General features: G+C 59.4%; 48 protein-coding genes and 2 pseudogenes (1 of these 50 running past the window's edge). 14 read left to right on the top strand and 36 right to left on the bottom strand.

From position 1 onward, the window contains the following. The 5 genes from J0H39_23830 to J0H39_23810 form a co-directional block, all read right to left on the bottom strand. Window positions 1-1,090: the 5' portion of an ABC transporter substrate-binding protein gene (locus J0H39_23830; GenBank protein MBN9499789.1), read on the bottom strand. Its footprint begins 158 nt before the window's first position; only the first 1,090 of its 1,248 coding nucleotides appear in the window; the start codon lies at window positions 1,088-1,090; its stop codon lies beyond the left edge, outside the window. Window positions 1,091-1,120: 30 nt separating this feature from the next. Further along, window positions 1,121-3,514: a xanthine dehydrogenase family protein gene (locus J0H39_23825; protein MBN9499788.1), complete on the bottom strand. Its 2,394-nt coding sequence runs from the start codon at window positions 3,512-3,514 to the stop codon at window positions 1,121-1,123. Beyond that, a complete protein-coding gene (locus J0H39_23820) occupies window positions 3,511-3,996 on the bottom strand; it encodes a (2Fe-2S)-binding protein (GenBank protein ID MBN9499787.1) in 486 nt (161 codons plus the stop codon). The genes J0H39_23825 and J0H39_23820 overlap by 4 nt, the downstream gene beginning before the upstream one ends. Continuing rightward, complete coding sequence (locus J0H39_23815) at window positions 3,993-4,874, bottom strand: xanthine dehydrogenase family protein subunit M (protein MBN9499786.1); 882 nt, start codon at window positions 4,872-4,874, stop codon at window positions 3,993-3,995. The genes J0H39_23820 and J0H39_23815 overlap by 4 nt, the downstream gene beginning before the upstream one ends. A 242-nt stretch (window positions 4,875-5,116) precedes the next feature. After that, complete coding sequence (locus J0H39_23810; GenBank protein ID MBN9499785.1) at window positions 5,117-6,079, bottom strand: LysR family transcriptional regulator; 963 nt, start codon at window positions 6,077-6,079, stop codon at window positions 5,117-5,119. 100 nt (window positions 6,080-6,179) lie between these two features. Here J0H39_23810 and J0H39_23805 point away from each other — a divergent pair, with 100 nt between their 5' ends. From J0H39_23805 to J0H39_23795, 3 genes are read left to right on the top strand one after another with little or no spacing between them, the layout of a single operon-like run. Further along, window positions 6,180-7,286, top strand: coding sequence for an LLM class flavin-dependent oxidoreductase (locus J0H39_23805; GenBank protein MBN9499784.1), 1,107 nt, complete (start codon window positions 6,180-6,182; stop codon window positions 7,284-7,286). Between the two features lie 17 nt (window positions 7,287-7,303). Next, window positions 7,304-8,179 (top strand): polysaccharide deacetylase family protein, encoded by an 876-nt coding sequence (locus J0H39_23800; GenBank protein ID MBN9499783.1) that lies wholly within the window; start codon window positions 7,304-7,306, stop codon window positions 8,177-8,179. A gap of 19 nt (window positions 8,180-8,198) precedes the next feature. Further along, window positions 8,199-9,188, top strand: a complete 990-nt coding sequence (locus tag J0H39_23795) for a Gfo/Idh/MocA family oxidoreductase (GenBank protein ID MBN9499782.1) — start codon at window positions 8,199-8,201, stop codon at window positions 9,186-9,188. Here the strand turns inward: J0H39_23795 and J0H39_23790 are convergent. From J0H39_23790 to J0H39_23755, 8 genes are all read right to left on the bottom strand, one after another. Continuing rightward, window positions 9,156-9,857 carry a TetR/AcrR family transcriptional regulator gene (locus tag J0H39_23790; GenBank protein ID MBN9499781.1) on the bottom strand — a complete coding sequence of 234 codons (702 nt, stop codon included), beginning with the start codon at window positions 9,855-9,857 and terminating at the stop codon, window positions 9,156-9,158. The two genes, J0H39_23795 and J0H39_23790, sit on opposite strands and share 33 nt — an antisense overlap. 14 nt (window positions 9,858-9,871) lie before the next feature. After that, on the bottom strand, window positions 9,872-10,411 hold the full coding sequence (locus J0H39_23785) for a flavin reductase family protein (protein MBN9499780.1): 540 nt from the start codon (window positions 10,409-10,411) through the stop codon (window positions 9,872-9,874). A gap of 10 nt (window positions 10,412-10,421) precedes the next feature. Further along, window positions 10,422-11,642 carry an acyl-CoA dehydrogenase gene (locus tag J0H39_23780; GenBank protein MBN9499779.1) on the bottom strand — a complete coding sequence of 407 codons (1,221 nt, stop codon included), beginning with the start codon at window positions 11,640-11,642 and terminating at the stop codon, window positions 10,422-10,424. Between the two features lie 17 nt (window positions 11,643-11,659). Further along, a complete protein-coding gene (locus J0H39_23775; protein ID MBN9499778.1) occupies window positions 11,660-12,169 on the bottom strand; it encodes a VOC family protein in 510 nt (169 codons plus the stop codon). Window positions 12,170-12,342: 173 nt separating this feature from the next. After that, the gene (locus tag J0H39_23770; GenBank protein MBN9499777.1) at window positions 12,343-13,176 is read right to left on the bottom strand and encodes a 3-keto-5-aminohexanoate cleavage protein; all 834 of its coding nucleotides are present in this window, start codon (window positions 13,174-13,176) and stop codon (window positions 12,343-12,345) included. A 56-nt stretch (window positions 13,177-13,232) separates the two neighbouring features. After that, window positions 13,233-14,135 (bottom strand): NAD(P)-dependent oxidoreductase, encoded by a 903-nt coding sequence (locus tag J0H39_23765; protein MBN9499776.1) that lies wholly within the window; start codon window positions 14,133-14,135, stop codon window positions 13,233-13,235. A 508-nt stretch (window positions 14,136-14,643) separates the two neighbouring features. Further along, window positions 14,644-16,356, bottom strand: coding sequence for a GMC family oxidoreductase N-terminal domain-containing protein (locus J0H39_23760; GenBank protein MBN9499775.1), 1,713 nt, complete (start codon window positions 16,354-16,356; stop codon window positions 14,644-14,646). A gap of 270 nt (window positions 16,357-16,626) precedes the next feature. Next, window positions 16,627-17,481 (bottom strand): helix-turn-helix transcriptional regulator, encoded by an 855-nt coding sequence (locus J0H39_23755; GenBank protein ID MBN9499774.1) that lies wholly within the window; start codon window positions 17,479-17,481, stop codon window positions 16,627-16,629. A gap of 195 nt (window positions 17,482-17,676) precedes the next feature. Between J0H39_23755 and J0H39_23750 the strand changes: the two genes are divergently transcribed. The 5 genes from J0H39_23750 to J0H39_23730 all read left to right on the top strand — a co-directional run bounded on the left by J0H39_23750 (window position 17,677) and on the right by J0H39_23730 (window position 23,170). Further along, entirely contained in the window at window positions 17,677-18,498 is an 822-nt protein-coding gene (locus tag J0H39_23750; protein ID MBN9499773.1) for a sterol desaturase family protein, read from the top strand. A 109-nt stretch (window positions 18,499-18,607) separates the two neighbouring features. Further along, window positions 18,608-19,819: an amino acid ABC transporter substrate-binding protein gene (locus tag J0H39_23745; protein ID MBN9499772.1), complete on the top strand. Its 1,212-nt coding sequence runs from the start codon at window positions 18,608-18,610 to the stop codon at window positions 19,817-19,819. Window positions 19,820-19,828: 9 nt separating this feature from the next. Continuing rightward, window positions 19,829-20,707 (top strand): branched-chain amino acid ABC transporter permease, encoded by an 879-nt coding sequence (locus J0H39_23740; GenBank protein MBN9499771.1) that lies wholly within the window; start codon window positions 19,829-19,831, stop codon window positions 20,705-20,707. A gap of 1 nt (window position 20,708) precedes the next feature. Further along, on the top strand, window positions 20,709-22,457 hold the full coding sequence (locus J0H39_23735) for a branched-chain amino acid ABC transporter ATP-binding protein/permease (GenBank protein MBN9499770.1): 1,749 nt from the start codon (window positions 20,709-20,711) through the stop codon (window positions 22,455-22,457). A gap of 5 nt (window positions 22,458-22,462) precedes the next feature. Then, window positions 22,463-23,170 carry an ABC transporter ATP-binding protein gene (locus J0H39_23730; protein MBN9499769.1) on the top strand — a complete coding sequence of 236 codons (708 nt, stop codon included), beginning with the start codon at window positions 22,463-22,465 and terminating at the stop codon, window positions 23,168-23,170. Window positions 23,171-23,200: 30 nt separating this feature from the next. Here J0H39_23730 and J0H39_23725 read toward each other — a convergent pair whose 3' ends face one another. The 6 genes and pseudogenes from J0H39_23725 to J0H39_23700 all read right to left on the bottom strand — a co-directional run bounded on the left by J0H39_23725 (window position 23,201) and on the right by J0H39_23700 (window position 29,706). Next, window positions 23,201-23,392, bottom strand: a complete 192-nt coding sequence (locus tag J0H39_23725; GenBank protein MBN9499768.1) for a hypothetical protein — start codon at window positions 23,390-23,392, stop codon at window positions 23,201-23,203. After that, window positions 23,389-24,078 (bottom strand): annotated as a pseudogene (locus J0H39_23720) (PepSY domain-containing protein). Before J0H39_23720 ends, J0H39_23725 begins: the two are co-directional and overlap by 4 nt. A 169-nt stretch (window positions 24,079-24,247) precedes the next feature. Then, a pseudogene (locus J0H39_23715) lies at window positions 24,248-25,174 on the bottom strand (helix-turn-helix transcriptional regulator). Between the two features lie 126 nt (window positions 25,175-25,300). Then, window positions 25,301-25,636 (bottom strand): hypothetical protein, encoded by a 336-nt coding sequence (locus J0H39_23710; GenBank protein MBN9499767.1) that lies wholly within the window; start codon window positions 25,634-25,636, stop codon window positions 25,301-25,303. Between the two features lie 361 nt (window positions 25,637-25,997). Further along, window positions 25,998-27,389, bottom strand: coding sequence for an aldehyde dehydrogenase family protein (locus J0H39_23705; protein MBN9499766.1), 1,392 nt, complete (start codon window positions 27,387-27,389; stop codon window positions 25,998-26,000). A gap of 25 nt (window positions 27,390-27,414) precedes the next feature. After that, entirely contained in the window at window positions 27,415-29,706 is a 2,292-nt protein-coding gene (locus J0H39_23700; GenBank protein MBN9499765.1) for an arylsulfatase, read from the bottom strand. A 134-nt stretch (window positions 29,707-29,840) separates the two neighbouring features. Between J0H39_23700 and J0H39_23695 the strand changes: the two genes are divergently transcribed. Genes J0H39_23695 through J0H39_23680 form a run of 4 tightly spaced genes read left to right on the top strand, consistent with a single transcriptional unit; the run spans window position 29,841 to window position 35,483 of the window. After that, window positions 29,841-30,560, top strand: coding sequence for a TetR/AcrR family transcriptional regulator (locus J0H39_23695; protein ID MBN9499764.1), 720 nt, complete (start codon window positions 29,841-29,843; stop codon window positions 30,558-30,560). Between the two features lie 54 nt (window positions 30,561-30,614). Continuing rightward, window positions 30,615-31,898, top strand: coding sequence for an MFS transporter (locus J0H39_23690; protein ID MBN9499763.1), 1,284 nt, complete (start codon window positions 30,615-30,617; stop codon window positions 31,896-31,898). A 37-nt stretch (window positions 31,899-31,935) separates the two neighbouring features. Further along, a complete protein-coding gene (locus J0H39_23685) occupies window positions 31,936-33,528 on the top strand; it encodes a choline dehydrogenase (GenBank protein MBN9499762.1) in 1,593 nt (530 codons plus the stop codon). A 20-nt stretch (window positions 33,529-33,548) separates the two neighbouring features. Further along, window positions 33,549-35,483 (top strand): MBL fold metallo-hydrolase, encoded by a 1,935-nt coding sequence (locus J0H39_23680; GenBank protein ID MBN9499761.1) that lies wholly within the window; start codon window positions 33,549-33,551, stop codon window positions 35,481-35,483. A 112-nt stretch (window positions 35,484-35,595) separates the two neighbouring features. On the opposite strand, the gene J0H39_23675 is transcribed toward J0H39_23680, so the two are convergent. The 7 genes from J0H39_23675 to urtA all read right to left on the bottom strand — a co-directional run bounded on the left by J0H39_23675 (window position 35,596) and on the right by urtA (window position 42,271). Then, entirely contained in the window at window positions 35,596-35,937 is a 342-nt protein-coding gene (locus J0H39_23675) for a zinc ribbon domain-containing protein (protein ID MBN9499760.1), read from the bottom strand. 91 nt (window positions 35,938-36,028) lie between these two features. Next, a complete protein-coding gene (locus J0H39_23670) occupies window positions 36,029-37,258 on the bottom strand; it encodes an acetamidase/formamidase family protein (protein ID MBN9499759.1) in 1,230 nt (409 codons plus the stop codon). 32 nt (window positions 37,259-37,290) lie between these two features. Continuing rightward, window positions 37,291-37,980, bottom strand: coding sequence for an urea ABC transporter ATP-binding subunit UrtE (urtE, locus tag J0H39_23665; protein ID MBN9499758.1), 690 nt, complete (start codon window positions 37,978-37,980; stop codon window positions 37,291-37,293). Window positions 37,981-38,007: 27 nt separating this feature from the next. After that, window positions 38,008-38,763 carry an urea ABC transporter ATP-binding protein UrtD gene (urtD, locus tag J0H39_23660; protein ID MBN9499757.1) on the bottom strand — a complete coding sequence of 252 codons (756 nt, stop codon included), beginning with the start codon at window positions 38,761-38,763 and terminating at the stop codon, window positions 38,008-38,010. A 9-nt stretch (window positions 38,764-38,772) separates the two neighbouring features. Then, entirely contained in the window at window positions 38,773-39,951 is a 1,179-nt protein-coding gene (gene urtC, locus J0H39_23655) for an urea ABC transporter permease subunit UrtC (protein ID MBN9499756.1), read from the bottom strand. Between the two features lie 18 nt (window positions 39,952-39,969). Further along, on the bottom strand, window positions 39,970-40,896 hold the full coding sequence (urtB, locus tag J0H39_23650; protein MBN9499755.1) for an urea ABC transporter permease subunit UrtB: 927 nt from the start codon (window positions 40,894-40,896) through the stop codon (window positions 39,970-39,972). Between the two features lie 112 nt (window positions 40,897-41,008). After that, window positions 41,009-42,271, bottom strand: coding sequence for an urea ABC transporter substrate-binding protein (gene urtA, locus J0H39_23645; GenBank protein MBN9499754.1), 1,263 nt, complete (start codon window positions 42,269-42,271; stop codon window positions 41,009-41,011). 153 nt (window positions 42,272-42,424) lie between these two features. On the opposite strand from urtA, the gene J0H39_23640 reads away from it, so the two are divergent. Next, entirely contained in the window at window positions 42,425-45,817 is a 3,393-nt protein-coding gene (locus tag J0H39_23640) for a response regulator (GenBank protein ID MBN9499753.1), read from the top strand. Beyond that, complete coding sequence (locus J0H39_23635; protein MBN9499752.1) at window positions 45,807-46,730, top strand: response regulator transcription factor; 924 nt, start codon at window positions 45,807-45,809, stop codon at window positions 46,728-46,730. The genes J0H39_23640 and J0H39_23635 overlap by 11 nt, the downstream gene beginning before the upstream one ends. Before the next feature lie 65 nt (window positions 46,731-46,795). On the opposite strand, the gene J0H39_23630 is transcribed toward J0H39_23635, so the two are convergent. From J0H39_23630 to J0H39_23585, 10 genes are all read right to left on the bottom strand, one after another. Next, on the bottom strand, window positions 46,796-47,887 hold the full coding sequence (locus J0H39_23630; GenBank protein ID MBN9499751.1) for a glycerol dehydrogenase: 1,092 nt from the start codon (window positions 47,885-47,887) through the stop codon (window positions 46,796-46,798). Beyond that, window positions 47,884-48,663, bottom strand: coding sequence for an SDR family oxidoreductase (locus J0H39_23625; protein MBN9499750.1), 780 nt, complete (start codon window positions 48,661-48,663; stop codon window positions 47,884-47,886). Before J0H39_23625 ends, J0H39_23630 begins: the two co-directional genes overlap by 4 nt. Before the next feature lie 2 nt (window positions 48,664-48,665). After that, window positions 48,666-49,502 carry a carbohydrate ABC transporter permease gene (locus J0H39_23620; GenBank protein ID MBN9499749.1) on the bottom strand — a complete coding sequence of 279 codons (837 nt, stop codon included), beginning with the start codon at window positions 49,500-49,502 and terminating at the stop codon, window positions 48,666-48,668. Next, entirely contained in the window at window positions 49,502-50,368 is an 867-nt protein-coding gene (locus J0H39_23615; GenBank protein MBN9499748.1) for a sugar ABC transporter permease, read from the bottom strand. The genes J0H39_23620 and J0H39_23615 overlap by 1 nt, the downstream gene beginning before the upstream one ends. A gap of 55 nt (window positions 50,369-50,423) precedes the next feature. Further along, entirely contained in the window at window positions 50,424-51,728 is a 1,305-nt protein-coding gene (locus tag J0H39_23610) for a carbohydrate ABC transporter substrate-binding protein (GenBank protein ID MBN9499747.1), read from the bottom strand. Window positions 51,729-51,788: 60 nt separating this feature from the next. Then, a complete protein-coding gene (ugpC, locus tag J0H39_23605; GenBank protein MBN9499746.1) occupies window positions 51,789-52,841 on the bottom strand; it encodes a sn-glycerol-3-phosphate ABC transporter ATP-binding protein UgpC in 1,053 nt (350 codons plus the stop codon). A gap of 3 nt (window positions 52,842-52,844) precedes the next feature. Then, window positions 52,845-54,371 carry a xylulokinase gene (xylB, locus tag J0H39_23600; GenBank protein ID MBN9499745.1) on the bottom strand — a complete coding sequence of 509 codons (1,527 nt, stop codon included), beginning with the start codon at window positions 54,369-54,371 and terminating at the stop codon, window positions 52,845-52,847. 41 nt (window positions 54,372-54,412) lie between these two features. Beyond that, on the bottom strand, window positions 54,413-55,891 hold the full coding sequence (locus J0H39_23595; GenBank protein ID MBN9499744.1) for an FAD-binding oxidoreductase: 1,479 nt from the start codon (window positions 55,889-55,891) through the stop codon (window positions 54,413-54,415). A 154-nt stretch (window positions 55,892-56,045) separates the two neighbouring features. Continuing rightward, entirely contained in the window at window positions 56,046-57,047 is a 1,002-nt protein-coding gene (locus tag J0H39_23590) for a LacI family DNA-binding transcriptional regulator (GenBank protein ID MBN9499743.1), read from the bottom strand. A 147-nt stretch (window positions 57,048-57,194) separates the two neighbouring features. Continuing rightward, a partial coding sequence (locus J0H39_23585; GenBank protein ID MBN9499742.1) for an aldehyde dehydrogenase family protein occupies window positions 57,195-57,671 on the bottom strand: 477 nt, incomplete at its 5' end.

The following is a 57,671-nucleotide window of genomic DNA, read 5'->3' as shown; positions in this document are numbered from 1 at the left end:
AGTATTCCGGGCCTTTGTAGTAGTCGTACTTCAGCGCTTCCACCGCCGCGATGACCTTGTCAGTATCGAGGGTACCGGCAGCCTTGGCGCCCATCAGCAACGTCTTGACGCCGGCATAGCCGAGCGCGCCGTAGTCCGATGGAACCTTTCCGCCGTGCATTTTGCGGAAGCGGTCGTTGAAGGCCTTCGCAGATGCGACCTTGTTTTCGATACCCCAGTAATAGGACGTACCGCCGATCACGCCATCGAAGGCCTGCGCGCCGGCAGCGACGCGGCCGGTGTAAAGCAGAATCGGAGCTACAATCTTCATGCTCTTCTTCATGCCGAAATCGGTGGCCTGCTTGAGCGCGATCTGCTGGTCGCGGCCGAAGTTGCTGATGACGAGGATGTCGGGCTTGAGAGCCTGAATACGCGGCAGCAGCGCCGAGAAGTCCGTGGTGCCGAGCGGATGGCGAATATCGACAAGGCTTTCAATTCCGAACGCCTTACCAGCCTCCTGGAAACCGCGGACCATTTCGTGGCCATAAGCATAGTCTGCCGTAAGGAACGCAACCTTCTTGCCGAACTTCGGGAAAGCATAACGGCCGACGGCGCCCGCGGTCAGGTGCGGCGTAAGCGCTTCATGGAAAGTGTATTTGCTGAAATCCTTGACTTCATTGATTTCGTCGGACTGGCTGATCGAGTTGTAGATGATCCCGCGTTCTTTGGTGACGTTGTTCACCGCGAGCTGAACCGACGCAGACAAACTGCCGACGACGAAGTTGACCTTCTCCTTCTCGATCAATTCGAGCGTGCGGGTCGCAGCTTCACCCGGATTGAGCTTGTCGTCGCGGACAAGCAGTTCGGCCTTGCGACCGTTGAGACCGCCGCCCTCGTTGAATTCGGCAATGGCGACCTCAGCGGCGCGGACCTGATCTTGCGCTTCGGTGCCGTAAGGACCCGTCAGCGGAACGGGAAAGCCAACCTTGATGGTCGCTTCCTGCGCCTGCAGAAGATTGATGCGAAACGGCGAAGCCGCCAGGACGGCACCGGTGCCTGCGGTTGCAAGCAGGCGGCGGCGAGAGATCGATCCGATTGTCTTTTTAGCCATGTGTTCCTCCGATATCGTTTCTAGTGTTGATTAGATGCGTCCGAGAGCAGTGAGAATGATCTTTGGCGTCAGCGGAATTTCAGTGATCGTGACGTTGAAAGGAGCCAGAGCGTCGTTCACGCCGTTGGCAACAACGGCAGCAGCCGCTGCAGTTCCAGCCTCTCCAGCGCCCTTGGCGCCGAGTTCGCCATCCAGCGTCGGCGACACGATATGCCCGACCTCGATGTCCGGCATCTCGCCCGCCATCGGCACCAGATAGTCGGCCATATTGGCGTTCGTGAGCTGTCCGCGCTCATCGTAAATGCAATGCTCGTACAAAGCAGCGCCGAGCCCCTGAACCACGCCGCCGCGAATTTGTTCATCCACGAGTTGAGGATTAATAACGGTGCCGCAATCCTCGACTACCCAATGCTTCAAAAGCTTGATGAAACCGCTTTGCGGATCGACTTCAAGCCACGAGGCTTGCACACCATTGGTGAATGCAAAAGGATATTCGCGCGGCACGAAATGACGCGTCGCCATTAGTTCGGGCTGAATTCCGGGCGGCAGCGTGTCGGGACGGAAATAAACGATCCGCGCCAGCTCATTCAGTTCGATGCGAGGTTGCTCGTCCGCGATATCGACCACGGCATTGTTGACGATATCGAGGTCGTCAGGCCTCGCCTGAAGAATGGCGGAGGCAACATCCAGAATATTTTTGCGCAGTACCTTCGCAGCCTGCAGCGCCGCTTCGCCGCCGATGCCGGCTCCACGCGATGCCCACGTTCCGCCGCCATACGGCGTGTTGTCCGTATCCCCCAGGATCACGCGAACGCGTTCCATGGAGACACCAAGCACGCTTCCGACGATCTGGGCGGTGAGAGATTCAGACCCCTGCCCCTGCTCCGTGATACTGGTCTGGCAGATTACCCGACCGGTCGCATCGAGGCGGACGGCAACGCCATCCTGCGAGGAGATTCTGGCACCGCCCACGCCATAGAACGCGGCGCTTGGATTGGTCACTTCAATGAAGCTTGCAACGCCGATGCCGCGATAAATTCCTTCCTTGCGCAGCTCCGCCTGTTCGGCGCGCAACGCGTCGTAGTTCATCATCTTGATCAGCTTGTCGAGCGACGCGTGGTGCGACAGTGCCTCGAACTTGAGCCCGGATGGCGATCCACAGGGATAGGCATCATCCGCGATCAGATTGCGCCGACGGATTTCAACGGGATCCATGCCAATCCGCTGCGCTGCCTGATCAACCAGTCCTTCCGTGATCGAGCATGCGATGGGATGACCAACGCCGCGATACTGACAGGTGACGTTTTTGTTCTGAAACACCACGCGCGTCCGCGCGCGATAATTCGGTGTCTTATAGGGACCCCCGACCAGATTCACGACCTGATTGGCTTCGATGGCGCTGGTGCGCGGGTACATCGAATATGGACCGATGCCGGTCACGTCGTCGATCTCGAATGCGTTGATCGTTCCATCCCTGCTGACACCGATGCGGGCCTTGCAGGCATGATCACGGGCATGAATGTCGGTGTTAAAGCTCTCGACCCGGTCGGCAACGAACTTGACGGGACGGCGCAACAGCTTCGACAGTGCCATCGTCGCCATCTCGTCGGCATAGATGTGCACCTTGATGCCGAACGACCCGCCGACGTCTTTACACACCACGCGCACCTGCGCCTCATCAAGGCCGAGATGAAGCGCCGCAATATTCTGCACCATGTGGGGCGCCTGCGTGCCCAGATAGACAGTCAGACGCTCGTCGCCCGGATTCCAATCAGCAAGAACCGAGCGCGGCTCGAGCGTCACTCCGGTATGGCGGCCGAAAACAAATTCGGTTTCGATAATCTCATCGGAATCCTTGAAAGCCTGATCCACCGCTCCGGCATCAAGATTGCGTTCGAAAGCGAGATTGTCACCCAGCACCGAATGAATCACTGGTGTATCGGGATCAAGCGCGGTCCGCATATCGGTGACCGGGATAAGCTCCTCGTAATCCACCGATACGGCTTCCGCAGCGTCTTCTGCGATCGCGCGACTGGTTGCGACGATCGCGGCAACGGCTTCGCCTTGCCAGCAGGCACGATCCACTGCAATGGCGTGCTGCGGAGCCGACTTGAGCCCCTTCAAATGCGACAATACGCCAACCCATGGCGTGATGACGTTCGCCAGTTCCGCTCCGGTAACAACGGCAATGACTCCGGGCATGGCTTTCGCCGCGGCCGTATCGATATTCAGAATCCGGGCATGCGCATACGGCGATCGCAGAAAGACAGCGTGTGCCATGCGCGGCAGCACCATGTCGCTCACATACTGTCCACGCCCCTGCATCAGCCGGTCGAGATTCGGGCGCGGCACCGTTTTCCCAATGTAGGAATTCGGGCGGTCCAATATGGAAAGTCCAGATTTGTTGTCAGCCTTTCCGTTCATCGCGCCTGCTCCGAGCGCGCGCGCGCCGTCGCCTGAACCGCATCGATAATCGCGTGATAGCCGGTACACCGGCAGTAATTGCCGGACAGATGCTCGCGAATCTGCTCGCGATCCGCATCCGGCTCATGGATCAGGATGTCCTGCGCCGCCATCAGCATGCCCGGCGTGCAATACCCGCACTGGAGAGCATTGCGCTGACGGAAAGCCTCCTGCAGGTCGGATACCTCACCACTGTCTGAAAGCCCCTCGATGGTCTGCACGACAGCGCCGTCGGCCTGAACCGCGAGCAACAAACAGGCACGAATGATGTCGCCATTGACGCGCACCGTGCACGCTCCACAAACACCATGCTCGCAACCCACATGAGTTCCGGTAAGACCGAGATGATCACGCAGAAAGTCAGCCAGATTCATGCGCGGCAAAACCTGCGCCGAGATACGCTCGCCATTGACTGAGAGTGAGATGGCTGCCGGATCGCTCACGCCAATGCCCTCGTCTCAAGATCCGGCCGCCCCAACAACTTCGAGACGCACTGCGCCATTAATTGACGGGCGAGATAGCGTCGCATTTCGACTGTTGCCTGCTGATCTTCCTGCGGATCGAGTTCAGAATCGAGCGCGCCCTGAGCCTCGGCAAGGACCGTCGCAGTGACAGGCCGGCCAACCAGAACCTTGGAGGCTTTCACAAGAGTCGCCTTTTCGCCGACGGCGAAATAACCCAACCGCAAATCCGTCAGCACATCGCCCTCGCGGGTGCCGGATGCCGCCAGACCGACAATGGCGTAGTCGCCCTTGCGGCGCGCATACTCATGAAAGAAATGGACTGTGTTGGGTTTCGCGACCGGGATTTCAATCGCGATCAACAACTCTTCCGGCGTCAGAACGGTTTCATAGATGCCAGTAAAGAAGTCCGCGGCTTTAACGCGGCGCTCGCCATCCGCGCTGCGCGCAAGAATCTCCGCGTCTAGCGCGATCACGCATGCCGGAAGCTCCGATGCCGGATCAGCATGCGCAAGACTTCCGCCGAACGTTCCCTTGTTACGAATTGCGGGATGAGCGACATGCGCAATCGCTTCAGTCAGGAGCGGCGCGTGTTTGGCAATGTCAGCCGATCGCAGCACATCCACATGACGTGTCAGCGCGCCGATTCTCAGGACGCCGTCCGTTACGCCAACTCCGCGCAATTCTGTCAGCGCGCCGATATCCACCAGCAAATCGGGAGCTGAAAGCCTCAAATTCAAGGCCGGCATCAGACTCTGTCCTCCAGACAGAACCTTTGTCTGGTCGCCGTGCCGGGCGAGCAACTGCAATGCGTCAACGACGCTCGAAGCACGCGCATAGCTGAAAGCCGAAGCTTTCATTCCGGCAACCTCCCCTCGCCTCATTTCGTAATGATGGGCTTCCCGAATGATTAGACGGCGCTACACCGAAAGGTCAAGCGTTGTTTATCGAACGATTATTACGTGACCCCGCGCCAGATGTCGCACCGGCTCAATAACCGCAGCTGTTTCGGTTGATCCAATCATCGCGAAACAGCACGAACAAGACAAAGTGACGGTTAAGGACTTCTACTTCGCCACGGAATTTCCGCGTTGCACAAATTCTACCGGCGGCGTGTCGGCCGTTTTGTCTGATGCCGCGAAGACTTTTGCAGGTTCGCGCGTTCTTGAAACAGCAGGTGCGACTTTTCAGCTTCCCTCTTGAGAATATCCGCGAACAAAGCGGCTGCAGGCGACATGGCCTTGCGTGCGGGCTCGATCAAAACGAATTCTGAATAGAACGGCGGATCTTCAAGCGGCCGCACGTCGAACTGATCACCATCGAGGTCGGACACCATCATGACGAATGGAAGAATGGCGACCCAATCGCTCGCTGCCACAAATTGAAGCGTTCCCATCATGGCATCCAATTCCAGCCGTTGCGCGACGTTTACGCGGTTGACGCTGAAGTATGTCTCGATATTACGCCGGCGCGTATTCTGAAGGCCTGGCAGCACGACTTTCAGCGGCCCCAGTTCGGACAGCTTTACGGGCTCGAGGTTTCTCGTTTTCCCCCGTTTGGCACTGACCAGCATCTCCCGATCTCGCGCCAGAAGCCGGTGCGCAATACCGGTTGTTCCCTCGAACGCAGGTACAATGGCAAAGTCCAGTTCACCCTTCAGGATCATCTCGGTCAGCACACCCGAATAGGCTTCGGTGACGCTGATCTCCGAACCCGGCGCGGCCGCAAGAAACTTGTCCAGTGCGGGTGCAAGTACCGATCTGGTGAATGTCGGCATCAAGCCGACACGGATCGCTCCGCGAATGTGGTGAACCGCGACACTCTGCTGCGCCGCTTCGAGCTTCTTCAGAATCTCGACACACTCACGGTAATAGAGCTTTCCCGCCAGCGTCGACTCGACGTCGCGACCCTCGCGGATCAGCAACGCAGTGCCAAGTTCCGTCTCAAGCTGCTTGAGGTGCTGCGAAATCCCGGACTGTGTCGCCCCCTCGCGCTTCGCCGCCGCCGTAAACGAACCCTCTTCATAGACCGCAACGAAGGACCTGATTTGTCGAAGCGAAATCATCTATCAAATTTCCTAATGCTAAATAGTACGAATAATCATTTTTCTAATAGATCACAATCGCTACCCTGTAATCAGCCAATTGCAGAGAGGGAAGCGCACCATGAACATCGGCTTTTTCACGATGCCGATCCATCCGCTGGACAAAGACTGGCGGCAATCGCTCGCGGAGGATCGTGAGGCATTCCTGCTCGCCGACGAACTCGGATTCACGGAGGCCTATGTCGGCGAGCACGTGACCGACAAGGCGGAGAACATCACATCGTGCGTCACGTTTCTGGCGTGGATCGCGGCCGCAACCAAACAGATCAGGCTTGGCACCGGCACCGTCAACATGCCCAATACCCATCCGGCGACCGTCGCGGCGACTATCGCCATGCTGGATCACATGATGGACGGCCGTTTGATTTTCGGGATCAGCCCCGGCGGCCTGCTGTCGGACGCAGAGCTTTTCGGCAACCTCGACTTCAATCGCAACGAGATGTTTCTCGAAGCCATCAACCAGGTGCTTGCCATCTGGTCAGGTGAACCGCCGTACAATCTTCAGGGAAAATACTGGACGGTGTCGACGCAGCGGACGCAGATCAAGGAAATCGGCCAAGGCTATATTCCCCGCCCCCTGCAGCGTCCGCATCCACCTATCGTGGTCACCGCCGTCGCGCCATTCTCGAAGGGCGTCACCGAGGCAGCCGTCCGCGGCTGGGACCCGATCTCGGCAAACTTCCTGATGCCAGCCTGGGTGAAAAGCCATTGGCCGAAATATGTTGAAGGCTGCGAGCGCGGCGGCCGCCCTGCCGATCCCGCCAACTGGCGCGTTGCAAAGAGCGTATTCGTCGCTGACGATGCAGTGACCGCCAAGGCCTATGCGACCGATCCGAATGGCCCTTACGTGAACTACTATCGATCGTTGTTCACCAAGCTGAAGAAGAACGGCCGCATCGAATTGTTCAAAACTCACCGTGATCAGCCCGACGACGAGGTTACGCTCGAAATGATCTGCGACAAGCTGATCATTTATGGCACGCCTGACAGCGTCGCCGATCAGATCCTTGCATTTCAGGACGAAGTTGGCACATTCGGGACGCTGCTCTACGCCGGCAAGGATTGGAAAGATCGCGAGCTTGGGCGTAAATCCATGATCCTGGCAGCGGAGAAGGTCATGCCGCTGGTGAACGCCGGTTCGCCAAAGCAAGCCAAGGCCGCAGAATAACAAAGCAAGGCATTCCATTGGCTCTTACCGATCGCGTCCCCTATCAAGCCCTGATCGACCGCCCCAAGCTGATGCTTCCCGGCGGAAAGAAGCTCGCGGTCTGGGTCATTCTCAATGTCGAGGAATGGCGCATCGAGAACCCGATGCCGCGCACGGTGCTCAGTCCACCTATGGGGCAACCGTTGCTTCCGGATGTTCCGAACTGGGCATGGCATGAATACGGCATGCGGGCGGGCTTCTGGCGTCAGTTCAAGGCGCTGACCGACAGGAATATTCCGACGACACTAGCCATCAACGGCAATGTCTGCACGTCCTATCCGCGCGTCGCCTCCGCGGCGCGCGAAGCCGGCTTCGAGTTCATGGGGCATGGGTTCCTGCAAGGCCCGATGCACAAAGTCGACAATCAGGGCGACGCCATCAAACGTGCCGTCGATACGATCGCAGAATTCACCGGCAAGGCTCCCCGCTCATGGGAAAGTCCCGGCCTGACCGAAACCGGCGAGACACTCGATCTGCTTCGCCAGAACGGAATCGAATATGTTGCGGATTGGGTCATCGACGATCTTCCGCAGGACATCGAAACGCCTCACGGAACGATCACGACAATTCCCTATACGGTCGAAACCAACGACATCGTCGTCCACGCGCTGCAGCACATGACCTCGGATCAGTTCCTGCGCCGCGGCATCGACCAGTTTGACCGGCTGTATCTCGAGGGTGAGGAGAACGCCCGCATCATGGCGATTTCGATCCACCCTTACATCACCGGTGTCCCGCACCGGATCAAATACCTCGAGCAACTGCTCGACTATGTGATCGGCCATGAGGGCGTTGCGCTGATGACCGCAAGCGAGATCGGCGACTGGTATCGCGGCCAGATGGCCAACATCTAAATCTGACGGAGCACTGTACATGATCCGGGCCGCCATCATCGGGCTGGGCTGGTGGGGACAAACCACCGCCAGCAGTCTCGCCAACAGCGATATTATCAAGCCGGTCCTTGGCATCGATCCGCTGGAAGCCATGCGTGCGAAGGGAGCGGCACTCGGCCTCGAAACATCCGCGCGTTTCGAAGATGCTCTGACGCGTTCCGATATCGGCGCGGTCATTCTCTGCACGCCGCAAGATCACCATGCCGGCCAGATCGAAGCCGCCGCCAAGGCAGGCCTTCATGTCTTTTGCGAGAAGCCGCTGTGCACAACGGCAAGCGATGCCGAGCGCGCGATCGCGGCGGTCAAGGCCGCAAAGGTTCAGCTCGGCATCGGTCACGAACGCCGTTTTGAACCTGCCGTGATCGAAATGCGTCGCCGGGTGGCGGACGGCGAATTCGGCAACCCGCTCGTGCTGGAAGGTAATTTCAGCCAGGACAAGTTTCTCAAACTGCCTCCCGACAACTGGCGCCTGTCGAACACCATCAATCCCGTTGGTCCGCTGTCCGCCACTGGCATTCATCTCGTGGATCTGTCGATTGCATTGCTCGGCAGGCCAACCCATGTGTGGGCGCGCCTCGCCACGCTCGGCAGCGACTTTGCGAACGGTGACACACTTTCGATCAGCATCGGGTTCGAAAACGGCACATCGGCGACACTGAACGCAGTTCTCGCCACGCCGTTTATGGGCCGTCTGGCGTTGCTCGGATCGAAAGGCTGGATGGAAATCCGGGATCGAACTCATCCGGAAAACCCAACCGGCTGGGATGTCACGCGCGTTCTGCGCGACCAGCAGCCTGAGGCTGCGTACTATCAACCGCATCCGGCGGTGCGCGACAATCTGGAAGCCTTTGGCCGCGCGGCACTCGGCGGGCCCGCCTACCCAGTCACCCATGACGAAATGCTCTCAAACGTCCGCACGTTCGAGGCCATTCAACGCTCAGCGAAGAGCGGCGGCATTGAGCCGGTTTGACTTCACAACAGGTTTTTTGACGTCGGGTCGCGAGGTTCGTGCAAAGCCAGCGAGATAGCCGTCGATCGCATTCGCGATCATCTCTTCCTTTTCCTGGAGAGGAACCATCTCGTAGATGTATCGGCGCACGCCGTAATAGAAGATACCGCCGTGGAAGACCCACGCCATCTCGATTTCGGTGGCAGTCGGCTTGGCCTGCGTCGGCAAGCCCGCTTCAAACCTGCATTCCTTGATAATGCGCGTCAGAATCTTGTCGCGGACGACACCGACATACCAGCGGTTGATATCGAGGCCTTTAAGGCCCGCGAACAGATAAATTCTCAGCCATTTTCGTGAGAAGATAACGTCGGTATACGTTTCATAGAATTGTATGAGGCGTTCCCTGATCGGGCGCGACCGGTCGGTGAGAAGCTTCTCCCAACCCGTATCAAGCGGTTCGAGGTAGACCTTGCGGTAGACCTCCTTGACCAATTCTTCCTTGCTCGGGAAGTAGCGGTACAACAGCGGCTGGGTGACGCCTAATCGTCGCGCCAGTTCACGCGTGCCCCCATCGAATCCCTCTTCCGAAAAGAACTCCGTTGCCTTGCGGACAAACTCCTGGCGCCGCTCTTCGGGAGACAGGCGCTTCTGTTTCACACGCGTAACGGATAGAGACGACTTTTTTGCCATAAAGACCTGCGGGATCATGCCCCGGGAACGAAACGACCAAAGTTGCCCCGCGCAAAAAGCAGCGGCGCGGCTTGGTTGTACGCATAAGCCTCCACCGCACCAAGGAAAATTACGTGGTCCCCCCCGTAATATCGGTCCGCTGTGCGACATTGAAACGTGGCAACGGCATCTGCCAGAACGGGCGCACCACCTAAACCCGGCTCCCACTTAACCCCTGCGAACTTGTCGTCGGAAGGCGTCGCAAACTGAGTTGCCAGGGATTGCTGGGAGGCGCCGAGTACATTGACAGAAAAGTGACTCGCGTCCTGAAAGATACTCATGCTCGGCGAATAGACCACCAGACTCCAGAGCACTAAAGGCGGATTGAGCGAAACCGAAGCAAACGAATTGCATGTCAGCCCCGCTTGCCGGCCATTCGGCGTCGCCGCCGTGATCACGGTGACACCGGTCGCAAAGGAGCCGAGGGCGGTGCGGAAGTCGCGCGGATCGATCGGAGAACTATCACTCGACAACTCGGTCCCGAATTCCGTCGGATCGTGTGAAACAGCGGCCATGTTCCACCCCTTAAAGGGTCAGATTTTCGGACGGCAGATTGAGCGCGACGCGGCCATAATTCGTGCCGGCGGCATCGAAACTGAACGCGATATGCGCATTGATTGCATGCGCATCGCGAAACTGCCGCTGCAGAGTCCCCGTCGTATAAAGGCCGCGGGCCCCGCTTGCCGAAAACAGCAATGAAACGGCCTCGGTGCACAAGTTCACCGCATAAGCGCCGTCCCGGCGATATTTCGTCTTCTCGGCAATCAGCGGAACATCTCCACGCCGGGCATCAGCCATCGCATCGATACAGGTCCGCCGCATGATGAGGCGGGCGGCATCGATCTTGGCCGACGCTTCCGCGACCTTGATTTGTGTCGTTTGCAAATCGCCCAGTTTGGCGCGGTTGTATGTTGACGCCCGATGCCGCGCGACCTCAACGTAGTCATCAAGACAGGCCTGCGCGTTGCCGAGCGCAGCGCCCGACAAAACGAATGGAAACAGCGAGAACACCGGAAGTGCAAAGAGCGGGCTGGGATTGACTGCGCTTCCCGGCGTCGGGCCACCCGCGACATCCCTGACGGCAAGCGTCATGTGCTCGGGAACAAACACATCCTTGACCTCGACGTCGTTGGACCCCGTGCCCTTCAGGCCGGTTGAATTCCAGGTATCGATGATCTTGTAGTCGTCGTGCTTCAACAGGAAGACGCGATACTCCACGCCGTCGGCGTCATCTTCTGATGAGACAATGCCGGCGAGCATATTCCAGGTGCTTGAATCCACGCCCGACGAAAACGGCCAACGCCCGGACAATTTGTAGCCGCCTTTTACACGGGTCGCGCGCCCCGCCGGAAATACGAACGATGACGCAATCAGAGTGTCAGCGCTCTCGTTCCAGATCAAATCCTGAGCCCGCTTGTCAAACATCCCGAGCATCCAGTGATGGCTCGCGAGATTTGCCAGATTCCATGCGACAGATGCATCGGCAAGACCAATGGCGTCGGCAAAATCGACCAGCGCAACATAGTCCAGTTCAGAGCCGCCCACGCGCTTTGGCTGCAAAATCCTGAACAAGCCCGCCGCATGGAGATCATTTTCCGTCTCCGGCGGAAGGCGGCGCATTTCCTCGGTTATCGCCGCACGTTCGCGCAGCTTTGGCACGAGCGCGTGGGCCCGCTGCAGCATCTCCGCATACAGATCGTCCTGACCGCTCGCATGCTGATCCAGTTCGTGCACGTTGCCTAACATCACAGCCTCTCTAACAATTACCGCGACGCAGCTTTTCCCGGCGCATTTGGCTTGATATGCGGCCGATCGAGATAGAGGGACGCCTTCAGGCCTTCATCGTCCTGGGTTGCAAACTCAGAGAGCAGTTTCATTTCCGGAATTCGCGAACGATCCAGTGTGTTCACATCCGGCCAGTCGATCTCAACCAGATTGCCGGCGGGATCGCGCAGATACATCTGCACGCAGCCGTCCGGCAGTTCATTCACAGAGTTGCGAAAAGCCTTGGAATCAAGCGCACCGATCGCCTTCGCCTTCTCGTAGGCGGCATGAAAGTCGTCCACATCGAGCGCGAAGTGCTGATAAACCGGAACACTGTCGTCCAGTTCGAAGATATGAAGCTGAAGGTTGCCGCACCGCAAGTATTTGGTCTTGAAGCCGAAATTGTAAGTGGGGATCAATTCCATGCCAAGGACGGCTTGATAGAAGCGAGCGGACTCTTCGAGGTCTCTCGCACCGATGGAAAGATGATTGAAACCGAGAACTTTCATGACTGGCACTCCCCAGAATTTGGTCACGCTTCTTGATTTATCACCCGATAAATAAAACAGCGGACATGTGAATGCAAGCAAATTGACTCCGGATGCGCCGCACAAAATGCGCCGCACAGCACCGCAGCGACACCAAGCCTGTAGGAATAACTGTGTAGGTTGTTGGTGAAAACCTAGTCGGGTTGTCCCAATGCTCTCAGGACATCGGCCCGCGACGAGGGGCGTCGGTGAATACCGCTCAATGCGGACCGCAAATCCCCAACACGCTCCGCATTGCTTTCCGCGCGCGTGCCATCCGCATTGATAAAACTGTTCTCAAACCCGATCCGGCAATGTCCGCCCATAGCCGCGGAAGCAACAAGCGACGCGGTTTCTGATTCTCCAAAAGCACACACCCACCAGTCAAACCGCGCCACCCCTCCACTCTCGCGAACCTTCGCAACAAACGGAGCCAGCTCTGCAGGGTCACTCTCCTGATCCGCCGCATAGCGCCCGAGCGGAAAAATGACCGAATGGCGATGGCCTGGAATAATTCCACGCCCGATCAAATCGAGAAGATGATCGAACTCGTTTGCCGCATAAACGATGTGCTGAACTGCGATACGTTGCTCATGGGCCCAGTGATACAGCGCCGCGGCAGCAGCTTCGGATTCAGCATCCGGAATCAGTTCTTTCGTGGCAATACTGACCGCCTCGGGCCTAGCCGCGCGAACTACCGCAATCTGTTCGTGCGGCTTGAACATGCCAACGGCCTCGGTCGTGATCTGAATCACGAATTCCGAACCTGTCGCCCGCCGCACAGCATCGGTTGCGGCCAGATAGCGCGCTGCATCGAGTGTATGCCGTCCGTTGTCATCGCGGACATGCATATGAATGGCCTGCGCGCCGGCGGCCTGGCAGGCATGAGCTTCCTTTGCGATTGCATCGGCCGTCAGAGGCAGATTGGGATGATCGGCGTAGCCCTTGCGCGCGCCATTCGGCGCAACCATGATTGCGAGATCGGCCATATCAGCCCAACCCTTTCGATAAGATATTTTCAGAACATAGATTGAGAGCGATTGACCTACGACGCCAATTTTTTGCGATTAATTCCATGCATCGTTTCAAGAACGGCACATACCGCGGCGGTATCCTGCTCTCTGCGGCCAAGGGCAGCACCGGCATGATAGATTTGCGACGCTGCGGCATAGACCGGAAGCGCACAATCGAAGCTGTCAGCAAAGGAATCGATGATCGCAATATCCTTGAGCTGCATGCGGATGGTAGCCGTCGGCACGTCATAGTTCTCATCGCGCATCAACGGACCGCGCATCTGAAACATGCGGGACGTTCCGGCACTGTCAGCAAGCGTATCGTAAACCAGCGACGGCTCGATCCCCGCCTTGATGCCGAGAACCATTGCTTCCGCCGCCGCGACATTGTGGATCGTCACGAGATGGTTGGCGATGTACTTCATGACGCTGCCGCGGCCGAATGAGCCGAGGTAGTGCTGAACGCGCGACATGCCGGCAAATACCTCGGAGCAGCGATCGAACGCCTCTTTGTCGCCACTCCCCAGAATAACGAGATCCTTGTTCACGGCTTGCGCGCCAGTGCCGCTGATCGGGCAATCGAGCAAGATCTTACCATGCCTCTCCATTTCATCGTGAGTCGCCCGCTTGATATCCAGCGGAAGCGTCGAACATTCGATGACGATCTGCCCTATTCCCGCTGCCTTGGCGACGCCTGTATCTCCACCAATGACGTCGGTCAGCGCCTCGGCCTTGGGTAGCGACATTATAATGATGGGCGCAGTTTCCGCGACGGCGCGTGGCGATGCCAGCGCACGGCCGCCAATCTCTTCAAGCCGCGCGATGGCCTGCGGAACAGGATCGTAACCAACGACATCGAAGCCGGCCTGACACAGATTGCGCGCCATGGCCGTCCCCATGATGCCAACACCGACAATACCAACGCTCTTGTTCATTCCACGCGCCTTGCTCTGGAGAAAACGACCGTGAATTCTCTATTGAGCATAACCTGCGTGGCCGTCAATGCCGGCACTTGTCCACTGTCAATGAATTGAAACGGGCGGCCCGCACGGCGATGCACCGCTCGCGTCAAAGCGACGATCCTTTTCGGCGAAAGCCGTTCCGCATGGTGGCTGTTAGGTCAACGCTTGGCGGGTGAGCTAAATCACAAACATCGGGGTAGCGAAACGGCCATCAGACTTCGACCCCACGCAGCCTCGATCGAATCGTGGTGATGACCGACAAGAATCTTGTCGAGCAAAGTTCTCCGATGTGTTGCTGAATAGGAAGCGCACCTACCATACCAAGGTCAACCGGGAGATCAGGACGATGTCACTCGAGACCGGCTGATCATCCAGCCTTCCCCGGTCCGGATGATCACTTCTGCCATTTCGACGCCAGACTCAGCCATATCGTCGGCAGCGAATGCGCTGCCGTTGTATCTGGTGGATAAATGCCACCAATCTAAGCGAAACGATCTTCCGCGCCCCTTAGCAAAGTCTCAGAAATTTTCTCGGCGATCATGATCGTCGGAATATTCGTATTTGCTGTCGGCAAGCGTGGCATGACAGACGCGTCCGCCACATAGAGGTTCTCTGTCGCGATCACCTGCCCTGCGGAGTCCACCACTGCCATCGGATCGGATGGGTCGCCCATCCGGCATGTCCCGCTCGGATGCCAGACGCCAAAAACGCTTCGTCGGACAAAATCCTCAAGGGCGGCATCATCAGACAAGATGTCAGCGAATGCCTTGCCGTTCAGCAGGATCGCTTTGACCATCGCATGGCGTATCGCGGCCGGAACATCCAGCATCATTCCAAGAATGGCGGCCAACATCTTATTTGAGCGGTTAAAGCGGCTCAGCCGCTTGATACGCGGCGAGAATGATGCCGGAAAGAAATCTTCGGAAGCAGCATTAAGCGTCGGCACTACAACAAGGCGCGCAAGGAGCCGCACTGCATCCATCATCCGGTCAAGATCTCGCTTGTCAGCGAGCAGATTGAGATCGACATCGGGATATATCGTCGGATCAGCCGACCGGAGCGCAACGCGGCCCGCCGAATGCGGCTGATTGCACCAGAGAAAGTAAAGGCCGAGGCGCTTACCGAGCCCATGCCATCCGCCTCGCGCTGATGCGGTGACATACATATCCGATGCCTCGGCTCCCGCAACTTGCGATGAATAACGCAGCGCCACAAAGCTCGCACGGCGAACCGACATCGGCAGACGGAGATGAGGCGGCAGGAACTGGCAAAACGTTAGCGCCGGGTGATCGCGAAGATTTTCTCCGACACCCGGTAAAGCGACCTGCACATCAATCCCAAGATCACGCAGCGCCGTTGGAGACCCGATGCCGGCCCGCAACAAAATCGCGGGCGACTGCAGTGCGCCCGCTGTGATGATGACTCGTCCCGCCTCGACCACAACCTGCTGATTTGATCTAGTGATCTCGACTTGCGTAGCGCATGCGCCATTCATCACAAGCCGGTTGACCTGGCTGTCTGTCCATATCGTCAGATTGCCACGCTGACGCACCGAGTTATCGAGATAGGCCGCCGCTGATGAGACTCGCCGGTCGTTACGATTGGAGAAAGCAGGCGGATAAATGCCATCTTCGAAATCTGCATTCTGGTCTAGCCGATGCGGCAATCCGGTCGCGGCAAAGGCCTCGCCCACAGCGCGTCCGAATGCCGGCCAGTCTTCACGACGAATCCGGCGGATGGGAATTGGACCCTCAGCGCCGTGCGCCAGACCGCCGTAATCGAGGTCGGTTTCCAGCTTGCGGAAATAGGGCAGCACGTCGTCCCAGCCCCAACCTTTCGCGCCGAGATCGCGCCACCGATCATAATCGCGCGGAAGGCCGCGATTGGCGGCCTGCACGTTGATCGATGAGCCGCCGCCCATGACGCGGCCTTGTTCATAGGGCTTCACGATGGCAGGATTATTCCCCAGTCGTCCGGCCGCAGCCGAAAGGCCGGGCCAGACATAGCGATCGCCGAAAAACAGCGGCATCGGATAGCTGTCGAGAATTTCCTCCGGCGTGTTGTCCGGAGGCGTGTCCTGCCCGGCTTCGACAAGGAGAACGCGGCGGCGCCCGTTTGCGGACAAGCGGTTTGCGACAACACAGCCGGCTGAGCCGCCGCCGATAATGACGTCATCAAAACGAGCAGTGGTCATCGTCCAGGCCAATTTCCGTCAGGGCATCCGACAACATGCTGCTCTGACGATTCAGCCATCTGCCTCCCCTTCTTGATTGTTGCGCGTCGCAAGTTGGAGTGACGCGAGTTTGTTGCGCGCAGGCTAAGCAAGGCACAGCACCAAAAACAAATAATTGCTTTTGATTTTTTCCATCATTCGTCCTGATAGTGACGGCCGGCGCAAACGCTTATCGCGCGCTTCCCTGTATCGCGGAAAAGGAAGGCAAATGATCGAAGCAGGGAGTGAAAGTCAGGACAGCTCCGCCATCACCCGCTGAAACTGATTGGGAGACGCGCCGGTATGCTGCTGAAAGAAACGCGTGAAATTGCCTTGCGCGGGAAAGCCCAGATCGCCGGAGATCGTGCCGATATTGGATTTCTTTTTTCGCAGCTTGCAGACAGCCGCTTCCACCCTCAGGGCATTGGCATAGAGCCGCGGACTGATACCCGTGCAATTCCGGAACAGATAGTTGAAGTGAGGACGGGACAACCCTGCCTCCGCCGCGATGGTGTCGAGATTTATGCGATCCCCCATTCCTTCATGCATGTGATGAAGGGCCTTTAAGATCCGGAAATCCCGCGCTGAACGCCAATCGCCGCCTTTCCGCGATTGACCGCGCCAATCCGAGAAACCATGAACGGCCTCCAGGGTGAGGTCCAAAATCAGTTCCTCCAGCTGCCGCGCATCGGCGTAGAGTTCCGTCTCCAGCATGCGAACAAGCTTTGCCCGCAGGCGCATCATCTCATAGGTCACGGGAAATGCGGACTGGGCAAAGAATCCGGGCCTTGTGCAGTTTAGAAATGAGCCATCGGCCTCGGCGAGCCAGTCAGGCTCGATATACAGCGCAAGAAAAACGGTTCGCTCTGAACCTGCACAGTGCAGATATGCGTGCTCCTGCCAGGTATTGACCGCAATGGCGGTATCGTAACGCAGCGGAAAGGCTTGGTCCTCGACGATAAAATGCTGATCGGGGCCGCTCGCCTTGAAGATCAGATGGCAATGGGGGTGCGCATGGGCAACCAAGGAGGTGTCCATATCGAGAAGAGCGACACGCCCGAAAGCTCCGCTCAAAACGCTCAATGCCTTTGTCACCGGCGCACCCACGGAAGGCCAACACCCGCGGCCTTAGAACAATTCCGATTTAGCACGTATGACGGATTAGCAAAATAAGGAACGCGACCGGCAAAAAATCATCCGAAATGATAAAAAGCCCGCCGCAGCGCAAAGCGGGCTGTCTCCGCAAGTCCTAACCTCCTCCCAGGTCAATGAAATCCCGCAAGACGGGAACCGGAGGAAAACATGAAAATGGATGTCGTTTTTCAGGACAAAAGCCGCGACCTTCGCGAGTCACAGCGCCAGAAGGTCTTTCGCCAGAAATTCGTGGAAGAAACGCCGCCCTGGTATCATGGTGCAATCCACCTCGGCTTCACGCTGCTGATCACCGGCGGCGCTCTTTATTTCTGCTGGCAGCATATCCACAACGCGACCTGGGAATGGTGGCTGGTCATTCCGATCGCGCTGTTCGGAAACTGGATCGAGTGGGCCGCGCACCGCTATATCCTTCATCGCCCGGTCAAGGGTCTGGAGATGATCTACAAGCGCCATTGCACCGTGCATCACCAGTTCTTCACGCATCACGATCTCGGCTATGAAGGGCACAAGGAATGGCGTGCGTTGCTTTTTCCGCCGTTCGCTCCGCTCGGATTCGTGATCGCGTCACTTCCTGCAGCGCTCATTTTCGGCCTGCTGTTCAACGCCAACGCCGGTTACATCGTCGTATTCACGATGTCCGCCTACTACCTTCTGTATGAAGGCCTGCACACCCTCTCGCATCTCGATGACGAGGATTATCCATTTCTTCGATATATCCCCCTCATCAACACGGTCCGGCGGATGCATTACATCCATCACGTGCTCGGCTTCATGCAGACCCGCAATTTCAACCTGACGTTCCCGATTTGCGACGCCTTGTTCGGAACCAGCGACCTTGATCGCGGCCTCATCGGCACGTTGTTCAACGGCGACTCCAACAAGTACATGCGCAAGGATTTGCTTCCGAAGGACCCTGAAGTTGCAGTGCCTCAACTCGATACGCTGAAAGAGGAAGCTGCGGTTCGCTGAAATAAAAGTTATCAGTATGAATGATGTTATTTATCAGAAATGACTATTTGTACTGATAACTCAATGGACAATAGCCTGCGGGCGAAAAACAATCACTTCGGGGGGAGACATGAAAATCACACACGCCGCGTTCTGCGGCAGCCTTCTTGCAGCCGTTGCTAGCAGCATATTACCGGCAAACGCAAAGATCGGAAGCTGCACGGATCCGATCGTTCTCGGCACGACGATTTCCGAAACCGGCCCATTCTCGACGCTGACCGATCGTTGGCGTCAGATGACCGAAAACTTCTTCGACGAGATCAACAAGGATGGCGGCATCCTCGTGAAATCCTGCAACAAGAAGTTGCCGGTCAAGGTCGTGATCTATGACGACCAGAGCAATCCAACCACCGCCGTATCGCTTTATGAGAAGATGGCGACAGTCGATCAGGTCGACTTTTTCCTCGGCCCGGACTGGACATCGCTCGGATTGCCGGTTCCGACCGTCGCCGAACGCAACCAGATTCCTCTGGTGGCGGCGAACGTCGCAACCAAGTCGGCTTATGAGCGCGGCCTGAAATACATGTGGGGCACGCCTTATCCCATCGTCCCGCTCTGGTCAGAGCGTTACTTCGACATGATCTCTCACGTTCAGCCGAAGCCGAAGACGATTTTCTTCGTCACCCACGATAATCCGGTGATGAAGGCCATCACGGACACCTGGACCAAGAAGGCGGAAGCCAACGGCCTGAAGATTGTCGGCCGCGAGCTGTTTCCGGCCGATACCAAGGACTTCAGCGCGATCGTGCTGAAGGTCCGCGCGGCCAAGCCTGACATCGTCTACATTGCGTCGTTCGATAACGTATCCGGTCCGCTCGTTCAGCAGATGCGACAGCAACGCATCAAGGCGATGGACGTGCATCACACCATGCTGACCGGCGCCCTCGCCCGCCAAACCGGCAAGGACGTCGAAGGCATGACCGGCGAACTCGCATGGTATCCCGGCATCGGCGGCGACTATAGCGATCTCGTCAAGCGCGTCCTCGAACGGTCGAAAGTCGACATGTTCGAGACGATCTTCACCATGGGCCGTATCTCGTCTTACCTCGTTATGGTGCAGGCCATCGAGCGCGCCGGTGCGGTTGACCGCGAAAAGGTTCGTGCCGCTCTGACCAAGGGAACGTTCAAGGCTCCGACCGGCGATGTCATCTTCGATGAAACCGGCTTCCCGACCACGAACGGCGCCTTCACGATCCAGATGCAGGAAGGCAAGGTGAAGGTCGTGTGGCCGGAGAAGTCCGCCACCGGCAAGCTCATCTGGCCTTCGCCAAGCTGGCAATAAGACCCCATCATGTCGTTCGACATTCTGGCACAAGTCGCTATTGGAGGCCTCCTCATCGGAGGCCTCTATGCCCTGTTCGCGTTCGGTCTTTCGCTGATCTACGGCGTCGCCCGCATTCTCAACTTTGCCCACGGGACGCTGCTTGCAACGGCGGGTATTGCTGCGAGCGTGCTTTACGCCACGCTGAACTGGCATCCGCTGATTATTCTCGCGATCCTGGTTCCGGCTTTCTTTCTGTTCGGATGCGTTTTCTTCCTTTTCCTGATCAACCCGCTGCGCAAGCGCAATCACTTCCAGACCACCGTCGGCACGGTTCTGACCACCGTCGGTGCGCTGATTATCCTGAGTGACGTCGCCGCGTGGCTGGCGGGACCGCGCCCGCGCAACATTCCGATCCGTTCGGACGTTTTCGAGATCGGCGATATCCTGATCCCCACCTCGCAGGCCTATATGCTCGCCGGGATCATCCTCTTCACGATCGCGCTTCACTTTTTCCTGCAGCGCTCCTGGTTCGGCCGCTCGGTGCGAGCCGTGACGCAGGATCACACGGGTGCCGAAATCTGCGGCGTGCGCAGCGCCAAGGTGCACGCCATGACGTTCGGCCTTGGTTCGTCACTCGCGGCGATCGCTGGCGTGCTGTACGCGATGACATTCCCGATCGACCCTTATGCGGGCTTTCACCTGACGGTGAAGGCATTCACCATCATCGTGCTCGGCGGAATCGGAAATCTGATCGGCGCGCTGATCGCCGGTCTTGTGCTCGGCCTTGCCGAAGCCTTCACCGCGTTCTTTTGGGCCTCCGAATGGGCGCCCGCGATCAGCATTGTCCTCCTCCTCCTGATCCTGGTGCTGTTCCCGCGCGGACTGACATCCTGGAAACGAGCCTGATATGCGAAGCCGTCCCCTCGCTCTTTCGATCGGAATCGCGATCGTCGCGGCGTTTGCCGCCCTTCCCCTGCTCGGCGTCGCTTACGCGACGAGCCTTGGCCTGACTTTGCTCATCGCCTTCGTCCTCGCACAAAGCTGGGACTGGGTCGGCGGCGAAGCCGGTTATGTCAATCTGGGCCATTTCGTATTTTATGGCCTCGGCGCCTATGTGTTCTGCATCCTGCTGGTTCGCGGCGTGCCGATGCCGGCATGCCTTGCGATCGCCTGCCTGCTGACGGCTGCGATAGCTGCCGTGTTGGCCATTCCTCTATTCCGGCTAAGCGGCGACTATTTTGCATTCGCCACGCTTGCGCTATTGCCGCTGTTCGAACTTCTTGCTTTCAACCTTACGCCGATCACCGGCGGCGCGGATGGAATCGTGCTGCCTCCACATTACGTGTTGGGCTCCGCGTTTTATCTCGCCCTCGCCCTCGCTGTCGTAACATTCCTGCTCACGGGCATACTAACGTCGAGCCGCTTCGGCTATGCCCTGAAGAGCATCCGTAACGACGAACTCGCCTCCGAGATCGTCGGCATCCGGATATTTCCCGCCAAGCTCGCGGTTCTCGTGCTGAGTTCCGCCTTTGCCGCATTGGCTGGCGCTATTCAGGGCTGGCAGCTCAGCTACATCGACCCTCCGACAGTATTCGGTCTCAACGTCGCGCTGGTGCCAATCTCGATGGCCCTGCTCGGCGGATCCGGCAAGCGCTGGGGGCCTATCGTCGGCGTCGTGATCCTTTTCGCCCTGCAGCAGTGGCTTCTGGTCAACGTCACCGTCCTGCAGGCGACAGTCTACGGTCTCGTTATTCTGCTGATCGGACGTTTCATGCCCGGCGGATTGCTTCGTGCGCAGTTTGCCCAGAACATTCCGTTCGTTAAGCTGCTGTCACGGGATCATCATCGCGACAGCGTCCGGTCGAATGTCGTGCCGCTGCACGCAGGCCAGTTGCCGATCAAGTCGCCGGCCTCGCGCGGCGATGTGCTGCTCGAAACCCGCGACCTCACCATGCGTTTCGGCGGCAACGTCGCCGTCAACGGGGTCAACATTAAAATCCGCCGCGGCGAGATCGTCGGCCTGGTGGGCGCAAACGGTTCCGGGAAGACGACTCTCTTCAACTGCATCTCGAAGGTCTATGAGCCGACAGGCGCTATCCTGTTCGACGGTCAGCCGATTGAAAACCTTCGCCGCGACGAAGTGTCTCGCGTCGGCGTCGGGCGCACGTTCCAGAATCCACGTCCGTTCGGCGATCTCACCGTGGTTGAAAATATCGCGATCGCCCTGACCTACCGCGCCGACAGCCGGAATCTCGACGCAGCATTCGAGGAGAGCGCCCAGTTCGCCGCTTTCGTCGGGTTGCAAGACCGGCTGTCGAGCCGCGCCGATGCCCTCACGCTCCAGGAAAAGAAGAGCCTCGAGTTGGCGCGCGCGTTGGCCCTGAAGCCGAAGCTGCTGCTGGTGGACGAGGTCGCATCCGGACTGACACCTGCAGAAGTCAAGCAGTTCGTCGGCCATATCCGGGAAATCCGTAACACCTATGGCATCACGGTGATCTGGGTCGAACACATCTTTTCGGCGCTTTCGCAGGTCGTCGATCGTCTTATCGTGCTGGAGCAGGGTTCGGTTATCGCCGACGCTCCTCTGGCAGAAGCCGTGAAGGATCCGAAGGTCCTGAAATCCTACCTTGGCGCCGGCCCGGCGAACGTCGCATGATCCAGATGCTCGAAGTCTCAAATATTTCCGTATCACACGGCAGCCTGCAGGCACTGTGGGACGTCTCTTTCCATGTCGGCAAAGGTGAACGCGTCGGCATCCTGGGCGCGAACGGTGCCGGCAAGAGCACCACGCTCGGAGCCCTCATGGGTCTCTATCCACCCTCGTCCGGAGAGATACGGCTGCTCGGCCATCCGCTCGCGGGCAAGCCCCCGACCGAATGCGTCACGCACGGTCTGGCCCTTGTGCCCGAAGGCCGCCGGCTTTTTCCGGAAATGAGCGTTCGGGAAAATCTCGAGATGGGTGCTTACCTGCCGGCCGCGCGCCGCGCCCTCGCCGAGAATATCGAGAAGGTCTACAGCCTGTTTCCGATCCTAAAGCAAAAGGCGGGGCAGCACGCGGGCGAACTGAGCGGCGGTCAGCAGCAGATGGTTGCCATCGGCCGCGCGCTGATGACATCGCCGCGCATTCTGCTGCTCGATGAACCGTTCCTTGGCGTTGCGCCGCTTCTTGTCGATGAAGTCATGCACGCGCTCGGGCTCATCGCTGCCGATGGAATGACGGTCGTTCTTGTCGAACAGAACATCCACCGGGCGCTCGATTTCGTCGACCGCGCCTACGTGATTGAGAGCGGGCGAATTGTCCTCGAAGGGACACGCGAATCGCTATTGGGCGACACGAACTTCAGCAACAAATTCCTCGGAATTGACTGATACGGAAGTTACGTTGCTGCCTGCCGCTTCTCACGAACGCTTCAGCAGGAAGTAACCGCAAAGCACGATCGGAATTCCCAGCGCAATCCAGGACAAGCCATCCCATGCGCCATCGCCGACCAGCGCGGACACGAGTCCGACAATGCTCAATATCGCGAGCAGAAGCGGCACGGCGAAAATCTGAGTGGTGGTCTGGCGACGATGGATTGGCATGGGTTTCATGATGTGTAAACCGGACGATGATCGGCGGCGGACGCATCGACGACCACTCGTTCGACGCTAAGGCCTGACTTCCTGCGAAGCCATAGATAGAGCCCTGTGATGAGCACGGCAATCGTGATGATGTCGAGGATCGCCCAGATGATCTTCAACGGCATGCCGCCGTAGTCGCCGAAGTGCAGCGGCTGCGAGATCAGCAAGGTTGCGACATACCAGGGCAGTTCCCGGCTGTCCGTCATTACACCGGTTTCGGCATCGCTCAGCGCGGGTTTGAGCAGTTTCGCCGTCAGTGGCGTATTGCCACGCATGAACACAGCATAGTGGCTTTTGCTGCTGAAGATCGTGCCGGGGAAAGCGACAAAGGCAGGCTTCATGGCGGGCTCCGCCCTGATCGCGACCTGAACGGCCGATTCGATAGAACCCGGATTTGCCGGAAGCGACTTGTCCTTGTATTGCGCGGTCATCTCCGCGAGCTGGCCGAATTGCCAGACCTTGATGACGAGTTCAGCCCACGTATTGATGACGCCGGTGAAGCCGACGACCAGCATCCACATCACCAAAACGATGCCGGTGAGATTATGCACATCGAGCCAGCGGACCACGCGAAGGCGGTCACGCCGGTAGGTTCCGAATTTCAGCTTCCGCATCGATGGCTCGTAAACAACAATACCCGAAACGATCGCCACACAGAGTTCCCCATTCTGCTGACATTTTCAGCCCACGATGGAAGAGCAGATTTGGGACTCGCGCGCCTTTGCGAATGCGCAAAAAACCTTTGATCGCGCGTTGACAAACTCAAAGGTGACTACGTTGAAGAATCAGTGCGGCATTTCAGACGCAGTTTTCGCGTCGGAACAACTACCGAGGCGATACGTGATCCCGGTAAAGGCTGGGAACCGACCCGAAGTGCTTGCGGAAGGCCGTCGCGAAATTCGCCGGATTTGTATAGCCGACGAGATCGGCGGCCTCGGTCACGGAGAGGTTCTGATACACGAGCGCCTCACGCGCCACTTCGAGCCGTTTGACACGGAGATATTCGGCCGCGCTGGCGCCAAAGGCCGCGCGAAAACGGGAATTGAATGATCGCCGGCTTGAGCCGGCGCATTTCGCAAGCTCGGCGACACTCCACGGGCGGCGCAGGTCAGAATCCATCATTTCTTTTGCGGCCTGCAGCCGCGCCCGCTTGTTATCCACCGGATGACGCAGCTCGATATTGTGGCGCAGCGCGCATATCGCCCTCGCCAAAATCTCGGTCGCATGTGCGCTCATCAATAGCTTGCCCGCAGAGCCATCGATCACGGGCAACAAAATCTCGCTCGCAATCGCCTGAATGCGCGGAGGCGCCTGCACGGAAAACGGCAGAACCGGACGATCCGTCGATTTGAACAGGTTGAGGAACTCCTCCTCCAGACCCAGATTCTAGATCGAAGAAAACGGGAAGGCGACACCGACAGCGCGAATGGGACCGCCGGGCGCTTCACCGCTGCATGGCGTTGGCTCACGGATTGCCATGCCGAGCAGCTTGTTTTGCGAATACCGGATCTTTTCCGGACCGTCGCAAGCACTGCTTTCGCCGATTCCCTCAAGCACGATGGTCATATAAAGCCCGGGCTTCATGATCCCACGCGTGCGAAGATCGGCAGGCAATTGAAAATCGCCCGCATGAAGCACGCAGCCCGGCGAATCCAGCCAGATCATGCGTTCAGAGAATGTGTCTTCGACAGGCCGGTTCTCGCGATCGAGAATTTGGTACTGATCGATGAAACGGTCATAGAGTTGAGGCATCTGACGTATCAGGTGTCCGCGGCTGATCGGATTGAAAGTCGAACTGAAAGTATGACTGTCTGCCTCAGCGGCCTCAATAAGCTCCAGGCGACTTTAGAACGGTTTGAATGTTCCGTTGCGAACGTCCTAGGCCCGGCCCATCACCGGCATCGTCAGAAGCTTATCGATCGGTTCCGGCGTTGCTGCCGCGGTTTCAAAGGCTGCCTGCAGCGTCGCGATATCCTCCTCGGACAAAGGCTGCCATCCGCAAGGACAGGAGTGCTGGTGATGATGCGCCGCCACCTGTCGATAAACAGAACCGACGGCGTGAGCCATCGCAGTCATGACAGCCATAGGCGTGAGACCCGAAACATCCAGTCCTCGGCCAAAAGCCGTCATCATCAGGCGGTCGAGATCGGCCTGGAATGTCCAGCGATCGTCAAAACCAAAGATGTCCTCCTGATCCGGCATGGTGGCTCCCATTTCTGGTCATCGGCCTTCAAGGCATGCGCCATCTCTACGCGTCCATCCTCAAAGGCTCAATATGCAGGTTCGCAAGTCACATTAGAAGGCATCGAAGCGCGCCTGGGCGCGAATACGCCTGCAAGCAGGCCCTTGGCTTTATTTTCCGGAGATGCATCACCACTTGTAATGCAGCGTCGCCAGCACCTGTCGGCGCAGACCATAGACGCAATTGTTGTCGAATTACGGTGCACTGTGACACGTAGATTTTGTCGAATAGATTTGTGGCGTTCACGCTCAGCTTGGCGCCCTTGGATCGCGGATCGAGATTTTCCAGTTCGTAATGAATTCTTCGAGCGACTGTATTGCGATTAAGCTCGGGCTATTTCACCAACCTGCGCAGGATCCGATCCGCCCGCATTCCGAATGGCGGACGCAACAAACGCGTCAGGCTCCATTTCGATTGTTCGAAGATGACGCGCTGATTAGAGAAGGCATCGAAGCCCGCCTTGCCATGATACCGACCGATGCCCGAGCCGCCGACGCCGCCAAACGGAAGAGCGCTGATACCGGCATGCAGCACCGTCTCGTTTATCGACACCGCGCCCGACATCGTTTTTGCTATCACTGCGTGAAACCGCTCGTTCTTCCCGCCGAACCAATAGATCACCAGGGCCGGCGGCTGGCTGCGCACCATCTCGATAGCCTCGTCGATGGTATCGTAAGTCAGGATCGACAGCAGCGGACCGAAGATTTCTTCCGTCATCACCGCATGATTCCGAGCCGGAGACAAAATCAGCTTTGGCTGGAAGCGCGGTGCGGCGATATCGCTGTCCAGCAGATCGAGTGTCTGCTCCGCGGATTCCAGTTTTTCCAGCCGAGCGATCGCGGTGTCCGACAATATCGCGGAATAGTCCCGTGCCTCCCGATCCGGATAAAGCTTGCGCGCGGCCGCCTTCAGTTCCCCAACGAGGCCATCATAGTTCTCGCGCGCCACGAGAACATAGTCCGGAGCAACGCAGGTCTGGCCCGCATTCATCAACTTGCCGGCGATAATCGATTCCGCGGCCGTGACGAGGTCAGCCCCCCGATCGACGATCACTGGCGACTTTCCGCCAAGTTCGAGAATCAGCGGCGTCATGTTGGCAGCAGCGGCTTCCGCCACCTTGGCGCCGGTGCGGTGCGAGCCCGTGAACAGCAGTGCATCGAATGGCAATCGAACGAACTGTGCGGACAAATTTGCATCGCCGCAGACAACACCGATAATCGAGGGATCGAAAATTTCCCCGATATGCTGCGCGATCAGTTGCGCGGTTCGTGGCGTCATTTCCGAAGGCTTGATCAGAACGCGGCATCCGGCAGAAATCGCCGACACCAGCGGCATCAGCGCAAGCTGCAACGGATAGTTGCTCGGCGCGACCACACCGACAACGCCGCGCGGCTGCGGCACCAGGCCACCGCGCGCCGGCCAGATCGGAAAACCGAGAGCAATCGATGATGGACGCGCCCATTTTTTGATGCGAGGGAGAGTATAGTCGATCGCCGAGATCACCACTGCGATTTCCGTCAGTAGCGTTTCATGCCTCGAGCGCCCGCGAAAATCGGCCGATATTGCAGCAACGTAGTCATCGGCTCGTTGCCGCAGGCTGCTGCGCAATGCCTTGAGGATCGCGCAACGCTGCGCGACTGAGAGCCCACCCTTGGCGATCCAGGCGTCACGCAAAGCCGCATAGGATTGCATCAGCGATGTCTCGTCTGTCAGAGTATCAGACATCGATCTTCTCCTTCCCGCTCACGCATCACTGCCGCGCCATCTCGGCCTCTCCGACGCCATCACCGTCGAGGTGCTGCTCGATGTCCATGGTGACACGCACCCGAAGCAGATTTCCCGTGAACTCGAACGGAGCCGCATAATGCGACACCGGACTGCCGCGATCCCGTCCGATGTCCAGCCCCGACCACGAAATCAGATTGTGGAATCCCAGCACCGTGTCAAACGATCCTGCCGGCGCTCCATCGATCCGAAGTGTAATCCGGCTGAAGCCCGGTACCGGCCCCTTGCGCGGCTTGCCGTCCGTTGTCCAGCGCGTAACCTCAACCCCGAGATGACGCGCACCGGCAGGAATCTCGCGGTCCGATGTGAGAATATTATGGGCGCCGCCGATATTTAGATCATGCACCAGCCGGTTGTCCTTGACGTAGAGACTGTAGCCGGATGTCGCGTCGCCATGGGCGATCAGAACGCCTTCGACCACCGCTCCGCTCGGGTCCAGATCCGCCTCGATCATATAATTCCGGCTGCGCACATCCGGCGCGACGTCTGTCGGCACGTGTCCCATTCCGGTGTGAAAAACGAAGTTATGGCGCGGGCCATGAAAACGCGCGGCATTCTCCGCAAAACGTGGACCGAAGCGATCGTCCAGTGGCAGCACCTTGTGCTTCTCCGCCTGATCCCACCACATATCGATCATCCGTTTCAGCCGCTCGGGATCACGTTCGGCGAGATTATCGACTTCCGAGAAATCTCGATCGAGATGAAACAGCTCCCACTTGTCTTTCTCAAATGCCGTGCCGGGCGGATGAAATGCGACGGCCTTCCAGCCGTCGTGCCAAAGCCCGCGATGACCGAACATCTCGAAATATTGCGGCTTGGTGCGCGAGGGCGCGTTCGGATCGGAGAGCGATTTCACGAAACTCTCGCCTTCCAGCGGCATCTGTTCATATCCGCCGATCGACAATGGCGGCTTAACACCGATCACATCCAGAAGTGTCGGCACAAGATCCGTGGCGTGGACGAATTGATGGCGCAGTTCGCCCTTGGCCTTGATCCGTTGCGGCCACGAGATCACGAACGGATCGCGAATGCCGCCGCCATGGGTATTTTGCTTGTAGCGCCGCAGCGGCGTGTTGGATGCCATCGCCCAGCCCAGCGGAAAATTCGAATGAGTGTCAGGCCCGCCGATATCGTCGATGCGCTGCAGTTTTTCAGGGATCGGCTCAGGGCGAAAATTATAAGGCCCCATCGCGTTGACAAAACCCAGCGGCCCGCCCTCTTGGCTGGCGCCATTGTCGGACAGCACCACAATCAGCGTGTTGTCCCGCACGCCCGCGGTTTCGAGGAATGCGATCAGCCGCGCGAGATGCTGATCCGCATGATCGAGCATTCCTGCAAATGCCGATTGAAGGCGCGTGAAGACGCGGCGCTCGTCTTCGCTGTGCTCGTCCCAGGCTTTGACGCCGTCATTACGCGGCGCCATCCTGGTCTCCTGCGGCACAAGACCCATCGCCTTTTGCCGCGCCAAGCGCCGTTCGCGCTCCACGTCCCACCCATGCCCGAAGTGCTTGTCGTAGCCCTTGATCAGATCGCTTGGCGCCTGATGCGGCGCATGGCACGCCCCGAAAGCCAGCCATGTCAGCCACGGCAGATCGGGACGATCCGCCATGTGATCGGCGATAAAGCGAATGGATTGATCGACGAGATCCGCCGTCAGGTGATAGCCGGTCTCATAGGTGCCCGGTGGATCGATATGCGTATTGTCGGCGACAAGTTCGGGTGAATATTGATCGGTCTCGGCATCGAGAAAGCCGTAGAAACGATCGAAGCCACGGCCGAGCGGCCAGCCATCGAACGGCCCGGTCGCTCCACTCTCCGTCAACGGCGTTACATGCCACTTGCCGACCATGTAATTCCGATAGCCGGTGGTGCGGAGAATTTCCGCGATCGTCCCGGCCTCGCGCGCGATCTTGCCGCGATAGCCGGGATAACCGCTGTCGAAGTTCGCCAGACACCCCACGCCTACCGAATGATGATTGCAGCCGGTCAACAGCGCCGCACGGGTTGTCGAACACATCGCCGTGGTATGAAATCCGCTGTAGCGCAACCCTTCCGCCGCCAATCTGTCGATCGTCGGGGTGCGGATCGACGAGCCGTAGCAGCCAAAATCGGAAAAGCCGACATCGTCGAACAGCACCACAAGAATATTGGGTGCCGAGGGCTGCGGCTTCTTTTCCGGCGGCCACCATGGCTTGGAGTCGGCGATAGTCTTGCCGATAGTGCCTTGAAACGCCTCGCCTTTGTCTCGCTCACCCATGATCCACTCCCTGTATGTCGCCCGCGGTTGCCCCGCGTGTTCGAACAGATGCCCGGTCAGGGCCTGACGAATTTCAGGTTGCCAAAACCATAATCCGAATTATCATTATCATTATGGACCGCCGGAACGCAACGATGCCCTTCGACACCCCGGACTTGAATTTTCCCGGCGTACTGCCATCGCGGCAAAAGCGCAGCCGTGAAACGACGGCCGCTCTGCTACGCGCGGGCGCCGAGATGCTGCGAACTCACCGCCTTGAGGACTTGTCGATCGAAGCGCTCTGCGCGGAGATTAATGTCACCGTTGGCGCGTTCTACAGCCGGTTCGAGAGCAAGGATGCGTATTTCAACGCCTTGCTGAGCCTGACCGGACATGACGGCGCACTCATGCGATCACGCATGATGCACGATCAGGCGCTGGCTGAATTGTCTCTTGAGGCGCTTTGCGATGTGCTCGTCGAGGGCATCGTGAGTTGGATGCGCAACCATGAAGGCGTCCTCCGGGCAGCCCTGCAGCGCGGGGACTCCCGCGAAGCCAAATGGAGCACGTTCAAGGATCTGGCGCGAAACGGCGTCGTGGTCGCAACGCCTGCCCTGCTCCGCGCCATGGGGCCGGGCCAGCGCGCGGCGAAGACGCGTGCCGTCGGCTTCGGCTTTCAGGTGATCTTCGGAACGCTGGTCAATGCGATCCTCAACGATCCGGGTCCGCTGTCGCTCCATGATAAAGAGCTATCGGTCCGGCTGAGCCAATGCTTCCAATTGCTGATCAAGACGGAAACGAGGCCCTCCTCCGCAAAAACGACGGCGTCGAAGACAGCATTGCGCCTCAAGGGAACGACGAGAGCAAAGACATAGCAACCGAACGAAGATTGGCAAAACGCCGACGCAAAGTGACAGGGAAGCGAAACAATGACCGATCGAAAGACAGAACCAGGGGCATGGCGTGTCGTCGGCCTGCTCTTCTTCTTCATGCTGATCAATTTCGCCGACAAGGCCATCATCGGCCTCGCCGCCGTTCCCATTATGGATGAGATGAAGCTGTCGCCGAGCGAGTTCGGCCTCGTCGGCTCTGCCTTCTTTCTTCTCTTCGCCATTTCCTCGATCATTGTCGGCTTCATCGCCAATCGCATCCAGTCCCGCTGGATTTTGCTGGCTATGGGGTTGATCTGGGCACTCACACAGTTTCCGATGGTGGGCTCGGTCGGCATCGGGACGCTGGTCGCATGCCGCATCATTCTCGGCGCCGGCGAAGGTCCGGCCTATCCCATCGCACTGCATGCCGCCTACAAGTGGTTCCCCAACGAACGGCGCACGCTCCCCACGGCGGTCATCGCGCAGGGCGCAGGCGTCGGCATCATGATTGTGCTGCCGCTGCTTAATCTTCTGATCGTTCATTATTCGTGGCACTGGGCATTCGGCGCGCTAGGCATCGCCGGCCTGCTGTGGACGGTCGCCTGGGCCGCATGGGGCCGCGAAGGTCCACTTGTGCATACCGAGTCCGCAGCGAGTCTGTCAGACAACCGTGTCCCCTATCGTCGCCTGTTGCTCAATCCAACGATCATCGCGAGCTGGTGCGCCTATTTCGGCGCCTACTGGGCGCTGTCACTCAGCCTGTCGTGGCAGGCAGCTTACTTTGTTCATGGCCTCGGTTTCGTGCAACGCTCGGTGGGCCTGCTGACCGCACTCACATCCGGTCTCGGCGTGATCGTCGTGATCGGCCTGGGCTGGTACTCGCAGCGGCTGATGGCGCGCGGGGTCAGCAGCCGCATCGCAAGGGGGTGTCTGGGAGGCGCATGCGTCGCCTTCGGCGGGATTTTGCTGGTCGCATTGCCGCATATCGACAACATTACGGGAAAAATCATCGCCGGTGCCTGCGGAATGGCCTTCCCCTCGATCATCTATGTGATCTCGCATGCGGTGATCGGCGAGATCACGCCGGTCAGTCAACGTGGTGCGTTGCTCGCCATCAGCAATGCGATTGGCACCACCGCCGGGCTGATCGCGCCTTATGTGATGGGAAGCCTCGTCGAGAAAGCCACCACGCCACTCGACGGCTTCAACAGCGGCTTCGTTATCTGCGGCGTCATCATGCTGGCGGGAGGAACCATCGGAATGATGTTCATCCGCCCTGAAGCAGAAGCCAGACGCATCGCCCCTGCCCGCACCGCCGTGCTGGCCGGAAGCACGACCTGACAGCCGCCAGAGCACCGAATCCCTCAGGAGAAATTCCGTGGACGAATTTGATTACGTGATCGTTGGCGGCGGCTCCGCCGGTTGCGTTCTTGCGAGCCGCCTTAGCGAAGACCCGAAAGTGAATGTGTGCCTTCTGGAAGCCGGCGGCTCCGGCAACAACTGGATGGTCAGGGCGCCGCTCGGCCTTGCCATCATGGTGCCCTCTAAGAAAAACAACTGGGCATTCCAGACCGTGCCGCAACCCGGCCTCAACAATCGCCGGGGATATCAGCCGCGCGGCAAGGCACTTGGCGGATCGAGCGCGATCAACGCCATGGTTTACATCCGTGGCCATCGCTCGGACTACGATCACTGGGCAAAGCTTGGCAATCCCGGCTGGGGATATGACGATGTACTACCCTACTTCCGGAAATCCGAAAACAACGAGACGCTGAACGGCGCCCATCATGGCGTCGGTGGTCCGCTCAATGTCAGCAACCTGAGGACCGAAAATCCGTTTCAACAGCATTTTCTGGAGGCCGCGAAGTCGCTGCAACTACCGATCAATCATGACTTCAACGGCGCCGACCAGTACGGCGTTGGCCCCTATCAGGTCACCCAGAAGGAGGGCCAGCGCTGGAGCGCATCGCGCGCCTATCTTGAGCCGAACCTGTCGCGGCCGAATCTGGAAGTCATAACGCAGGCTCTGGCGAGACGCGTAATCTTCAAAGGCAAAAGGGCCGCCGGCGTTGAATTCAGCAGAGATGGCGACACCGAAACTGTCAAAGCGCGGCGCGAGATCATTCTGAGTAGTGGCGCGTTCCAGTCGCCGCAATTGCTGATGCTTTCAGGCCTCGGTGACGCCACGCACCTGAAGTCCTTCGGCATTGACGCCGTTCACCACGCGCCGGGCGTCGGCCAGAACCTGCAAGATCATATCGACTTCGCGTTCACCTATCGCTCGATCTCCGCCGACAATTTCGGCGTCTCATTTGCAGGGCTCAATCGCCTGCTGAAGGAAATCGGCCACTATCGACGCGCCGGACACGGCATGGTGACATCGAACATCGCCGAATGCGGCGGCTTCCTCAAAACCGATCCCGATCTGGCCATTCCCGACATCCAGTTACATTTCAGCATGGCGATCGCGGACAATCACGGCCGCACCCGCCATTTCGGACATGGTTTCGGCTGCCATGTCTGCCTGCTTCGTCCCAAGAGCCGCGGCACGGTGTCGCTCAACAGCGCCGATCCGAACGCAGCCCCATTGATCGATCCCAAATTCTACGATCATGCCGACGATATCGAGGTCATGCTCAAGGGCTTCAAGATAACGCGCAGGATCATGGAAGCGGAGCCGCTGGCCAAGTGGCGAACAGCCGAGATGTACAGCGGCACCATCCAAAGCGACGATCAGATTCGCACCCTCCTGCGCGATCGTTCCGATACGGTTTATCACCCCGTTGGCACCGCACGCATGGGCACAGACGATCTCGCCGTCGTCGATCCGCAATTGCGCGTGCGCGGTGTCGAGAACCTGCGGGTGGTGGACGCTTCCATCATGCCGACGCTGGTCGGCGGCAACACCAACGCCCCCACGATCATGATCGCCGAAAAGGCTGCCGACATGATCCGCGCGGCCCATCATTGACGAGTTGAGGAGCACGTCCCATGGCCGAACAGAATTCTCCGGAACGCCCGAAAGATGCATCCCTCGCCGTCAAGGCGCAGCATGATGCGACGCTCAAGGCATTGCCCTTCTCGGACACCCGCGACTTCGACGATGCATCGCGCGGCTTTCTCGGCACTCGCGAGCACGCCCGGATATTGTCTGACAACGGCCGCGAAGTTTGGAGCCTCGAACCTTACGGCTTTTTAGGCGAGCAGGCTGCCCCTCCCACCGCCGATCCAAGCCTGTGGCGACAGTCGCGCCTCAATATGAATCACGGTCTGTTCGAAGTCGTCCCCGGCGTCTATCAGGTGCGCGGTTTCGACATCGCCAATATGACGCTCATCGAGGGCGACAACGGCGTCATCGTCGTGGATACGCTGACGTCGATCGAGGGGGCACGGGCAGCGCTGGAGCTTTACCGTGAGCATCGCGGCCATCGCCCCGTCACTGCCGTCATGTTCACACACACGCATACGGACCACTGGGGCGGCGCTCGCGGCGTTCTGGATGATGCAACCCTTGCTGCTGGCAACGTCCCGATCATCGCTCCTGATCTCTTTCTCGAGCATGCCGTGTCCGAGAACATCATTGCCGGACCTGCCATGCTGCGCCGTGCCCAATATCAATTCGGGCCGCTGCTGGCGAAAGGGCCGCGCGGACAGATCGATTGCGGACTCGGAAAATCGATGGCGGCCGGTTTGGTGGAGCTGCTTCGCCCAACCGACCTGATCAAGGCGACGGGCGATACGCGCACCATCGACGGGGTGACATTTGAATTTCAGATGGCGCCGAACTCTGAGGCGCCTGCGGAGATGCACTTCTATCTTCCGCGTTATAAAGTGCTCAATCTCGCCGAGAATTGTACGCACAACTTTCATAACCTCCTGCCGTTCCGCGGGGCGGACGTGCGCGATGCGCTCGCCTGGTCGAAATATCTGAACGAGGCTCTGCAGATGTGGGGCGGCAAGGCTCAGGCCATGTGCGGCCAGCATCATTGGCCGGTGTGGGGCACGGATCGCGTCGACACCATGATCCGCGAGCAGCGAGATCTCTACAAATTCGCGCATGACCAGACCGTGCGCCTCATGAATCACGGACTCAACGCCGCGGAGATCGCCGAAACGATCAAGCTTCCCTCAAGCCTCGACGACGCGTGGCACGCGCGCGGCTATTACGGCCATATCCGCCATAACGTGAAGGCAATCTATCAGAAATATCTTGGCTGGTACGACGCCAACCCGGCCAATCTCGATCCTTTGCCGCGCATCGAGGCTGGCAAGAAATACGTCGAGTACATGGGAGGCGCGGCATCGATTCTGAGCCGCGCCCGAAAGGACTTCGAAAAAGGCGAGTTTCGCTTCATCGCCCAGGCCTTGAGCCATCTGGTATTTGCCGAATCTGACAACAGCGACGCGAAGACACTCCTTGCGGATACGTTCGAACAGCTCGGATATCTCTCCGAAAGTGCAACCTGGAGAAACTCATATCTCTTCGCAGCACAGGAATTGCGGCACGGCATGCCGAATCTGCCGCCGCGCCCCGGCATGCCGCGCGAGACGCTCGCCGCCTTGCGTACGGAACAACTGTGGGATGTGCTCGGCGTCCGGCTGAACGGCCCGAAGGCCGAGGGCAAGCACATTACGCTGAACTGGCAATTCACCGACACGAACGAAACCTTTGTGTTGACGCTTGAGAATTGCGCCCTCACCTACCTTTCCGGCGCGCAATCGGCAGAGGCCGATGCAGGCTTCGCTCTGACACGCGATCTCTTCAATGGTGTGATCGCCAAGCAAACGAGCTTTCCCGAGGCTGTCATGGCCGGGCAGATCAAGGTGACGGGAAATGCCATGAAACTTGCTGAACTGATGGGATTGATGGACGAATTTCCGCGCATGTTCGCGATTGTCGAACCGCGCAGACAACCCATCACGTGACGGCGGATCAAATTGATCCGCCCCTTCCCTTGGAAGGACTCTCCTCGAAGAATGATTTTTGGGTATTGACGTGATTGCCGAACAACACTCCTGGCAATCGTTCAACTCAACATTAATGACTGATCATCCATGGCCGCGCGGTGGGGAAACCTTTCGCGCCGGAGCGTGATTTCGTCATCAACCGCGACGGCTTGCCGCTTGAACAGCAGCCGCAACCCGGCCCATGCGAAGCCTTATATTCACTCAACGTCTTCGGCGCGTTGGCGCTGCGTTCGTTGGTGGCATAAGCTTTACGCCTCTCAGCCGGCATGCAGGCAAAGTGCGGTGCGGTCAGGATCACTCGTGGCGCCTGCGTCGTGCATTGTGGGCAAATCTGCGGATCATCGCTCTCGGCCATCGGCCGCATGTCGGTGAATGGTCCGCAATCGTTGCAAAGATACTCGTAAATCGGCACAGCCCGTCTCCCCGTTTGTCTGCTTTCGCGATCCTGCGTGAACACGGGGGCGGCAGATACGTGCCGCTCCCGCATTCTCACGCGGGGACTCTTACTTGTCCGGCGACAGCGGCATGTCGATGCCGCCCTTGATGTGTTTGATCGGGCCGGCCGACGACGGCATGATGTCGAAGTCGAAGATTTCTGTCGGCAGCCACAGCGTGGCGCAGGCGTTCGGCACGTCCACGACGCCCGAGATGTGACCTTGCACCGGAGCCGTTCCGAGGATCGAATAGGCCTGTGCACCGGAATATCCGAATTTCTTCAGGTACTCGATCGCATTCAAACATGCCTGACGGTAGGCGATGTGCACATCGAGATAGTGCTGTTTGCCGGCCTCGTCGACCGAGATGCCCTCGAAGATCAGATAGTTGTTGTAGTTCGGCGTCACGGGCGACGGCTTGAAGATCGGATTCTTGATGCCGTACTTCGCCATGCCGTCCTTGATGACATCGACCTTGATATGCAGCCAGCCGGCCATTTCGATGGCCCCGCAGAAGGTGATTTCGCCATCGCCCTGGCTGAAGTGCAGGTCGCCCATCGAGAGACCCGCGCCCGGAACGTAGACCGGGAAATAGATCTTCGAGCCGCGCGACAGATCCTTGATATCGCAGTTGCCGCCATGCTCACGCGGCGGAACGGTGCGCGCGCCTTCCGCAGCAGCTTTCGCCTTTGCGTCGCCCTTGAGCCGGCCCATATGCGCCGTCGGGCCGAATGGCGGATTGGCAAGGCCCGGCACGCGGGTCGGATTGGTGGCGATCAATGCAGTTTCGCGCTCGTTCCACATCGACAGCATCTTGGGATCGGGCAGACAGCCGATCAGACCCGGATGGATAAGCCCTGCGAAATTCACGCCGGGAATATGCCGCGACGAGGTGTACATGCCCTTGAAGTCCCAGATCGACTTCTGCGCCAGCGGGAAGTGATCGGTCAGAAAGCCGCCACCGTTCTGCTTGGAGAAGAAGCCGTTGAAGCCCCACAGGCTCTCCTTCATCGGACCGACGTCGAGCAGGTCGACCACCAGCAGATCACCCGGCTCAGCACCCTTCACGCCGATCGGACCCGAGAGGAAGTGCACGATCGACAGGTCGATATCACGCACGTCATCGGCGGAATCGTTGTTCTTGATGAAGCCACCGGTCCAGTCGTAGGTCTCGATGATGAAATCGTCGCCCGGATTGACCCACTCCACCATAGGAATGTCGGGGTGCCAGCGATTGTGGACCTTGTCGTTGTCGTAGGCCGACTGATTGAGATCGACCTTGATCAGTGTTTCTGGCATCGTGATGCTCTCCCCTTGGTTACGAACTGAGTTCAGACAGACAGATATTTGGCGACCTGCTCCGCATCGATGCCCTCGCGGGCTTCATCGCGGACAATCTCACCATTCTCGATGACAAGAACCCGATCAGCGACGTCGAGTGCGAAGCTGAGGACCTGCTCGGACACGATGATGGACAGGCCGCGTTCATCGCGGATACGCTTGAGCGTGCGGGCCATCTCGCGAATGATCGACGGCTGGATGCCTTCGGTCGGCTCATCGAGCAGCAGAACCTTCGGCCTTGTCGCGAGCGCACGGGCAATCGCAAGCTGCTGCTGCTGGCCACCGGACAGATTGCCGCCGCGGCGGCTCTTCATCTCGAGCAGCACCGGAAACAGTTCGTAGATGTCGCCCGGCACATCCTTGTCGCCGTGGGCGACAAGGCCCGTCTCGATATTCTCCTTCACCGTCATGGTCGAGAAGATCATGCGGCCCTGCGGCACATAGGCGAGGCCCTTGGCGACGCGCTCATAGCTCTTCAGCTTGCTGAGTTCATTGCCTTCCATGGTCACCGATCCGCTCTTGGTCGGCACGATTCCCATCAGCGACTTCATCAGCGTGGTCTTGCCCATGCCGTTGCGTCCCATGATCGCAACGATCTCATTGGGCGCGACCGATACGTTGAGACCATGCAGGACTTCGCTCTGTCCGTAAGCGACGTGAAGATCCGAAATCGCCAGCATTGCGTATTCCTTCAGCTAACAGTGGTGTCAGTGACCGAGATAGACTTCGATGACCTTCGGATCGTTCTTGACCTGCTCCATCGATCCTTCTGACAGAATCTGGCCCTGATGCAGCACCGTCACCTTATGGGCGATGTCCTCAACGAATTTCATGTCGTGCTCGATCACCAGAACCGATCGATCCTTGATGATGCGATTCAGCAATTCGGCGGTCTTCACCCGCTCGCTGACGCTCATGCCGGCCACCGGCTCGTCAAGCATCAGAAGATCCGGGTCCTGGATCAGCAGCATGCCGATCTCAAGCCATTGCTTCTGGCCGTGGCTGAGCAGTTCGGCGCTCATGCCGAGGCGATCCTTGAGAAAGATCATTTCGGCGACTTCCTCGACGCGTTCACGCACCGCCTTGTCGCGCTGGAATGTCAGCGCGCCGAACACCGTCCGTCCGCGCGGATAGGAGATTTCGAGATTTTCGAACACGGTAAGATCGTCATAGATCGACGGCGTCTGGAACTTGCGGCCGACACCGGTCTGAACAATCTCGTTCTCCTTCATCTTGGTCAGTTCCTTGCCGCGGAACTGGATGGAGCCCGATGTCGCCTTGGTCTTTCCGCAGATCAGATCGAGCACCGTCGTCTTGCCAGCGCCGTTCGGACCGATGATGACGCGGATTTCGTTTTCATCGACGTAGAACGACAGATCGTTCACCGCCTTGAAGCCGTCGAACGAGACCGTCAACGACTCGACAGCGAGGAGAAAGTCTTTTGGCTGATGACCGACAAGCATAATGCTCTCCTATTCCGCAGGTGCGCCGTCGGCGACCGAGCCGCCGGTCCAGCCGCTTTTTCCGCCGCTCTTGACGCGCGAAGCAAACAGGCGCTCGATCCGTGGCTGGATGTGATCGCGCCAGATTCCGGCGAGACCATTCGGGAAGGCCAGCACAACAGCGATAAACAGCGCGCCGAGGCCGAACAGCCAGAGTTCTGGGAAAGATTCCGAGAAGCTGGTCTTGGCGAAATTCACCAGCAGCGTGCCGTAAACCGCGCCCAGGATCGACAGCCGACCGCCGACCGCGGTGTAGATCACCATCTCGATGGAAGGCACGATGCCGACGAAGGACGGCGACATGAATCCGACTTCGAGGGTGAACATCGCACCGCCGATGGCTGCGAACACAGCTGCCGCGCAATAGGCGAAGATCTTGAAATTCGCGACGCTATAGCCGGAGAACCGAACGCGATCCTCCTTCTCGCGCATGGCGACAAGGATACGTCCAAGCTTGGAGTGCCGGATGAACTGCGCGATCCCGATGCAGCCGAACAGGCAGGCGACCTCGACGAAGTAGAGAATGAACTTCGCATGATCGGTGCGGATGTCCCATCCCTTCAGCGTGCGCAGATCGGTGATGCCGTTGACGCCACCGGTATAGCCCTGCTGGCCGATGATCAGAATGGTCATGATCGCAGCGATCGCCTGGGTGATGATCGCGAAGTAGGTACCGCCGACGCGGCGCTTGAACATTGCCGCGCCGATGATGAAGGCAAACACGGCCGGCACCAGAATGATCGCGATGATCGTGAAAGTCAGGCTGTTGAACGGCTTCCAGAAGAACGGCAGTTGCGTGAGCTGATTCCAGTCCATGAAGTCCGGAATGCCGGGCGTCGACTGAATCTTGGTGTTTGCAACGCTCGATGCTTCAAGCTTGAGGAACATCGCCATGCAGTAGCCGCCGAGGCCGAAGAACACGCCCTGCCCGAGGCTGAGAATGCCGCCATAGCCCCAGCAGATCACCAGACCGAGTGCGACGAAAGCGTAAGTCAGATACTTCGCCACGAGGTTGAGCCGAAAGATATCCAGCGACAGCGGCAGGATCACAATCAGAATCACGGCCAGCACGGCGATGCCGATCAGCTCGGAGCGGTTTGCGAAGCGAGGATTGTCGTGGACTGTTTTAATGAGCGGTGTCTCGGACATTTTTCTGGCCTTCTCGATTCACTTACGGACCTTGAGGGCGAACAGACCCTGCGGGCGCAGCATCAGGATGCCGACGATCGCAAGCAGCGTGAGCACCTTGGCCATCGAGCCCGACAGGAAGAATTCAAGGGTCGACTGGGCCTGGGAGATCGTGAAAGCGGACGCGATCGTGCCAAGCAGGCTGGCAGCACCGCCGAAGACCACCACAAGGAAGGTGTCCACGATGTAGAGCTGGCCGGATGTCGGCCCGGTCGAGCCGATCATGGTAAAGGCGGAGCCCGCGACACCGGCGATGCCGCAGCCGAGCGCGAAGGTATAACGGTCCACCTTCTCGGTGTTGATGCCAACGGCGCCGGCCATGATGCGGTTCTGCATGACGGCGCGCATCTGCTGACCCCAGCGGGAGCGAAACATGATGTAGGCGACACCGATCGTGATCAGCACCGTGAGAGCCATCACGAACATGCCGTTGATCGGAATCTGGATTGTGTCGGTCGCCTGCCATGAGCCCATCATCCACTCCGGCAGTTCGACGCCGACTTCGCGTGCGCCGAAGATCGAGCGATAGGCCTGCTGCAGCATGAGGCTGAGGCCCCAGGTCGCAAGCAGTGTGTCCAGCGGGCGTTTATAGAGATGCCGGATCAGCGCCCATTCCACCAGCATCCCGAGCGCGCCGGATGCGATGAACGCGAATATCATCGCGATAAAGAAGTAGCCGGCGAACAACGACGGCAGATGACTCTGAAAGAAGTTCGACGTGAGCCAGGTGACATAGGCCCCGAGGATCATGAACTCGCCATGGGCCATGTTGATGACACCCATCTGGCCGAAGATGATCGCCAGTCCCAGCGCCATCAGCACATAGACGGAAAACAGAATGAGACCTGCGAAGCCCTGCATCACGAAGATGGAGCCAAGGTCACCAATCGAATAGTCGCCGAACATGGAAGTCTCTCCGCGGGAGGGGATCTCGCGCCGCGAACGAATTCGCGGCGCGAGGGCTGTGAACGCGGGCCTGTGGTCCACGTCTGGGAGCTCGGAGCAAGTCGCAAGCGGCTTACTGGTAGCCTTTCGGGAACGGATTTGGTTCGACGAGATCGGCGGTCTCATAAACCAGTTCGTACTGGCCATCCGCCTTTGCCTTGCCGACGCGGGTCTTCGACCAGAGATGGTGGTTTTCATGGATGCGCACGTAGCCTTCGGGCGCGCCCTTGAATTCCACGCCGGGCGAAGCGGCGGCGATCTTGTCGACATCGAAGCTCTGCGCCTTTTCCACCGTCAGCTTCCAGAGCCACGGGCCGAGATAAGCCGCCTGTGTGACGTCTCCGATCACGGTCTTCTCGCCCCACATCTTCTTGAAGGCGGCGACGAATTCCTTGTTGTTCGCGTTGTCGAGCGACTGGAAGTACTTCATGCAAGCGAAGGCGCCCGCGATATTTTCACCGCCGATACCGTCGATTTCGTCTTCCGTGACCGAGATGGTGAGCAGCGTCTGCTTCGACAGATCGATGCCCGCCGCCTTAAGCTGCTTGTAGAACGCAACGTTCGATCCGCCGACGATGATGGCGTAGATCACGTCCGGCTTGGTTAGCTTGATCTTGTTGATGACCGAGTTGAACTGGGTGTGGCCGAGCGGGAAGTATTCTTCGCCAACGACCTTACAGCCCTGCAGATGGCCTTCAATGTGCTTGCGCGCGATCTTGTTCGACGTCCGCGGCCAGATGTAATCCGAACCGAGCAGGTAGAAAGTCTTCGCGCTCTTGGTCTTGTTGACCCAATCGAGGCCGGCGATGATCTGCTGGGTGGCTTCCTGGCCAGTGTAAATGACGTTCTTCGACTGCTCGAGACCTTCATAGAAGGTTGGATAGTAGAGCATACCGTTGTACTGCTCGAACACCGGCAGCACCGCCTTGCGGGAGGCCGAGGTCCAGCAGCCCATGACGGCGGCGCACTTGTCGTTGACCAGCAGCTTCTTCGCCTTTTCCGCGAAGGTCGGCCAGTCGCTGGCGCCGTCTTCCTGGATGAACTTGATCTTACGGCCGAGCACGCCGCCCGAGGCGTTGATCTGCTCGATCGCGAGCTTTTCGGCTTCCACCGATCCGGTTTCCGAAATCGCCATGGTGCCGGTCACCGAATGCAGGATGCCGACGGTGACTTCCGTATCAGTCACCGCGAGGCCCGTGGTGTTGACGGCGGAGGTGGCCGGCCCCGCTCCGAAGGACGGGCTGGGAAGGAACGACATGGCGGGCAACGCCGCCATTCCCATGAGCAATTTGCGCCGGAAGGCCGACTGTAATCCCTGATTTCTTTCGTCTGACATGACTTCCCCTTTTTGCTGAACAACGCCCTGATGGGGAAAACATGGCCCGGATTGTGCACCGCACAGATACGCAAAATCGCGCATACGGCACCGCAAAAGCGCGACGTAGGTTTTTGAAGTGGGTTTGAGGACGGACCGGGCGTGACAAAGGCGATTCAGGCAGGCGGGCGGCAACGGATAGACCGGGTCAGACGCCAATATAATCAATGGGTCGCGAACCAGACCCTGGAAGACTATGCCCTGCGCTTCACAGCCAAAAGCGCGCGCCGCTGGTCAGCGGCCCGTGTCGCAAATACAGCCCTTGGCGCAATTTCATTTCTCGCGCTCGAAGCCATCGGCGGAACGATCACGCTGAACTATGGCGTCACCAACGCCACGACGGCCATTCTGGTGGTCAGCGCCATCATCTTCTGCTGCGGACTGCCAATTGCCTATTATGCAGCCAGATATGGCGTAGATATTGACCTGCTCACCCGCGGGGCGGGATTCGGCTATATCGGCTCGACCATCACGTCGCTGATCTACGCCTCTTTCACCTTCATCTTCTTCGCCATCGAGGCCGTGATTCTGGCCATGGCGCTGGAACTCTGCTTCGGCATTCCCCGCCCCATCGGCTATCTCATCAGTGCCGTGGTCATCATTCCGCTGGTGACGCACGGCATCACACTGATCAGCCGCTTCCAGCTCTGGACCCAGCCATTCTGGATCCTGCTGCACGCCCTGCCCTTCGTCGCCATTGCCATCAAGAGTCCCGGCTCTTTCAGCGAATGGCGCGCGTTCTCGGGAGACCACGGCAGTCCGGACGGGCATCTCGATCTGCTGTTGTTCGGCACCGCCGCCTCTGTTGTCTTCGCGCTGGTGGCGCAGATCGGCGAACAGGTCGACTTCTTACGCTTTCTGCCGCGCGATCGCCGAACCTCGAAGCGGTCGTGGTGGATTGCCATGGTCAGCGCTGGCCCGGGCTGGATCGTTCCCGGCGCGCTCAAGATGCTGGCGGGGTCGTTCCTCGCCTTCTTTGCGCTCAAGCACGGCGTCAACGCGGAATACGCCGCCGAGCCCGCGCACATGTATCTCGAAGCCTTTCGCTATGTGCTGTCTCAACCCGATCTCGCGCTGGCGCTGACCGGCACCTTCGTCATTCTTTCGCAGCTCAAGATCAACGTCACCAACGCTTATGCAGGTTCGATCGCGTGGTCGAACTTCTTCTCGCGTTTGACCCATAGCCACCCCGGACGCGTTGTCTGGCTGGTGTTCAACGTTCTGGTGGCGCTCCTGCTGATGGAAATCGGCGTCTACAAGGCTCTGGAACAGACTCTGGCGCTCTATTCGAACGTCGCGATTGCCTGGGTCGGCGCACTGGTGGCCGATCTTGTCGTCAACAAACCGCTGGGCCTGCGTCCGCCACAGATGGAATTCAAGCGCGCACATCTCTACGACATCAATCCGGTGGGTGTCGGCGCAATGGTCATCGCCACCATCGTATCGATCAGCGCGTTTTACGGGTTCTTCGGCATCACCGCCAAGGCGCTCGCGCCCTTCGTGGCGTTGACCGTGGCGTTCGTGACTGCACCGATTATCGCGTGGGCGACGCAGGGAAAGTATTACATCGCCCGCAAGCCGAAGCGAAGCTGGCAGAATCTTGAAACCATCAAGTGTTGCATCTGTGAACATTCCTTCGAGCCCGAAGACACCGCTTCCTGCCCGGCCTATGCCGGGCCGATCTGCTCGCTGTGCTGCTCGCTGGATGCGCGCTGTCATGACCTGTGCAAACCTCACGGGCGTGTGCAGGCACAGCTTTCGGAGACGCTCGGACATATCCTGCCGCAATTCATTTATGCCCGCATCAATTCTCAGCTTGGGCACTATCTCGGCGTCTTTGCATTGTCCGCGGGACTCGTCGGCCTGACGCTCGGCCTAATCTACCTGCAGACCTCGACTATCATCCACTTTGGTCAGGCACAACTTTCCGACGTTTTGTGGAAAGTGTTCTTCGCATTGTCGATCATCATCGGAGTGGTCGCATGGCTGTTCGTGCTGGCGCGGCAAAGCCGGCAGGCTGCGGAAGCCGAAACGCGGCGGCAGACCACGCTCCTGATGCAGGAGATCGATGCGCACCGGAAGACCGACATGGAGCTGCAGCGCGCCAAGGAAGCCGCCGAGGCCGCCAATCTTGCCAAGAGCCGTTACGTGGTCGGCCTCAGCCATGAACTGCGCTCACCGCTCAATGCCATCAGCGGCTACGCGCAATTGCTCGAACAGGATTCATCCATCCAGCCGAAACCACGCGATCAGGTCCGCGTCGTTCGCCGCAGCGCGGATCACCTGTCGGGCCTGATCGATGGTCTGCTCGACATTTCAAAGATCGAGGCCGGACGGCTGCATCTGTCACGCGATGAAGTGCGCCTTCCCGACTTTCTCGATCAGCTTGTCGGCATGTTTCGTCTGCAGGCTGCGGCGAAGAATATCGAGTTTGTGTTCCAGCGGCCGGAAACGCTGCCGCCTGTGGTCTACACCGATGAGAAGCGGCTACGGCAGATTCTGATCAACCTGCTATCCAATGCCATCAAGTTCACCCAAACCGGCAACGTGCATTTCATCGTGCATTACCGCAGCCCCGTTGCGGAGTTCGAAGTACGCGATACCGGCCCCGGAATTCATGCCGACGACCTGGAACGCATCTTCGCGCCGTTCGAGCGCGGCGCGCTCGGCGTCTCGCAGCCGCAGACCGGAACAGGTCTTGGTCTCACCATCTCCAAGCTTCTTGCAGGTGTGATGGGCGGTGATATTCGCGTCGTCAGCACCGTGGGCCGTGGCAGCACGTTCTATGTCAAGATGCTGCTCTCGGAAGTCACCAACCCGACGCGCCTGCGAACCATCAACGCGCCGATCTACGGCTATCACGGCCCGCGCAAGACTATTCTCGTCACTGACGACGATCCGACCCAGCGCGATCTCCTGCGCGAAATTCTCAGCCCTCTCGGCTTCATTCTCCTCAGCGCCCCCGATGGTGGGGGATGCCTTAGCCTGTCACAGCACTGCCAGCCCGATATGTTCCTGCTCGACATCTCGATGCCTGGTATCGACGGCTGGACGGTCGCGGAGACCCTTCGCGCCAACGGACATCATCAGGCGCGCATCCTGATGATTTCCGCGAGTGCGCTCGAAGCGCATGGCGCACCATTGGCGCAACCCTTTCACGATGGCTACCTGATGAAGCCGATCGATGTGCCGCGTCTTCTGGAGATGATCGGCCAGTTGCTTAAGATCGAATGGTCTTACGAGCGTAACATTGTACAAACCGACGAACCGTCAGCTCCAGCGTGGAATTTGAATGAAAATCCAGGCCCACCTATTCATTATGTGGATGAACTGATCGAACTCGGCCAAATTGGCTACGTGACTGCAATTCACCGCAAGCTCGACCAGATCGGTCAGGATCACCCCGAACATGTCGTCTTTGTCGCCCAAATGCGTGCTCTGGTGGAACGATTCGATCTCGGGCAATACATGACCATCCTCCAATCCGTGCAGCGCCATGATCACTGAAGCCAAAGCCCGCGACACTGTTCTTATCGTCGACGATTCGCCGGACGCGCTCCGCATGCTGACTGACGCGCTGGACGGCGCGGGAATGACGGTGATGGTCGCGCTTGATGGTGCCTCGGCCCTTCGCATCGGCGAGCAGATCGCGCCCGACATTATCCTGCTCGATGCCGTGATGCCGGGCATGGATGGTTTTGAAACCTGCCGGCGACTGAAGCGGGAAGCAAAGCTCGCAGGCGTCCCGGTGATCTTCATGACGGGCCTAGCCGAGACCGAACATATCGTGCGCGGCCTCGAGGCTGGAGGCGTCGATTACGTCACCAAGCCCATCGTCATCGCGGAAATGCTCGCGCGCATCAAGGTTCATCTGGCGAACGCACGACTCACCCAAAGCGCGCGGGCTGCACTGGATGCATCGGGCCGCTATCTCTTTGCAGTAGATCAGCGCGGCTCCATCATCTGGGCCACCCCACAGGCGGAAAAGCTGGCGCGCGATCGCGCGAAAGCCGGCGGCGAGAAGTTCGAGCTGCCCGAACCATGGCTCGATTGGCTCAGGCAGATACATCAGGGAAATACAGATACGAAGGCGCCGCCGGCGATGCCATTCGGTGATGACAAGCTGCGCCTGCAATATATGGGGCGTCTCAGCGCGAATGAATTTCTGCTGCGGCTGGCCCGCGACAGCAGCTCGGATTCACCTGCCGAACTCAGCAAAGAACTTGGACTCACCGGCCGCGAAGGCGAGGTCCTGTCCTGGCTCAGCAAAGGCAAGACCAACCGTGACATCGCGCAGATCCTCGGTTTGAGTCCGCGCACGGTCGATAAGCATCTTGAGCAGATTTATTCGAAACTCGGAGTTGAGAACCGGACCGCCGCTGCCGCAGTCGCCAACACACGGCGAAAACTCTCGGTCTGACGCGAGTGATCCTTCTTTTGCTCAGGCTCGGTTAAAAGCCCACAGGTGTGGCCGCACTCTTCGTGCTACGCCAAAATCCCAAGCCCGTTTGCCTTTTCCAGAGCCGCGATGAGGTTCTGTTCCGTCACCGGGCCGGCAAACTGCTTGAGATAGGGTGCCTCGGCAATCGAACGCTGCGCGATGGTGCGGATACCCTCTTCCACGTCGCCGGACAGCCCCATGTCCTTGAGACTTGTCGGTAGCCCAAGCGCGCGAAAGAAGCCGGTCATGTCGGTGAGGAATTCCGGCGAGCGCCCTTCCAGGCAAAGCTGTGTCAGCAGGCCAAAGGCTACCTGTTCGCCATGAAGCGCGCCGTTGAGCGACGACAGCGCGGAGAAGCCGCGCGTCAGTGAATGGGCGATCGACAGGCCGCCGCTCTCAAAGCCGAGGCCGCTGAGCAGAATCGTCGCTTCGACGATGTTCTCGAACGCCTCGTCCGGCTCCTTGCGGTCAGCAGCGGCGAGCGAAGCCAGCGCATCGCGGCGGATCACCTGATAGCATTGATCGGCAATGGAGACCGCCAGCGCCGCCGGGCGAGCCTTGTAGAAATTCATCCCGCCGGACTTGTAGCACTGCTCCGCCTCGAACTTCTTGCTCAGTGCGTCGCCGATACCGGCCACAAAAAACCGGCGCGGCGCGCGCGCGATGATCGACGTATCCACCACCACGGCATCCGGATTGGTCGGCATCAGCCGAACTTCCTTCAGGACGTGATCGTCGGTGTAGACGATCGCCAGCCGGCTGGTCGGCGCATCGTTCGAAGCCACCGTCGGCACCACGATGATGCCGCCGCCGCGCTGGATACGCACGCCTTTCGCGGTATCGATGGCCTTGCCGCCGCCGATGGCGATCACCACATCGCAGTTTGCCGCCGCTGCGCGCGCAGCCATGGCGTCGATCTGCGCCGCCGAGCATTCGCCGGAAAATTCAGCGAGTTCCACAGCGTCTGTGCAGGGCTTCAAAAGCTGCTCAAGCTGCCCGCGCAGCGACGCGAAGATCGCCGTATCCGTCAGCACAAACGGCCGCCGTCCATACATCGGCACCAGCGTCGCCAGTTCCTTCAGCGCGCCCGGCCCCTGGATGTAGCGATGCGGTCCGCCGAACGCGCGAATGGTCATTGATCGTCACCCCAGAAGAAATCGCGCTTGCCGCCGTCCATGCAAATCAGCGCGCCATTGATGAAGGCCGCCTGAGTGGAGCACAGAAACGCGATCAGCGCGCCAACCTCTTCGGGCTGGCAGAACCGGCCGAGCGGATTCTGCCCCGCGATGATGGCGCGCTTCTCCGGCGAGAACCCGGCGATCAGCGCGGTCTCGACATAGCCCGGCGCGATGGCGTTGACGGTGATTCCGGCGCTGCCGACTTCCTTGGCGAGGGTGCGCGTGAAGCCGATCACGCCGGCCTTCGCCGCCGAGTAATTGGTGACGCCGGGGCGTCCGCCGCCGGTGACATTCATCGATGACGTGTTGACGATGCGGCCAAAGCCGCCCTGCCGCATGAACGGCACCGCGTGTTTGCTGCACAGGAACGTGCTGCGCAGATGGGTGCGGACGATGATGTCCCAGTCGTCAATCGACATCTCCTCGGCTTTACGGCCGAGATGGCGGCCGCCCGCACCGGCATTGTTGATCAGTACGTCAAGATGACCGAGCCCCTCATGCGCGGCTTTCACCACAGCTTCCGCGCCCGCTTCTTCAGAGACGTCGCCGATACAGGCGACCGCCCTGGTCCCCTTTGCATTCAGTTCGGAGACGGTTGCATCGGCGGCTTCGCGGTCGATGTCGTTGATGGCGATGGCGCAGCCTTCCGCCGCCAGCGCCAATGCTTCCGCCTTGCCGATGCCCCGCGCCGCGCCGGTGACCAGTGCGGCCTTGCCCTTCAGTCCGAGATCCATGATCAGCCCTTCACGGCGCCAGCGCCGAGACCCTGAATGAAATATTGCGTCAGCAGTGCAAACGCGGCGAACAGCGGCAGTGCGATCAGCGTCGATCCCGCCATGATCTCACCCCAGCGCAGATCGAACGAGCCGACCATCGACGCCAGTCCCACCGGCAACGTCTTGTTGGCATCGCTTCCGATCATGATCAGCGCGAAAGTGTAATCGGTCCACGACAGCAGGAACGAGAAGATCGCGACCGTGATCAGCCCCGGCAGCGACAAAGGCAGCACCACGCGCACGAAAGCACCGAGACGCGTGCAGCCGTCCACCATCGCGGCTTCTTCCAGTTCGAACGGCATGCCCTTGAAGAAACCCCACAGGAACCAGACGCCGAGCGGCAGGGTCAGCGTCAGATGCGAGGCGATCAGGCCCGTCAGAGTGTCGCTGAGGCCGAGCTGCGCGAAGATGGTGAACATCGGAATCGCGATCAGCAGCGGCGGAAACATGTACGCATAGAGCATCGCGCCGACAATCAGCTTCTTGCCGCGGATGCGCTGGCGGGTGACCGCATAGGCAATCATCACCGAGAAAACCATTGTCACGGCGACCGTGACCACCGCTACGATGACGCTGTTGACGAAATGAGTCGGATAATCGGTGAGTTCGAGCAGGTTGGAATAGTATTCCAACGTGAAAGGGCCCGGCAGCAGCGAGACGCGGCTGAGCAAGCTGGTCGGCTCACGCAGACTCGAGATCACCATCCAGTAGATCGGGAACGCCGAATAGATCGCGATCACCGCGGCGGCGATGTAGATTCCGAGACGGGCCGGAAGCGAACGGCGGACAATGGCCATTAATCGTCCTCCAGCGGGAAGATGCGGAAATAGAAGAACACGGCCACCGACAGGATCGCGAAGGAGATGGTGGCGATCGCCGCACCGCCGCCGATGTCGAATAGGCTAAAGGCGTGGCGATAGGACAGGATCGCGAGGTTTTCCGTCGCGCCGACAGGCCCGCCCTTGGTCAGCAGCCAGATCACGTCGAACTTGTTGAACATCCAGATCGCGCGCAGTAGCACCACCACCGTCAGGATCGGCTTCAGCATCGGCAGCGTGATGTGAAAGAAACGTTGCACCGCCGTGGTGCCATCCACCTTGGCGGCTTCATAAAGCGAGACCGGAATGGTCTGCAGCGCAGCGAGAAAACAGGTGGTGACGAAAGGCGTCCACATCCAGACGCTGACCAGGATCGTGGAGGTCATCGCCGCGCCCGAACTCTCGAACCAGTTCACGGGCGGCAGCCCCAGTGCGGCGATAGTCCGCGTAATAATGCCGATGCTGCCGTCCACCATCCATTTGAACGTCAGGATGACGACCACCGTGGGCAACAGGTATGGAAGAATCGAGAGGCCGCGCACGAAATTCCGGCCCGGAAACGCCTCGTTCAGGATCAGCGCGAAACCGATGCCCAGCACCACCTGAAGAACGATGGAGCCGAGCGAATAGACAACGCCGTTCCACAAAGCATTCCAGAATTCAGGCAGTTTGACGATGGCGATATAGTTGTCGAGCCCAATCCACTTGGCTTCGCCGACAAACGAATCCATTTTGTAGAAACTGAGACTGATCGCATAGACCACCGGCGCCACGATCAACGCGAGCGTGACGAGCAAGCCGATCACCAGGAAGGTGTATATCGTCGCCTTTGAACTCAACTTCATGCTTTCGGAAAATACCCGGCCGGATGAACCGGCCGGGCAGTTGGCAGGTGCGGTGTTATGCCGTGAGCTTGCGCATCTTGTCGCCAGCCGCCTTGACGCAATCGGCCGCCGGCATGTTCTTCAGGATGCGGTTCTGCAGCATTTCCGGAATGACGAAGCCCTCGAAGACCTTGCCCGGACGCAGATCCGGCGCCGGACCTTCGGTGTCGACAGAGGTCAGGATCATCGATTTGTCGACGATGAAGCCCTTCATGGTTTCGACCGCTTCCTTGTGCTTCTCGATCAGCGGATGCGCGCGCCAGCGGGCATCCTCGTAAACGTCGAGGCGCGGCGGCTGGAAGTGCAGCGGCGCGGTGTGCAGGAAGTTGATGTACTGGTTCTCGGTGAACCATTTCATGAACTTCATCGACTCACTGGAATTCGGAGTCTTCAGTACCACCCAGCCGTCATAGCCGTGGTTGACGGCTTTCGCCTTACCGGCGCTGTCCATGTACGGCATGATGCCATACTTGGTCGCGAGGGCCGGTGAGGTGCGCTCGAGCGCTTCGATGATGCGGCCGGCGTAAGCCGTGTGCGCCACCTTGTCCGACGAGAAGTTGGACAGCACTTCGCCGAAGCTGGCCTGGCTCGTGCCCGACGGCATGGTCTTGTACAGATCGGCGAAGAAATCGAGATAGGCGGCGACCTTCGGCGCATTGGCGGCGTTGTCGATGGCGACATTCCACTTGTCGTCGAACAGCTTGACGCCTTCGGCCCACATGAAGCCGGGCGACAGCCAGTTGGTCGCGCCGTTGCTGCCGATCGGGAACAGCGAACCGGAGCGGCCGTCTTCGTTCAACGCCTGCGAGTTCTTCAGCATCTCGGCCCAGGTCTTGGGAACGCTGAGACCCTTCTTCTCGTAGAGGTCCTTGCGATAGTAAATCCAGGCGAGGTTGTAATCGTAAGGATACCAGTAGGTTTCGCCCTTGATCGGAAACAGGATCTTCGGGCCCCACTTGTGCTTGCTGGTCAGTTCGGTCAGCGGCATCAGGTGGCCTTCAGCCTGCAGCAGCAGGACATGACCGACAAACGCGAAGGTCGCGATGTCGTAAGGCTGGCCACCGCGTAGCGAGGTCGTCACCTTGGTGAAGGCGTCATCGAGCGGAACCGAGTCCACGATGACGTGCGTACCAGTCATCCGCTCGTATTCGGCGCAGGCCACTTTCAGCGCGCGAATGCTATCGATCGATGTTTCGGTGTTGAGAAAGCGGATCGTCTTCTTGCCCTGTCCCCAGACTGCCGGGGCTCCGAGCGTGGTCGCAGCAAGGCCCGCACCTGCGCCCTTGATGAGCGTGCGGCGATCTATTCCGTTCTTAGCCATTTCCTTCACTCCCATGGCAACTCTCCCCTTTTTGAAGGTTCGTTCTGATTTATTGGCCGTCTAGAAACGCTGTCCCGTCGCTTTCGAGAACAGATGGAGCCGCCCGGCATTGAGCCGGACGGGAATTCGCTGACCGTGCGACCAGTTGTCGACGCGATCTGTCAGAATGCGCAGACGCGCACCACTCACCTCACCAATGCCGAGCGTCTGGGCACCGAGTTGCTCCACCACGCTGACATCGAACGAAAGCGCATCCGGCCCTTCGCCGATGGAGAGATGCTCCGGGCGAATGCCGAGCACGGCTTCTTCGTTAACTGCCCGATACTGTTCGGGCAGCGTGATCCGCAACGCACCGCTCTCGAACGATCCGTTTGATGCGCGCCCTTCGATCAGATTCATTTCAGGAGAACCGATGAAACCGGCCACAAAGAGGTTCGTGGGCCTGTCGTAAACTTCGAGCGGCGCGCCGACCTGCTGAACGTGGCCGTCGCGCATGATCACGATGCGGTTGGCGAGGGTCATCGCCTCGACCTGATCGTGGGTCACATACACCATGCTGGTGCCGACCTCCTGATGCAGCCGCGCGATCTCCTCGCGCATACGCACGCGCAGCTTGGCATCGAGATTCGACAGCGGCTCATCGAGCAGGAACACTTCCGGATCGCGCACCAGCGCGCGGCCAAGCGCCACGCGCTGCATCTGGCCGCCAGAGAGCTGCTTCGGCTTGCGCTTCAGATATTCGTCCAGACCCAGCATCTTCGCGGCGCGCTGCACCCGATCGTCGATCTGCGCCGGGTCCATCTTCCGCATCCGCAGGCCGAACGCGAGGTTTTCGTAGATCGTCTTATGCGGATAGAGCGCGTAGTTCTGGAACACCATCGCGATGTTACGGTCTTTCGGCTCCAGCGCGGTAACATCGCGGTCGCCGATGAAAATCTTGCCGGACGTGATCTCCTCAAGACCGGCGAGCATGCGCAATGTCGTGGATTTGCCGCAGCCCGACGGGCCGAGAAACACCACGAACTCACCATCGCGAATCGTCAGATCGACGCCATGAACGGCGACCACCGGACCATATGCCTTGCGAACCTTTTCGAGCCTGATCTCTGACATGCGCTACTTGCCCTGAGCGGCCACAAAATCGTGGATGCGATGGTTGATGGGCGCAAGCGCCGCCTGAATGTCGCGATAGATGGGAAAGCCTTTGTCATAAACCGCCGCGCGCGCCGGATCCGGCGTCGCCCGCGATACGATCTGGATGACGCCCGCCGCAGCCCGCTCGTCCTTGAAGACGCCGATGCCGACACCGGCGAGCAACGCCGCTCCATAAGAAGCATCCGCGACTGCAGGCAATTCGACGGTGATATTCAAAACGTCGGCAACGATTTGCCGCCACAGGGCGCTGCGCGCGCCTCCGCCGGTCAGGCGCGCGGACGAAAAGCCGAGCCCCTTGGCCTTCATCACCTCGAGGCAATCGCGCAGCGAATAGGCGACACCTTCGTAGAGCGCGCGGACGAAATGACCTGGGCCATGATTGAATCCCGCGCCAACAAAATCAGCACGCAGGAGCGGATCCCAGTAAGGGCTGCGTTCGCCGTTCAGATAGGGATGGAAGAACAGCCCCTCCGAGCCGGGATTAACCGCGGCAGCCTTGGCATCCATGGCATCGAACACGGCGCTGCCGTCCTCGCCGTCGCGGCGGAAGAACGTGTCGCGCAGCCACTTGTGCGCCGAGGCGCAGGAATTGGTGGCGGCGATGACATACCAGTGGTCCGGCACGACGTGGTAATAATTGATCAGCGAGAAATCCGGATGGGACTTCGGCGACAGCACGCTGACGGTCGCAGCGGTTGCCAATTTCACGACGCCCATGCCTTCGCGCACCATTCCCGCGCCAAACGTTTCAGCCGCGGTGTCCGACGTGCCGCATACCACCGGCGTGCCCTCGGCCAGACCTGTCGCCTGTGCGGCGCGCGCGGTCACCTTGCCGACGACGGCGGTGGGCTTCACGATCGGCGGCAATGTCGCCATCGGCCAGCCGATCATGTCGCAAAGTTCTTTCGACCATTCGGCGCTGCGTGCATCCAGCATCAGCGTGCCAAGCGCGTCGATGGTGTCGGTTTCCCACGTGCCGGTGAACTGCGCCCGCAGCCAGTCTTTCGCGACGTACAGGCGCTTCACACGAGCGAAGGATTCCGGCTCATGCTTGCGCAGCCACAGCATCTGCGGCAGCGTCCATGTCGGATTGGCGCGATTGGCGCCGATGTCGAGAATGCGCGCATCGGCCTGGTCACGCAGCTCCTGCGTCTCCTGCCGGCTGCGCTGGTCATTCCAGAGAATCGCCGGACGGATCACATGCCCATCGGCATCTACCAGCACCTGCGTATGCGCGCCGGCGGAAAATGAAATCGCAGCTACATCGGATGCCGGACGGCCGGACGCCTTCAAACCACGACGCAGCGCGTCGCATGCGGCGATCCACCAGCTTTCCGGATCCTGCTCGCTCCAACCGGGATGAGGCAACATCGTCGCGACCGGCGCAGACGCTTCGCTGACCAGCGCGCCGTCGTCCGTGATAATGCTGATCTTCAGCGAGCCGGCGCCAAGATCGATACCGACCAGCAGGGATTCAGACGCAGCCATGACGCACGCCCTTCCCGATCACAACGCGCATGCGCGCCCTGTCAATCACGGCGAATGTCTTTCGCGTTCGCGCTGGCGCGCAGGCCGATCTTGCCCGGATTGAACAGATTGTCCGGATCGATCGCATCTTTTATGGCCTGCAGAACCCCGAGCCCAGAGCCCAGTTCACGCTGCATCCATGGATTGCGGAACAGCCCTGCACCGTGGTGATGCGCAATCGAACCGCCGTGATCGAGCGTCAAGGCCTCCACGGCATCCCACAGCTTCTGGTGCAGCGGCAGCGCCTCGGCTTCCGGCATCGGCGGCAAGCGCACCGTCATGTACTGACACGCGCCCTCGGGATAAACGTGCGACCAGTGCGCACCGAAATGCACGCCGGGATAAATCGCCCGCACTGCTTTCGCGATGGCATCATACATCTTGGGAAGTGCCGACCAGTTGCCCGTCACTTCGATCGTATCGTTGAAATAGCCGGCCTCGTGCCACTTCTGCGAATAGGCGACGTAACGATTCTGCTTCCAGTGCAGATAGGGCCCCTCCGGAGCGATCTCGCCGCCCTGCGCCTTGGCGATGGCGAGCGCCGCATCCTGCTCGGCCGACACCATCGGCTCGCTACCGATGAACTGCAGCACCGCCAGAAACGGCTTGGTTCTGAACAGGTCAATATCCTTGGTGCGCTCGTCGCTCTCGACGCGGTCATAAAGCCGCACGATCGACGGACGGATTTCCGCCTGCATGATGAGACGCGCGCTATCGAGCGCCGCCTGCATGGTCGGAAACGCCAGCACGACGCCGCGTTCAATCTCGGGCTTCTTGAAAATACGCAGCGTAGCTTCGGTGATGATGCCGAGCGTGCCTTCGCTGCCGATCATCAGGTCGCGGATCGACGGACCGACCGAGCGACGCGCCACGGGACGCACTTCGAGCGGGGTGCCATCCGGCAGCACAGCCTTGAGACCGACCACGATGTCTTCGATCTTGCCGTAGCGGCTGCTCAACTGACCACCGCCGCGGCAGGCGAGCCAGCCACCGACAGTTGAAATTTCAAGCGACTGCGGCAGATGCCCTGTGGTGTAGCCTGCATCGTTGAGCTGGCGCTCGAACTCAGCGCCATTCATTCCCGCCTGTACGGTCACCATCGCATCGGTTGGGTTGATCGAGACGATCTTGTCCAGCCGGCGCGTGTCCACCATGATCTCGCCGCCGAGCGGAATGGCGCCGCCGAGCACGCCGGAGCCATTGCCATACGGAATCACGGCAACCTTGCGCGCTTTTGCAACCTGCACAGCGCGAATAACTTCATCCTCGTTCGCGGGACGAACGACAAGACGCGGGACGACACCGGCGATTTCGCCGGCGCGCTCGCGGAACACTGCAAACGGGAGACGATCGCGCGAATAGCCGAGCCGCTCATCAAAGGACGTCAGAACATTCGCGTCGCCGACGATGGCGCCGAAAGCCGAGGCCAGATTCTCGTCGATCCGATCGGCACTGCGAACTGCGGCAAGGGTTGCGGTCATGACAGCCTCGTTTCAGAGGCCAAAGTCGCCAGACTCACTCGACGTACTCCCCTCAATGACTTCATTTTCTGCGATTGGCAGCAGGTTCAAAAACAACCCTTGCACAATCGTTTGTTCAAACGTCGTATAATCTGCACGCTCGGTCAAGTTAAATTTAGCGGCGGACGGGACCTGTAGATGCGCGGGCGATGAGCCCGTCGGGCGGTAGCGGAGCGACGGGCTGAGGCGTGCCGCCATTCAGAAGATCGATCAGCAGATCGGACGCAAGTTCGCCCATCAGTTCCGTTGGCATTTTCACCGACGTCAGTTGTGGATAAAGCATCGTCGCCACTGGCGCATCGTGCAAACCGATTACCGAAACATCGCCCGGGATTTGCAAGCCCGCTTCATGCAGCACGGCCATGGCGCCAGCCGCAGTCACGAGCGTAGCGCCGAGCACCGCCGTCGGCTTCTGCGCGAGCAGGCTTCGCATCGCAGCCGCACCGCCCTCCGCCGTGTATCCGGCGACAGCCACAAGATCAGGATCGAAGGCAATGCCGTGGCGCTCCAGTCCATCACGATAGCCGGCCAGACGCTCGCCCGCGTTGAAACCGCCGGGACGTCCGGCCAGATGCGCGATCCGTCGGTGCCCCATCCCGGCGAGATGATCGACGGCGATCGTCGCAGCGGCGCGGCTGTCCAGCACTACGCAATACGGACTGCCGGGCAACTGGCGATTGAGCAGCACGAACGGCGTGTGGGTCGCCTCGAGTTCTTCGCGCAACAGCCCATCGTCGTCGAGACTGGCGACCAGAAGTCCATCGGCACGGTTGCCATGCGACAGGCGATGATAGACCGCGTCGGTCGCGCCGGACTCACGATGGGCAATGAGCAGCGAATAGTCATGCTTCGCCGCCGACTTCTCCGCGCCGCGGATCGCCGATGAGAAGACCGGGTTGTCGAGCTGCGGCACGATCAAGCCGAGAGTCCGGCTGCGCGCCGTCCGCAATCCCTGGGCCAGCGCATTCGGCGAATAATCGAGGCTGCGCGCGCTTTCAAGAATGCGCTTGCGGGTTTCCTCCCGGATACGCTGGGTCGCCTCGCCCCGAAGCACGCGCGATGCCGTGGATACATCCACGCCAGCCATGCGGGCGACATCGGTCAATCGCGATCTCATGAGGATATACCGCCGGTTGCAACGATGGCAAACCTAGTGGACAGAGCCTCGCGAAGCAAGAACACCATCATACGCGTGACGGCATCCGCACCGCTGTTGGATCGCAGTGAACAAATCCTAATGCGTCAGGGCATCGCCCGCGAAGACCTAGATCCCGCCCATGCAGAGGTACTTGATCTCGAGATAGTCCTCGATGCCGTACTTCGAGCCCTCGCGGCCATTGCCGCTTTCCTTCACGCCGCCGAACGGCGCGATCTCGGTCGAGATGATGCCCTCGTTGATGCCGACCATGCCGTATTCAAGCGCCTCGGCAACGCGCCAGACCCGGCCGATGTCGCGGCCATAGAAATAGGCGGCGAGGCCGAACTCGGTGTCATTGGCCAGCGTGATGGCCTCCTCTTCCGTCGTGAAGCGGAACACCGGCGCAACCGGGCCGAAGGTTTCCTCGCGGAAGATCAGCATGTCCGGCGTCGTGCCGGTCAGCACCGTCGGCTCGTAGAATGTGTGGCCGAGCGCATGGCGGTGCCCGCCGACCGCGACCTTCGCGCCCTTGGACTTGGCGTCGTTGATATGCTCCTCGACCTTCTCCACCGCCGCCATGTTGATCAGCGGTCCGATGGTCAC

Source organism: Alphaproteobacteria bacterium, from assembly GCA_017308135.1.
In the GTDB taxonomy this organism is placed as follows: domain Bacteria; phylum Pseudomonadota; class Alphaproteobacteria; order CACIAM-22H2; family CACIAM-22H2; genus Tagaea.
This window is presented reverse-complemented; position numbering and strand designations above follow the sequence as displayed.

What these genes read in the sequence shown, in the direction of transcription:
- J0H39_23825 (MBN9499788.1), bottom strand. Translation starts at nt 3,514, where the DNA reads ATGAACGGAAAGGCTGACAACAAATCTGGACTTTCCATATTGGACCGC.
- J0H39_23815 (MBN9499786.1), bottom strand. Translation starts at nt 4,874, where the DNA reads ATGAAAGCTTCGGCTTTCAGCTATGCGCGTGCTTCGAGCGTCGTTGAC.
- J0H39_23810 (MBN9499785.1), bottom strand. Translation starts at nt 6,079, where the DNA reads ATGATTTCGCTTCGACAAATCAGGTCCTTCGTTGCGGTCTATGAAGAG.
- J0H39_23805 (MBN9499784.1), top strand. Translation starts at nt 6,180, where the DNA reads ATGAACATCGGCTTTTTCACGATGCCGATCCATCCGCTGGACAAAGAC.
- J0H39_23795 (MBN9499782.1), top strand. Translation starts at nt 8,199, where the DNA reads ATGATCCGGGCCGCCATCATCGGGCTGGGCTGGTGGGGACAAACCACC.
- J0H39_23790 (MBN9499781.1), bottom strand. Translation starts at nt 9,857, where the DNA reads ATGGCAAAAAAGTCGTCTCTATCCGTTACGCGTGTGAAACAGAAGCGC.
- J0H39_23785 (MBN9499780.1), bottom strand. Translation starts at nt 10,411, where the DNA reads ATGGCCGCTGTTTCACACGATCCGACGGAATTCGGGACCGAGTTGTCG.
- J0H39_23780 (MBN9499779.1), bottom strand. Translation starts at nt 11,642, where the DNA reads ATGTTAGGCAACGTGCACGAACTGGATCAGCATGCGAGCGGTCAGGAC.
- J0H39_23775 (MBN9499778.1), bottom strand. Translation starts at nt 12,169, where the DNA reads ATGAAAGTTCTCGGTTTCAATCATCTTTCCATCGGTGCGAGAGACCTC.
- J0H39_23770 (MBN9499777.1), bottom strand. Translation starts at nt 13,176, where the DNA reads ATGGCCGATCTCGCAATCATGGTTGCGCCGAATGGCGCGCGCAAGGGC.
- J0H39_23765 (MBN9499776.1), bottom strand. Translation starts at nt 14,135, where the DNA reads ATGAACAAGAGCGTTGGTATTGTCGGTGTTGGCATCATGGGGACGGCC.
- J0H39_23760 (MBN9499775.1), bottom strand. Translation starts at nt 16,356, where the DNA reads ATGACCACTGCTCGTTTTGATGACGTCATTATCGGCGGCGGCTCAGCC.
- J0H39_23750 (MBN9499773.1), top strand. Translation starts at nt 17,677, where the DNA reads ATGAAAATGGATGTCGTTTTTCAGGACAAAAGCCGCGACCTTCGCGAG.
- J0H39_23745 (MBN9499772.1), top strand. Translation starts at nt 18,608, where the DNA reads ATGAAAATCACACACGCCGCGTTCTGCGGCAGCCTTCTTGCAGCCGTT.
- J0H39_23740 (MBN9499771.1), top strand. Translation starts at nt 19,829, where the DNA reads ATGTCGTTCGACATTCTGGCACAAGTCGCTATTGGAGGCCTCCTCATC.
- J0H39_23735 (MBN9499770.1), top strand. Translation starts at nt 20,709, where the DNA reads ATGCGAAGCCGTCCCCTCGCTCTTTCGATCGGAATCGCGATCGTCGCG.
- J0H39_23730 (MBN9499769.1), top strand. Translation starts at nt 22,463, where the DNA reads ATGCTCGAAGTCTCAAATATTTCCGTATCACACGGCAGCCTGCAGGCA.
- J0H39_23725 (MBN9499768.1), bottom strand. Translation starts at nt 23,392, where the DNA reads ATGAAACCCATGCCAATCCATCGTCGCCAGACCACCACTCAGATTTTC.
- J0H39_23710 (MBN9499767.1), bottom strand. Translation starts at nt 25,636, where the DNA reads ATGGGAGCCACCATGCCGGATCAGGAGGACATCTTTGGTTTTGACGAT.
- J0H39_23705 (MBN9499766.1), bottom strand. Translation starts at nt 27,389, where the DNA reads ATGTCTGATACTCTGACAGACGAGACATCGCTGATGCAATCCTATGCG.
- J0H39_23700 (MBN9499765.1), bottom strand. Translation starts at nt 29,706, where the DNA reads ATGGGTGAGCGAGACAAAGGCGAGGCGTTTCAAGGCACTATCGGCAAG.
- J0H39_23695 (MBN9499764.1), top strand. Translation starts at nt 29,841, where the DNA reads ATGCCCTTCGACACCCCGGACTTGAATTTTCCCGGCGTACTGCCATCG.
- J0H39_23690 (MBN9499763.1), top strand. Translation starts at nt 30,615, where the DNA reads ATGACCGATCGAAAGACAGAACCAGGGGCATGGCGTGTCGTCGGCCTG.
- J0H39_23680 (MBN9499761.1), top strand. Translation starts at nt 33,549, where the DNA reads ATGGCCGAACAGAATTCTCCGGAACGCCCGAAAGATGCATCCCTCGCC.
- J0H39_23670 (MBN9499759.1), bottom strand. Translation starts at nt 37,258, where the DNA reads ATGCCAGAAACACTGATCAAGGTCGATCTCAATCAGTCGGCCTACGAC.
- urtE (MBN9499758.1), bottom strand. Translation starts at nt 37,980, where the DNA reads ATGCTGGCGATTTCGGATCTTCACGTCGCTTACGGACAGAGCGAAGTC.
- urtD (MBN9499757.1), bottom strand. Translation starts at nt 38,763, where the DNA reads ATGCTTGTCGGTCATCAGCCAAAAGACTTTCTCCTCGCTGTCGAGTCG.
- urtC (MBN9499756.1), bottom strand. Translation starts at nt 39,951, where the DNA reads ATGTCCGAGACACCGCTCATTAAAACAGTCCACGACAATCCTCGCTTC.
- urtB (MBN9499755.1), bottom strand. Translation starts at nt 40,896, where the DNA reads ATGTTCGGCGACTATTCGATTGGTGACCTTGGCTCCATCTTCGTGATG.
- urtA (MBN9499754.1), bottom strand. Translation starts at nt 42,271, where the DNA reads ATGTCAGACGAAAGAAATCAGGGATTACAGTCGGCCTTCCGGCGCAAA.
- J0H39_23635 (MBN9499752.1), top strand. Translation starts at nt 45,807, where the DNA reads ATGATCACTGAAGCCAAAGCCCGCGACACTGTTCTTATCGTCGACGAT.
- J0H39_23630 (MBN9499751.1), bottom strand. Translation starts at nt 47,887, where the DNA reads ATGACCATTCGCGCGTTCGGCGGACCGCATCGCTACATCCAGGGGCCG.
- J0H39_23625 (MBN9499750.1), bottom strand. Translation starts at nt 48,663, where the DNA reads ATGGATCTCGGACTGAAGGGCAAGGCCGCACTGGTCACCGGCGCGGCG.
- J0H39_23620 (MBN9499749.1), bottom strand. Translation starts at nt 49,502, where the DNA reads ATGGCCATTGTCCGCCGTTCGCTTCCGGCCCGTCTCGGAATCTACATC.
- J0H39_23615 (MBN9499748.1), bottom strand. Translation starts at nt 50,368, where the DNA reads ATGAAGTTGAGTTCAAAGGCGACGATATACACCTTCCTGGTGATCGGC.
- J0H39_23610 (MBN9499747.1), bottom strand. Translation starts at nt 51,728, where the DNA reads ATGGCTAAGAACGGAATAGATCGCCGCACGCTCATCAAGGGCGCAGGT.
- ugpC (MBN9499746.1), bottom strand. Translation starts at nt 52,841, where the DNA reads ATGTCAGAGATCAGGCTCGAAAAGGTTCGCAAGGCATATGGTCCGGTG.
- xylB (MBN9499745.1), bottom strand. Translation starts at nt 54,371, where the DNA reads ATGGCTGCGTCTGAATCCCTGCTGGTCGGTATCGATCTTGGCGCCGGC.
- J0H39_23595 (MBN9499744.1), bottom strand. Translation starts at nt 55,891, where the DNA reads ATGACCGCAACCCTTGCCGCAGTTCGCAGTGCCGATCGGATCGACGAG.
- J0H39_23590 (MBN9499743.1), bottom strand. Translation starts at nt 57,047, where the DNA reads ATGAGATCGCGATTGACCGATGTCGCCCGCATGGCTGGCGTGGATGTA.